54 protein-coding genes, 1 tRNA gene and 1 pseudogene (2 of these 56 running past the window's edge) are annotated in these 57671 nt (G+C 60.3%); 31 read left to right on the forward strand and 25 right to left on the reverse strand.

Annotated features, from left to right (window positions below; all coding sequences use genetic code 11):
* The 6 genes from C8J44_RS13545 to C8J44_RS13555 all read left to right on the forward strand — a co-directional run.
* Positions 1-231, forward strand: the 3' portion of a protein-coding gene (locus tag C8J44_RS13545; protein WP_056054658.1) for a hypothetical protein. 42 nt of this gene lie to the left of the window's left edge; 231 of the gene's 273 nt are visible here — the last part of the coding sequence; its start codon lies off the left edge, out of view; the stop codon is at positions 229-231.
* Between the two features lie 172 nt (positions 232-403).
* A complete protein-coding gene (locus C8J44_RS18305) occupies positions 404-994 on the forward strand; it encodes a hypothetical protein (RefSeq protein WP_147453202.1) in 591 nt (196 codons plus the stop codon).
* 381 nt (positions 995-1375) lie between these two features.
* Positions 1376-1828 carry a hypothetical protein gene (locus tag C8J44_RS18310; RefSeq protein WP_147453203.1) on the forward strand — a complete coding sequence of 151 codons (453 nt, stop codon included), beginning with the start codon at positions 1376-1378 and terminating at the stop codon, positions 1826-1828.
* 967 nt (positions 1829-2795) lie between these two features.
* Positions 2796-3596 (forward strand): toll/interleukin-1 receptor domain-containing protein, encoded by an 801-nt coding sequence (locus tag C8J44_RS13550; protein ID WP_183128782.1) that lies wholly within the window; start codon positions 2796-2798, stop codon positions 3594-3596.
* 174 nt (positions 3597-3770) lie between these two features.
* Positions 3771-3992 carry a hypothetical protein gene (locus C8J44_RS18315; RefSeq protein ID WP_183128783.1) on the forward strand — a complete coding sequence of 74 codons (222 nt, stop codon included), beginning with the start codon at positions 3771-3773 and terminating at the stop codon, positions 3990-3992.
* Entirely contained in the window at positions 3985-4314 is a 330-nt protein-coding gene (locus C8J44_RS13555; protein WP_147453205.1) for a hypothetical protein, read from the forward strand. Before C8J44_RS18315 ends, C8J44_RS13555 begins: the two co-directional genes overlap by 8 nt.
* Positions 4315-4329: 15 nt before the next feature.
* Here the strand turns inward: C8J44_RS13555 and C8J44_RS13560 are convergent, their stop codons facing one another.
* From C8J44_RS13560 to C8J44_RS13580, 6 genes are all read right to left on the reverse strand, one after another.
* Positions 4330-5547, reverse strand: coding sequence for an SGNH/GDSL hydrolase family protein (locus C8J44_RS13560; protein ID WP_121904944.1), 1218 nt, complete (start codon positions 5545-5547; stop codon positions 4330-4332).
* On the reverse strand, positions 5544-5669 hold the full coding sequence (locus C8J44_RS18790) for a hypothetical protein (RefSeq protein WP_259466865.1): 126 nt from the start codon (positions 5667-5669) through the stop codon (positions 5544-5546). Before C8J44_RS18790 ends, C8J44_RS13560 begins: the two co-directional genes overlap by 4 nt.
* A 517-nt stretch (positions 5670-6186) precedes the next feature.
* Complete coding sequence (locus tag C8J44_RS13565; protein ID WP_121904945.1) at positions 6187-6630, reverse strand: hypothetical protein; 444 nt, start codon at positions 6628-6630, stop codon at positions 6187-6189.
* Positions 6627-7142, reverse strand: coding sequence for a TIGR02594 family protein (locus C8J44_RS13570; protein ID WP_183128784.1), 516 nt, complete (start codon positions 7140-7142; stop codon positions 6627-6629). Before C8J44_RS13570 ends, C8J44_RS13565 begins: the two co-directional genes overlap by 4 nt.
* Before the next feature lie 224 nt (positions 7143-7366).
* Positions 7367-7672, reverse strand: coding sequence for a hypothetical protein (locus C8J44_RS13575; protein ID WP_121904947.1), 306 nt, complete (start codon positions 7670-7672; stop codon positions 7367-7369).
* Positions 7669-8157, reverse strand: a complete 489-nt coding sequence (locus C8J44_RS13580) for a hypothetical protein (protein ID WP_121904948.1) — start codon at positions 8155-8157, stop codon at positions 7669-7671. The genes C8J44_RS13575 and C8J44_RS13580 overlap by 4 nt, the downstream gene beginning before the upstream one ends.
* Before the next feature lie 267 nt (positions 8158-8424).
* Here C8J44_RS13580 and C8J44_RS13585 point away from each other — a divergent pair, with 267 nt between their 5' ends.
* Positions 8425-9450, forward strand: coding sequence for an acyltransferase (locus C8J44_RS13585; protein WP_121904949.1), 1026 nt, complete (start codon positions 8425-8427; stop codon positions 9448-9450).
* Between the two features lie 76 nt (positions 9451-9526).
* On the opposite strand, the gene C8J44_RS13590 is transcribed toward C8J44_RS13585, so the two are convergent.
* The 6 genes from C8J44_RS13590 to C8J44_RS18625 are packed head-to-tail and all read right to left on the reverse strand — an operon-like array spanning position 9527 to position 11664.
* A complete protein-coding gene (locus C8J44_RS13590) occupies positions 9527-10273 on the reverse strand; it encodes a hypothetical protein (protein ID WP_121904950.1) in 747 nt (248 codons plus the stop codon).
* A gap of 9 nt (positions 10274-10282) precedes the next feature.
* Complete coding sequence (locus C8J44_RS18940; protein WP_121904951.1) at positions 10283-10402, reverse strand: phage tail assembly chaperone; 120 nt, start codon at positions 10400-10402, stop codon at positions 10283-10285.
* Entirely contained in the window at positions 10402-10833 is a 432-nt protein-coding gene (locus C8J44_RS13600) for a GTA-gp10 family protein (protein WP_121904952.1), read from the reverse strand. The genes C8J44_RS18940 and C8J44_RS13600 overlap by 1 nt, the downstream gene beginning before the upstream one ends.
* Entirely contained in the window at positions 10833-11117 is a 285-nt protein-coding gene (locus tag C8J44_RS13605) for a hypothetical protein (protein WP_121904953.1), read from the reverse strand. Before C8J44_RS13605 ends, C8J44_RS13600 begins: the two co-directional genes overlap by 1 nt.
* An 11-nt stretch (positions 11118-11128) precedes the next feature.
* A complete protein-coding gene (locus C8J44_RS13610) occupies positions 11129-11362 on the reverse strand; it encodes a hypothetical protein (protein ID WP_147453206.1) in 234 nt (77 codons plus the stop codon).
* A 14-nt stretch (positions 11363-11376) separates the two neighbouring features.
* Entirely contained in the window at positions 11377-11664 is a 288-nt protein-coding gene (locus C8J44_RS18625) for a hypothetical protein (RefSeq protein ID WP_220683117.1), read from the reverse strand.
* A 256-nt stretch (positions 11665-11920) separates the two neighbouring features.
* On the opposite strand from C8J44_RS18625, the gene C8J44_RS13620 reads away from it, so the two are divergent.
* Together C8J44_RS13620 and C8J44_RS13625 are read left to right on the forward strand one after the other, a co-directional pair.
* The gene (locus C8J44_RS13620; protein ID WP_121904955.1) at positions 11921-12208 is read left to right on the forward strand and encodes a hypothetical protein; all 288 of its coding nucleotides are present in this window, start codon (positions 11921-11923) and stop codon (positions 12206-12208) included.
* A 120-nt stretch (positions 12209-12328) separates the two neighbouring features.
* Entirely contained in the window at positions 12329-13915 is a 1587-nt protein-coding gene (locus C8J44_RS13625) for a recombinase family protein (RefSeq protein ID WP_121904956.1), read from the forward strand.
* 780 nt (positions 13916-14695) lie between these two features.
* Here the strand turns inward: C8J44_RS13625 and C8J44_RS13630 are convergent.
* Both C8J44_RS13630 and C8J44_RS13635 read right to left on the reverse strand, forming a co-directional pair.
* Complete coding sequence (locus tag C8J44_RS13630) at positions 14696-15412, reverse strand: glycosyltransferase (protein ID WP_259466866.1); 717 nt, start codon at positions 15410-15412, stop codon at positions 14696-14698.
* A gap of 237 nt (positions 15413-15649) precedes the next feature.
* The gene (locus C8J44_RS13635) at positions 15650-16159 is read right to left on the reverse strand and encodes an outer membrane protein assembly factor BamE (protein ID WP_121885801.1); all 510 of its coding nucleotides are present in this window, start codon (positions 16157-16159) and stop codon (positions 15650-15652) included.
* Positions 16160-16303: 144 nt separating this feature from the next.
* Here C8J44_RS13635 and C8J44_RS13640 point away from each other — a divergent pair, with 144 nt between their 5' ends.
* Together C8J44_RS13640 and C8J44_RS13645 are read left to right on the forward strand one after the other, a co-directional pair.
* A complete protein-coding gene (locus C8J44_RS13640) occupies positions 16304-16810 on the forward strand; it encodes a ubiquinol-cytochrome C chaperone family protein (RefSeq protein ID WP_404969213.1) in 507 nt (168 codons plus the stop codon).
* A complete protein-coding gene (locus tag C8J44_RS13645) occupies positions 16807-17331 on the forward strand; it encodes a DUF177 domain-containing protein (RefSeq protein WP_121904957.1) in 525 nt (174 codons plus the stop codon). Before C8J44_RS13640 ends, C8J44_RS13645 begins: the two co-directional genes overlap by 4 nt.
* A 260-nt stretch (positions 17332-17591) precedes the next feature.
* Here the strand turns inward: C8J44_RS13645 and C8J44_RS13650 are convergent, their stop codons facing one another.
* Together C8J44_RS13650 and C8J44_RS13655 are read right to left on the reverse strand one after the other, a co-directional pair.
* The gene (locus C8J44_RS13650) at positions 17592-18128 is read right to left on the reverse strand and encodes a histidine phosphatase family protein (protein WP_121904958.1); all 537 of its coding nucleotides are present in this window, start codon (positions 18126-18128) and stop codon (positions 17592-17594) included.
* Positions 18129-18136: 8 nt separating this feature from the next.
* Positions 18137-20836 (reverse strand): ATP-dependent DNA helicase, encoded by a 2700-nt coding sequence (locus C8J44_RS13655; protein WP_121905460.1) that lies wholly within the window; start codon positions 20834-20836, stop codon positions 18137-18139.
* A gap of 223 nt (positions 20837-21059) precedes the next feature.
* Here C8J44_RS13655 and C8J44_RS13660 point away from each other — a divergent pair, with 223 nt between their 5' ends.
* The 5 genes from C8J44_RS13660 (at position 21060) to C8J44_RS13680 (ending at position 26116) form a co-directional block, all read left to right on the forward strand.
* On the forward strand, positions 21060-21365 hold the full coding sequence (locus C8J44_RS13660) for a hypothetical protein (protein ID WP_056053958.1): 306 nt from the start codon (positions 21060-21062) through the stop codon (positions 21363-21365).
* Positions 21366-21422: 57 nt separating this feature from the next.
* Positions 21423-22988, forward strand: coding sequence for a lysine--tRNA ligase (locus tag C8J44_RS13665; protein WP_121904959.1), 1566 nt, complete (start codon positions 21423-21425; stop codon positions 22986-22988).
* 237 nt (positions 22989-23225) lie between these two features.
* Positions 23226-23783 carry a 2'-5' RNA ligase family protein gene (locus C8J44_RS13670; protein ID WP_121904960.1) on the forward strand — a complete coding sequence of 186 codons (558 nt, stop codon included), beginning with the start codon at positions 23226-23228 and terminating at the stop codon, positions 23781-23783.
* A gap of 91 nt (positions 23784-23874) precedes the next feature.
* Positions 23875-24879 (forward strand): histone deacetylase family protein, encoded by a 1005-nt coding sequence (locus C8J44_RS13675; protein ID WP_121904961.1) that lies wholly within the window; start codon positions 23875-23877, stop codon positions 24877-24879.
* A gap of 1 nt (position 24880) precedes the next feature.
* Positions 24881-26116 carry an MFS transporter gene (locus C8J44_RS13680; RefSeq protein ID WP_259466867.1) on the forward strand — a complete coding sequence of 412 codons (1236 nt, stop codon included), beginning with the start codon at positions 24881-24883 and terminating at the stop codon, positions 26114-26116.
* A 163-nt stretch (positions 26117-26279) separates the two neighbouring features.
* Here the strand turns inward: C8J44_RS13680 and C8J44_RS13685 are convergent, their stop codons facing one another.
* A complete protein-coding gene (locus C8J44_RS13685) occupies positions 26280-27521 on the reverse strand; it encodes a dipeptidase (RefSeq protein ID WP_121904963.1) in 1242 nt (413 codons plus the stop codon).
* 95 nt (positions 27522-27616) lie between these two features.
* Here C8J44_RS13685 and C8J44_RS13690 point away from each other — a divergent pair, with 95 nt between their 5' ends.
* Positions 27617-28747 carry an acyltransferase gene (locus C8J44_RS13690; RefSeq protein WP_259466868.1) on the forward strand — a complete coding sequence of 377 codons (1131 nt, stop codon included), beginning with the start codon at positions 27617-27619 and terminating at the stop codon, positions 28745-28747.
* Here C8J44_RS13690 and C8J44_RS18870 read toward each other — a convergent pair.
* From C8J44_RS18870 to sucC, 4 genes are all read right to left on the reverse strand, one after another.
* Positions 28733-29491 carry an energy transducer TonB gene (locus C8J44_RS18870; protein ID WP_121904964.1) on the reverse strand — a complete coding sequence of 253 codons (759 nt, stop codon included), beginning with the start codon at positions 29489-29491 and terminating at the stop codon, positions 28733-28735. The two genes, C8J44_RS13690 and C8J44_RS18870, sit on opposite strands and share 15 nt — an antisense overlap.
* 433 nt (positions 29492-29924) lie before the next feature.
* A complete protein-coding gene (locus C8J44_RS13700) occupies positions 29925-30854 on the reverse strand; it encodes an electron transfer flavoprotein subunit alpha/FixB family protein (protein WP_121904965.1) in 930 nt (309 codons plus the stop codon).
* Positions 30851-31597, reverse strand: coding sequence for an electron transfer flavoprotein subunit beta/FixA family protein (locus C8J44_RS13705; RefSeq protein WP_056064107.1), 747 nt, complete (start codon positions 31595-31597; stop codon positions 30851-30853). The genes C8J44_RS13700 and C8J44_RS13705 overlap by 4 nt, the downstream gene beginning before the upstream one ends.
* Positions 31598-31842: 245 nt before the next feature.
* Positions 31843-33045 carry an ADP-forming succinate--CoA ligase subunit beta gene (gene sucC / locus C8J44_RS13710; RefSeq protein ID WP_121904966.1) on the reverse strand — a complete coding sequence of 401 codons (1203 nt, stop codon included), beginning with the start codon at positions 33043-33045 and terminating at the stop codon, positions 31843-31845.
* Between the two features lie 320 nt (positions 33046-33365).
* Between sucC and C8J44_RS13715 the strand changes: the two genes are divergently transcribed.
* Positions 33366-33695, forward strand: a complete 330-nt coding sequence (locus C8J44_RS13715; RefSeq protein ID WP_056053983.1) for a PilZ domain-containing protein — start codon at positions 33366-33368, stop codon at positions 33693-33695.
* A gap of 202 nt (positions 33696-33897) precedes the next feature.
* On the opposite strand, the gene C8J44_RS13720 is transcribed toward C8J44_RS13715, so the two are convergent.
* Both C8J44_RS13720 and C8J44_RS13725 read right to left on the reverse strand, forming a co-directional pair.
* A complete protein-coding gene (locus C8J44_RS13720) occupies positions 33898-34569 on the reverse strand; it encodes an RlmE family RNA methyltransferase (RefSeq protein ID WP_056053985.1) in 672 nt (223 codons plus the stop codon).
* Positions 34566-35606, reverse strand: a complete 1041-nt coding sequence (locus C8J44_RS13725) for a Ppx/GppA phosphatase family protein (protein WP_121885788.1) — start codon at positions 35604-35606, stop codon at positions 34566-34568. Before C8J44_RS13725 ends, C8J44_RS13720 begins: the two co-directional genes overlap by 4 nt.
* A 185-nt stretch (positions 35607-35791) precedes the next feature.
* Between C8J44_RS13725 and C8J44_RS13730 the strand changes: the two genes are divergently transcribed.
* A tRNA-Gln gene (locus C8J44_RS13730) sits at positions 35792-35865 on the forward strand.
* A 682-nt stretch (positions 35866-36547) separates the two neighbouring features.
* Positions 36548-37345, forward strand: coding sequence for a hypothetical protein (locus tag C8J44_RS13740; protein ID WP_121904968.1), 798 nt, complete (start codon positions 36548-36550; stop codon positions 37343-37345).
* A 375-nt stretch (positions 37346-37720) separates the two neighbouring features.
* Here C8J44_RS13740 and C8J44_RS13745 read toward each other — a convergent pair whose 3' ends face one another.
* Positions 37721-39382 carry a DUF262 domain-containing protein gene (locus C8J44_RS13745; protein ID WP_121904969.1) on the reverse strand — a complete coding sequence of 554 codons (1662 nt, stop codon included), beginning with the start codon at positions 39380-39382 and terminating at the stop codon, positions 37721-37723.
* 219 nt (positions 39383-39601) lie between these two features.
* Between C8J44_RS13745 and C8J44_RS13750 the strand changes: the two genes are divergently transcribed.
* Positions 39602-40054, forward strand: coding sequence for a hypothetical protein (locus C8J44_RS13750; protein ID WP_183128785.1), 453 nt, complete (start codon positions 39602-39604; stop codon positions 40052-40054).
* Positions 40055-40220: 166 nt separating this feature from the next.
* Complete coding sequence (locus C8J44_RS13755; protein ID WP_121904971.1) at positions 40221-40727, forward strand: site-specific integrase; 507 nt, start codon at positions 40221-40223, stop codon at positions 40725-40727.
* A gap of 232 nt (positions 40728-40959) precedes the next feature.
* Here C8J44_RS13755 and C8J44_RS18800 read toward each other — a convergent pair.
* Positions 40960-41303 (reverse strand): annotated as a pseudogene (locus C8J44_RS18800) (hypothetical protein); the annotation flags it as partial.
* 187 nt (positions 41304-41490) lie between these two features.
* Here C8J44_RS18800 and C8J44_RS18320 point away from each other — a divergent pair.
* The 9 genes from C8J44_RS18320 to C8J44_RS13800 form a co-directional block, all read left to right on the forward strand.
* Entirely contained in the window at positions 41491-44028 is a 2538-nt protein-coding gene (locus C8J44_RS18320; protein WP_147453207.1) for an RNA-binding domain-containing protein, read from the forward strand.
* 530 nt (positions 44029-44558) lie between these two features.
* Complete coding sequence (gene efp / locus C8J44_RS13765; RefSeq protein WP_056482276.1) at positions 44559-45122, forward strand: elongation factor P; 564 nt, start codon at positions 44559-44561, stop codon at positions 45120-45122.
* A gap of 164 nt (positions 45123-45286) precedes the next feature.
* Positions 45287-46099, forward strand: coding sequence for an inositol monophosphatase family protein (locus C8J44_RS13770; RefSeq protein WP_121904973.1), 813 nt, complete (start codon positions 45287-45289; stop codon positions 46097-46099).
* A gap of 421 nt (positions 46100-46520) precedes the next feature.
* Positions 46521-49790, forward strand: a complete 3270-nt coding sequence (locus C8J44_RS13775; RefSeq protein ID WP_121904974.1) for a helicase-related protein — start codon at positions 46521-46523, stop codon at positions 49788-49790.
* Positions 49790-50491 (forward strand): DUF4391 domain-containing protein, encoded by a 702-nt coding sequence (locus C8J44_RS13780; protein ID WP_121904975.1) that lies wholly within the window; start codon positions 49790-49792, stop codon positions 50489-50491. The genes C8J44_RS13775 and C8J44_RS13780 overlap by 1 nt, the downstream gene beginning before the upstream one ends.
* Positions 50492-50501: 10 nt before the next feature.
* The gene (locus C8J44_RS13785) at positions 50502-52517 is read left to right on the forward strand and encodes a site-specific DNA-methyltransferase (protein ID WP_147453208.1); all 2016 of its coding nucleotides are present in this window, start codon (positions 50502-50504) and stop codon (positions 52515-52517) included.
* Between the two features lie 52 nt (positions 52518-52569).
* Positions 52570-55626: a DEAD/DEAH box helicase family protein gene (locus tag C8J44_RS13790; RefSeq protein WP_220683118.1), complete on the forward strand. Its 3057-nt coding sequence runs from the start codon at positions 52570-52572 to the stop codon at positions 55624-55626.
* 1110 nt (positions 55627-56736) lie between these two features.
* Positions 56737-56967: a helix-turn-helix domain-containing protein gene (locus C8J44_RS18945; RefSeq protein ID WP_133029727.1), complete on the forward strand. Its 231-nt coding sequence runs from the start codon at positions 56737-56739 to the stop codon at positions 56965-56967.
* A 215-nt stretch (positions 56968-57182) separates the two neighbouring features.
* Positions 57183-57671: the 5' portion of a TnsA endonuclease N-terminal domain-containing protein gene (locus C8J44_RS13800; RefSeq protein WP_133029726.1), read on the forward strand. Its footprint extends 279 nt past the window's final position; 489 of the gene's 768 nt are visible here — the first part of the coding sequence; it begins with the start codon at positions 57183-57185; the stop codon falls past the right edge of the window.

Raw genomic sequence — 57671 nt, forward strand, 5'->3', positions numbered from 1 at the left:
GCTGAGTTCGCCGTCGTGAGGCAGCGTAATGACGAATTGAGACCCGCAACCATGCCGAACGCGCGCTTTGTTTTCAGCGTTTTAGCGGACTCATGGCATCAAGCTATGCAGCTTCAATACGACGAATTGGACTTTGGCACCTATGAGCCTGTGGCAGGCGCGGAATACTTTTATTCCGACGAAGAAGCCGCCGAACAGCAGGCGTATCTCAAACGACGGAACGTCTGGTAACCACCAATCCCGGCCATTCCGCTAACGCCCATACCTGGACCTTCATGCCGGCGATCCGGGATCCCGATTTCAGCCATTCGTTCATTTGAATCGGTAAATGGGGTCACCACTTATCCATCGGCACGATCCTCGAGAGAAGGTTTCAGCAACCACTATGAGATAGGGGGCGTTCATGAACGCCGAAAACCGTGCAGTGACGCTCAAGGCAAGCAGGCTGAAGCTTCTGCCGCAAGCCATTGTGCTCGTAGCATTTCTGCTTCCCTTTGCGCTTTTAGCCATAAGTTGTGGCCATACGCTGGTCGGCAAAGATCACGTGGAACTCGCCGATCTTTCTATTTTAGCAATTTTGACAGCTATGGCACTTCTCTTCGTGTGGCTTGAAGTGCGCACGCTTCGTCGTTTAGTTCATTCTGATTTGCTCACCGTGACTATGGGTGGCGTGGAACTAATATTACAGCGAACGAGGCTTTACCATTCTTGGTCGGATTTGGGGGAACCCGTATTGCAGCGCTTAAATGGTAAAAGTGCTGCCCGTTCGATAGTCTTGCCCCAACGCAGCGGCGGCAATCTAGTCATAGCGGCCGAGGACTATGCGCATGAGCCCGGTGATATATTGGTAATCCTCAAACAGGCTAAGGCCGGGTTGTTAATAGAACCGGCCCAAAAGCCATCGAACGCAATCTATGTGTTTCTGGCAATTCCGGCTTCGTGCATCACGCTTGGCATTTCCATTATCGGCCTAGTGTGGATTACTTTTAGATAACCGATCAATCCGGACGTAGTTTTCCAACCCATGGTTCCGGAAGCGGCCGGTCCGCTTTCCTGCCCATTCCGGACATTGGGGGGGCGGAGGAGTTGAGGTGGCATCACACCCCACGAGTGGGGGTCGCGTTCGATTCAGCGGGATGGGCGTTACCGCAACTGGAGACGCGACGGCAACTTCGCCCATACCTAGACGTTCCTGCGGGTAAAACGGAGTCTCGAAAGCCGACATCCGTTCAGCACGATCCTCCCGACCCGGCCACTCCTGATGCAAAAGTCAAAAGTTTTGCATCAGCGGCGTTCAGCATGAGGCCGTAGCGGATATTCGAGGTGCGCGGTAAGCTCGGCTCTCGAGTTGAGGAAACTGGCTATAATGACATTCGTGGCAGCGTTTTTCGGTTTGTGGTCGATGCTCTGGCTTGCACCCAAAACCCCAATTGGTCGGATGCTTTCTCATTGGATGGTCGAATGGCCGGCTGATCGGTTGAGCCGCGTGTCTAGAAGCAACCTCGTCATGCTGGCTGGAGGGCTTCTTCTGGTCAGCGTGCTGCTTTGGTTAGAAGCCGGCGATGCATTGCGCGTGCTGGGTATGGCTGGACCTGAAACACTAGGTTGGGTTCTTACATTCGAAATCAGTAGCTTTGCCGACGTTCTAGCTGTCGCAACTCTCGCTTGGTCAAGCTGGAGTGGAGGGGAAGCAAGGCTGCGTCCTTCCAATGTGATCCGCCGCGTGCGTGCTGGGTGCCGCAGAATGCGCCGCACTCGGTCCACCAAGGCTACCAAAGGGCCTGCTGCTAATGATGACGACCCGTACGTGCTGAGCTGCGCAGCTTAGCAAGCCGGTCTGCACCGCGTCTGATGCAAAACTCACGGACTTCGCATCGGCCAAAGAACGGCAGAAAAGCTGGGTATCCGCCGATGCAAAAATCTGATGCATTTGGCGAGTGCATTCGATGGCGGGTTTCTCGGAGTGCGGCCCCGAAAGCCGCCCGTCTGCTTTCCTTCCCCTTCCGGACATTTGGGTCCGGGAGGAGTTGAGGTGGCATCACACCCCACGAGTGGGGGTCGCGTTCGATTCAGCGGCTTGAGCGTAAACTCAACTCCGCCATAAGAGAGAGAAAACGGGGGAAAGTGTGCGCGATCAAATAATGTTGGTTCTCTGCCTCGCTGCGACCGCGTGCTCTGGGACGAATACCAACCCCATCGAGCCGGGGTTGACGTGGGAAACGTTAAAGGACGGCAGTAAGCTGGCGGTCGGGCCTACCGACAAAAACGCCACTGAAGCGTCCTCACTAATCCGATGCTGGAAGACCTCCGCCGCTTTCGATTGCGTGGCGATCCAAGGTGACGAATGGAAAGACGTCCGGAGAACTCGACCGGCCGATCTGCCAGCTAAGATATGGGGCGGGGCCGTTCCAATAGGCTACGATTGCAGCATCGGCCGTAGGGGGTCGGGCTATCAGGAGCATATTAGCGGGCAACATGGCCAGCTAACTGACCACATCGTTTCAAGCCTTTCAGGTTCGATGGAAGCCTCATGGTCGCAGAGCTTCGTAAGTCGATACTTTGATGCAAATTCAATTAAGCCGGAAACGGTTTGGTACGATTGCCGAGCCCTGACGCAGGTCATCCAGGAAGGTTCAAACGGCACGCTAGGATCAAGTGGCGTCACCCGTGATCTTCTCGACGGTAAATTTCCGTACATTGAGTAGCAGACCTTCGCTGCCATCCGGCAATGCCTGGCATTGCGCCTCGCGATAGGCTCCGGCTAAGCTGCCATCAAAATCAAAGGAAGCCGGGGCGTGGTGAGTAAAAAAAAGACCATCTTTCTGTCTCACATTAGTGAAGAAGGAGAGCTGGGAACGATCTTCAAGGATCGCCTAGAGAAAGATTTCCTCTCGCTGATAGACGTGTTCGTATCATCGGACAGTCGGAGCATTCCGCCAGGGGATGCTTGGCTCAAGGCGGTGGATGACAATCTAGATCGCGCCGCCGCGCTGATCGTGTTGGCGAGTCCCACTTCCGTCGCGAGGCCCTGGATCACTTTTGAAGCAGGAGCTGGATGGGCGAAACGCGTACCGACGATGATAATATGTCATAGCGGAATAAGCCCCGGGGGGCTTCCGTTGCCTCTCGGGCAACTTCAGGCCTTTTCAGCTAGCGACATGAATAGAATATCCGCAATGTACGCGGTCGTCGCCCAAGTTCTTGGAAGCGCCACACCAGAGCCGAATCTTCGATCGTTCGTAGCCAGTATCCAGAATTTTGAACGCAAGTACACCGAAGAGCGAGATGTCCTCGTATCCTTGCGTCAAATAAAGGAGGCTGAACCATACCTTATAAAGCAAATTAGTAATGTACAGGTAGGCCCACCCGTTACTGTTTCTGACGTTCCCGAAAGTTCGTTTCGTAAAATGGAGCAGGCACTAAAGGCATTGCAAAACCGAGGCCTACTTAATTGGAGTTATGCAGTTGTTGGCCTTGCTTTGGCAGTGGATGGAGGAAATGGTGTTACCGGAAGTGGAGGTGGCACCTTCGGCAACCTGACGTTGACCATAACTCCTGCTTTGGCTGCTTTTCTTAAGCGGAGCGAGTTCGAATAAGGAAGACCGATGTGGCAAAGCTACATCGGCAAGGCCATCGCGATAATCGCCGCGACATACGACGAGTCCAAAACCCGCAACGCGATTGAGAACAAACGCGGAACGATATAGCTTGGTGCGCATCCCGATTCGACGTGAGGATGCGTACCCATGGCAACATTACAGAACCCGCGCATGCGGATCCCCCAGCTGGCAAACGAGCAAGGCAGGAGCCTTGCCAGTCTATCTGCGACGATCGGCCGCAATCCGGCCTACCTGCAACAATTCGTCACTCGCGGATCCCCTCGCCGCCTACCCGAAGAGGAACGCCGACATCTGGCGATCGTGCTCAACGTCGACGAGCGCGAGCTTGGCGCGCGCGATCCTTGGTCACCCGTTGGCGCCGATCGTGTCTAAGCCTAACCGGACGACGTTCATCGCCCTGGTCGTGCTGGACGAAGCGATCCAGAGGCTTCGGTATAGTGGACCGCTCAAACCGCCGGAGCACGGCGTTCGCCTAGCGCTCGCGTATCTCTACTCGATCACCTTGACCAAGAACCGGGATTCATTCGACGAGCTATGGCGAACGCTAATGGGGCAAGGCCAAGCGCATAAGGAAAGCTTCCGATCGACATGGGCCGGCACGCAGTTCGCCGGCATCTGTCGCGAGGTTGGCGTCGCGCAGGATATCGATCTTGGTGCTGCCCTCGCGAAAGCAACCAGCGATAGGCCGAGCTAGCCGCCAGCAAGGGCACTATTGCGAAGTATATCGCTGAAGCGTCTGCGCCTCGATGTCGTAGCCCGGCCCGGTTTCGTGGACGCCGTCGGCCGTCAGTCCATTGCTGACCGCGCCAACGCGACCGCCGAGCAAGGCTTCATCATCCTGGAACGCACAGCCGTTCGACGCCGCGAGAGTCACCAGCGCCGACTTCCACTGCGCACGCGTCGCGTCGGCCCCATAGGACGGTGACGTTCCCCCGATCGACGGCCATTCGAGGATGCAATCGCCGGTAAGCTTTGCCTTGGTGATGATCGCCTGCAGGTCGGCGATCGACGTCGCCAGTGGCACGCCCGTGTTGAGGTTGTTGGTCCACAGGTTGATGATCGTCAGGTCGGGAGCGTAAGCGGCGAGCGCGTTCAGCGGCGACCATGCGGCGGTCGCGTCGGCCTGGTATCCGCTGACGACGCCATACACGGCGAAGTTGCTGATCTCGATCCCCGGAACCGCGCTGTCCCACGCGATCATGCCAGCGATCTCGACAAAACCGCCGGACGTGCGGGTGATGCTGATCGGGCTAGAGTCCTTCATTACGAAGGTGATCTCCGAACGGATGATCGCGTTCGTGGCGCTCTGTGCGTTGATGGTGAACGTTTCGAGGCCCTTGGAGACGGTGAAAGCGCCTTCGCCAGGACGCTGCACATAGAAAATCGAGGCGCGATCGACCGGCACGGATGGCTGAAACGTGCCGGGGTTAGTGTTGCCGGTGGCAAGCGAAGCGCCGCCGAGCGACACGACACCACCCGACCAACCTGAAAAACCGCTGCGCCGCGGATCATAGGCGAGGACGTCGGCGATCGACGACATACCGCCGGCGCCGAACCAGCTATTGGTACGCGTTGCGAGACCCTGCTGACCGAGAAGCACGGCAAGACGCGACGGCCGCGAAAAGCCGAAGGCGTTGACCGTGAACTTGGAGCCGGTGCCGGCTCCCGCGCCGAACGTCTTGCTGTCGCCGGGGAAAGCGATCTTGCAGGTCGACACCAGCGCGAGGCGAAGTTTGGCGCGACAGGTTCGCCACTTGGTTAGCGATGCCCCCTGCATGCTCGCCTCGCGTGCGAGTGTAGTGTTCTGCTGCTGCGCTTGCACCGCGAGCCCACGCGCGGCGGGATCGATTTGCGCGGCAACCGGCGTAGCGAGCACGCCGAGCGCAGCGAGCGCGAGGATGACACGCATGATGAGAAAGCGGATCACTGGCGGACTCCATAGCTGAGCGAGCCGGACGAGACGGTTGCCGTGGCGCAATAGACGACGCCAGCAAGGGTCGGGATATCGACGATCTCATTGGCGCTGCCGGTGAAGCTGCCCCAAGTCATCCCGCCGATCGTGAGGGGATTGATGGTCGCACAGGCATCGACCGACGTTCCGACTGCAAAAGTGCCGGCCCAGGTCCCGCGAAGGATTACGCGGATACCGCGGCCTAGCTGAGGAGCGAAGGGGCCTACGACCGTCGTTCCAGTCGTTACCGCACCTGACAATGCCACTGAGGCCGCAGGCGGCAGAGGCCCCGCCGTAGTCGGCAACGGCGTCTGCTGTGTTACGGGAGTGGCGGTATCGCCCTCGGCACCATACGCCAGCCCGCTGAGGCCGACGGTCGTGCCATTGCTTCCGGTCGACCTAATTTTGCCCTGCGCTAGGGCTGAGGTCGGAGCCAACGCGAAGGCGAGCACACCCGCCAATCGAAATATTGATGTCATGGCAATTCCTATTTGGAAAGGTTGTTATCAATGGGGCCAAGCGTCGACCGCGAGGGCGCGACGGGCATCGCAGCGCGCGAGATCGGCGCGAGCATCCCTGAGCGACCATTCAGCGTCTGCGCTGTTGACGGCCCCGTCAGTCTGCCGGCGCAGGGAGGTCGGCTGACAGGGCTTGGTCGCCTCCGCGGGAACGGGCGGGATCACCGGCGAATAGCTCAGCGTCGAGTGCGTCGATCCCCCGCACGCGGTCAGCAGGAAGGCAGGCAGCACGGCCAGCGTCAGTTTGCGCATAGGTCCTCACGGTTTCGGTTGATCGAAGGATGATCGGCTCGCGCGCGGCGAGGCGATCGGCGTAGGTGGTCAGCGCTGCCGCCTGTTGGCTCGCGAACCGCTTCTCGGCATCGAGGCGCAGCTGCTCGGCCTTCGCGATCTCGGCCGTCCACGCCGCGCGTTCCGTGCGCAGCGTGGCGGTGCGATCGGCGAGCGTCGTACGCGTGAAGTGGAGCGCGGCGAGCAGACCTATCATCGGCACCGCCCACCAGAAGCGGCGCAGCAGCGCGCCGGCTGCCGCCCAAGTCACGCTTCGTTGCTCGATACGGCGATGCCGGCGGTCGCGGTCATAAGTACCGGCTTGCCGACGACCGCGCGCCCGACCGGCCAGCGCCGCGCGACACAGCGCGGCTTTTCGAGGCGCATGATGCTGACCCGGTCGCCCTGGTTGCCGCCGAGGACGTGATAGTGGGTCTTGTCCTCGCCGACATAGAAGCCAACGTGCCCGCCACCGGTGCGTTCAAACACGAGGACCGCACCCGGCGCGAGGCGTTCAGGCGCGAGGTTAGCGCCCCAAGTGGCCCACGCCTTTGCGCGAACGGCGATCGGGGCGGGCGTGATGCCATCCTCCGCGACGCACCATGCGACGAACAGGCCGCACCACGGCACGCTGTCCGCGTTGTAGACCATGCCGAGCACCTTCGTGCCGAGCTTCTTCGCCCAGCCGAGGATGGTCGAACTGTTTACCGTACCGGGTGCTTCGCGCGTGCCGATAAGGGACCGGGCGCGGCGAAGCCACGCCGGCTCTGGAGCCGTCGTCATGATGTATCCTTTCGATGACGGGCGATTGTCTCGCCCAAGCGTTGAGGTGTTGCTGGGGCATCTACCCCCCTCGATGTTCCAGCCGGCCCGCCCCGCTGCTCCCATGCTCGGGGCGGGCTGCTACCGTGAAACCGAGATGAAAGTTTCGCGTTGAAACAGCGCCAGGTAACTCCGGAAAGTGACTGGTCGGCCCGCCTTTGGCCTGACCCTGGGCGGGCCGTTACTTAGTAGTCGACCTTTGCGGCCGACAACTGCCCGGCGATCGACTTCGCCAACACGAGGACAAATCGCATGGTGCCGAAGCCAACCCAGCCAGCGCTGGTGCCAGCGACAAGTATGGACCACGCAGGCCACCCGAAGTGGACCGCAGCTGCCCCCGCCATCGACCCGAATGCGGGCATCAGCGAGCACATGACGAAGATGTCCCGCCAACTGATCGGTTTGCCAGCCTCGATCTTCTGCCCGACCCTTAGGATCTGACCGGCAAAGACCGCGAACGCCGCGAGTGCGTATGCCTGCCATTCCTTCATAGCGTTACCACCCCGATACCGATGCCCGTCCCGATCAGGGCGGCAGAAACAAGAAAGCTGGCGGTGCGGCGCTGAGCCGTTGCCGCGAGAACGAAGGACATGCCGGTAATCGAGAGAACCGCCGCGACTGCGTCGGTTGCGACATCGAAGGCGGCCCATGCCGATGGATTGCGCGACACCAACTGTGCCGCGTCTCCGCACGAGCCAAAGGCATAGCCAAGTCCGATCAGCGCAGATCCGACGAACAATAGCGGCGCTGACCACGGGGTCACAATTGCACGCTTAAAATCGATGTGGAGCCGCACCACGGACCGTACAAAATGTCGCGCACTGGCAACGCGCGCCGCCTTGCCGCATCGAAGCAACTTCCCGAACGAGGCTGCCACTGGCAACATCCATTCCGCGGCAGCTATCGCAAAGCGAAGGCCGAACAGCATCATCGCCCAGATAGCGACGACGCTAACAATATGGCCGAGCGGGGTCATCTCGCGACCGCCTGGGCTGCGAAGCTGCTATTTCCGGTCGCAGTCATGAGTCATCCTTCCCTAAAATGGGCGACTAAGATGTTGAAAAGGGGGGTGGATATTTTCCGTATATCGTGTGCTATCCAGCACAGATGGATTTGGAAGAAATAACTGTCGATCGAAGTTCGTTATTGTGAGAACCCCACCGGTTAGCGAACAATTCAACGATCGGCCTTCTCATTGCCAGAAAACAACCGAACCGGACTTAATAAAGGTCTGGGATATTCGATGCATTGGATTGGGCTAGATCACATCCGCGCCCTAGCTGCGCTGCTCGTCTTCAGCTGGCACTTCATGCATGGCCATGACGGCGCACCGATATCATTCGACGGAGCACACATCCTGTCGATCGTCGATGAGGGCCATACCGGCGTCGCACTTTTCATGACGCTCAGCGGGTATCTGTTCGCCAAGCTGCTGGACGGAAAGACGGTCGCTTACCTACCGTTCTTCTGGACCCGGTTTCTACGGCTCGCACCGCTGATGCTGGTCGTCGTAATCGCAGAAGCACTGCGGCTATATTGGATTGGCGCGGACTTGCGGGGATATGCGGTCAACATCGCGAAAAGCCCGCTCACAGGCGCGCTGCCAAACGGTGGCTGGTCCATCATAGTCGAGGCGCATTTCTATTTCTTGCTGCCAGCGCTGCTGTTCGTGCTGCATCGCGATCGTCGGTATTTCCTCGCGGTGCTGCTGACGTTCGTCTCGCTGCGGTTAGCGATTTACGCGGTCGGGTACGATATCCATCGTTATGCCTATGGGACGATCATCGGCCGCATGGACCAGTTCGTGCTTGGCCTAGCGGCGTTCTTCTATCGCGACCTGATCCGCGGTCGGCACATCGCAGCAGTCACGGTCGGTGCTGCGTTCCTGGCGTTCTACTATGCCTTCGATGCGGCTGGCGGGGTGTCGTCGGGCCCGGCTTGGGTATGGGTCATCCTGCCGACCGTAGAGGGTGTTGCGTATGCGTTCCTGATTGCGTGGTACGACCAGAGCTTCCGCCATTCGCACGGCCCTGTCTCGCGCTTCATCGCCAAGATGGGCGACTATTCCTACTCGATCTACCTGCTGCACTATTTCGTAGTGTTCTACGTTTCCGCCTTCATAGCGCGCCACGTCATGGACCTCAGCAACTTCTACGTGGCCTTTGTATGGTCGATCTTGATGTACCTCGCGATGATGCCGATCGGGTATCTCAGCATGCGGTTCATTGAGAATCCGCCACGACGGTTTCGAAAGCGGTATGTTCGGTAATTCGAGACAATACGCACAGTTTTCGCCCGCCTGTCGTTCTCCCTGGTCCGCCGAAGAACCAGATTAGCCAAGCCCATCAAAGCCGCTCAGCTAAAACATAGGCCACAGCGGATCCTGCTGGGATGCTGTCATTTCCTGAAATGGTCACCCGGATAGCCGCGCCATCCAGCCAGTTCCAAGAGATTGACGCATCGGGTGCGTTGGTATTGCCGTCTGGGCACCGCAGCGAAAGGCTCACCTCTAAGTCGTCACGGCTATTTACCAGACCCATCGCAAGGTTGAAGAACGCATCTCCACCGCCGGGGTTTTGCCATTCCGATCGAGAAACCTCGCCGGTCAATCGCTGCCGATAACGGACGGGCGGAATCCCAAATATTCCGGGTTTTGCTGGAGATATTGCCGGGAGGTCATGAAAAACGACAAAATCGCTTGCCGAAACCGCGGATGCGGGATCGGTGCCATGCGTGGCAATAACGGAGCCGGCGGTTCCATACCAGTCAATGCGGCCATCGGAACCACCTACAATATCGAGAGCCGTGATTACTGGCCCATCGCGGTTGATCGCCTGCGCGGCGATCCGCTGCACCTGACTGAAGCTCGCTTCGAACGATCGCTCCGCGCGCTTGGCGGCATCGTCTGCCAGCCCGGCGAACGCGCCGAACTTGCTTCCCATGCTGCCGATCGAGCGATCGACGATGTCCGCCATCTTGACGGCTCGACGCTCGAACCGATCCATCGGGGCTTCGCCCTCGGCCAGGTGCCGGCGGAGCAGTTCGGTAGCAGCGTCGACCTGCAACAAGAGGCGTTCGGTACTGTCAGCCATGTCGCCTCCCTATTCGTCAGGTTGTTTGTGGAACCGCTCGTATGCCTTGACGGCGGTCCAGTATTCGACGGGCGTGGACGCCCAGAACTCTCGCGGTCGCCACCCCAGGGCGGCGACCGCGAACCCCATCAGCCGTCGACGGGGGCTTTCTCCGTCGTCGTCTTCGTCGTCGACGGCTTCAGTTCCCCCGACGCGGTGTATCCGCCGGTGACGACCAGCGAGAGCATCGCGGCGATCGTCTGCAAGGCCCCGTGGAGCCCTTCGGGGCTGTCGTAGATCAGTTGACCCACCCGAACCGCATTCGAGCCCGCAGCGCCTTTGTCGTCGGCGTCACGGCCCCATGCACGGATGCATTCGGTCGCGATCTGCGCGACTTCGCCCATCGAGAGCTTGGCGGCGAGCGCCTGCCGCGCAATGTCGACCGCACCGCGACCGAGCGCCTTTTCGATGGCGTCGACCGCTTCATACGAAGGGCGCAGCCCCATGGCCGTGCCGGCGAGGACAAGGCTGAACTCGCCTCGATCCTCGACCGCCGACCGGCTTGCTTCCACGTCCGACATTACTTGGAGTCTCCCGTTGCAGACGCCGGGGCGGCCAGCACGTCCGCGTACAGCTTGCGAATCGCCGGCACCGCCGCGGGATCCCCGGCGATGACGCGTGCCAGTTCGCCAAGCGAAGGCGCTTCCTTGTCGAGGAACGGCTGCACCGCCCGGGCCGCGCGATCCGGCCCGGCACCAAGGATGGTGTCGAGTTCCTTCACGCCGCAGCCGGTAGCGTTGACCAGCTGCGCATCCAGATCGGACGGGCGGCTGGTCTTGAGGTCGAAGCCTCCGAGCTTGATCATGTGTCGGATCCTTATGCGAGTGCGTCGATGGTGGGGACTTCGGCAAGCGTCAGCGTGACGCCGACCTTCACACTCTCACCCTGGTTGAACGACGTGTCGTCCAGGCCGGTATACATCACGGCCTCGAAGACGATGTCGGCGGTGGCAAACGGCTTCTTGCGGATCTGGTACACTTCCGTCGCGTTGCTCTTGTCGAGCGTTTCCATACGCGTGTAGCCGGTCGGGTCGGGCAGGGACGGGATCATGTCCTGCTTCATCGTCAGCGTCTTGAGACCCGGCTGTTGGGTATCGTACCCATCTCCGAGCCGGTGATCACGACGAAGGACGCCGCGGCCGGCTTGAGATAGATCGACTTGGCGTGGCTCTGGCACTCCGACGCGAGGTCGGGCGCCAGGGCTATCATCGACTTCATCTTGTTGAAGACGATGAACGCCTGTTCCTCGTCGCGGGCAAAGGCGAACCCTTGACCCCCGACGACACTATCCAGCGCCCAGAAGAGGAGCGCCAGGGCGGATAGAAACTCCGATTTCCCGTTTTTACGCGGCACCCATAGCCGCAACCGGCGGAATAGCCGGATCTCTTCGGTCGTCGGTACCCACCCCCCCGTCGCACCACCAACCCGAGCCGCGCTGCCAGCTGGTCGAGTGCCGAACCACCGATCCGCTCGACGGCTTGTTTCGGTCCGTCGTGGCATGGCTTGCAGCTGCTGACCCACCACTCGGAGGCCCAGAACAGCTGCATGTCGCCCATGTGCTGATAGAAGTGATCGACCAGTGTCGCAGCAGTCATCTGTGGCCGCTGCTGTGGCTGAAGCCGATCTATCGCTGGATGCGCCTACCGCCATGATCCGCGAATATGGCAAAGCCGTCGGCGACCTATCTCTGACGGAGCTATGGACGATCCATGATTCGCACGACACCCGATCGCTGCGAGTGCTGCCCTATCTCCAGTGGGAAAGCTACGCGGCAGCGGTTGAGGCCATGCTGTGGTGGCAGGAACGCCCGCGGTACGAAAGCCGGCGCTTCATCACGATGGTCAACCAGCAGCTGCGCGGCATGCGACATGTCGAGCGGGATAGGGCGGCAGCGTGAAGTACGATCCGATCCCACTTCAACAGCCCGCGTCGTCGCCTGAATTGATCGAACTGGCGAAGGCGCTTGCGCGCCTGGCGGTGAAGCGTGACATAGCAGCTGCTCGCAAGGACAGAATCGGTGCGAACCCTCCTATACGCCCGCTACAGTAGCCAGATCCAGAACGCGCGGTCGATCGACGATCAGATCGCGCTGCTACGCGGCCGCGCCGATCGCGAAGGTTGGACGATCGCCGACGTCTATACGGATTACGCAATCAGTGGCGCTGCCGGCGTCGGCGCCGATCAACGGCCAGGGCTGCATGCTATGCTCGCCCGCGTCGAAGCTGGCGGGATTGATCAGGTCTTTACCGAGTCGACCGATCGCATAGCCCGCCACCAGGGCGACGCGTTCTCCGTTCGCGAGCGGCTTCGTTTTGCCGGCTGCCGACTGTTCACACTGCTCGACGGCGAAGTCGACGAACTTACCGGCACGATCAAGAGCTTGATGGACTCGCGCATGCGCGAAGACCTCGCAGCGCGCGTCCGTCGCGGACACCGCGGCGTTGCGACCAGCGGCCGTTCGCCGAGCTCCGTCGCGTTCGGATATCGCAGGGCGCCGAAATTGGACGATCGCGGCGAACTCGTCCGCGGTCTGCGTGGCATTGATGATGACGAGGCGGAGATAGTCCGCCGCATATTTCGCGAATTTGCAGCCGGCCGCAGTGCCATGGCGATATCGCAGGCCTTGAACGTCGACGGCGTATCGCCGCCCCGCGCCGGCTTCTGGCGTGCCAGCACCTTGCTGGGGCAGGGCGCCCTCGGAACCGGAATCCTCCGCAACCGAATTTATATCGGCGAGATGGTGTACGGCCGCACGACGGGCGTCCAGTCACCGACGACTCGCCGGCAGGTTGTCCGCCCCGCGATCGACCCTGTCTCGGTTGGTCAGGTGCCCGAACTCCGCATCGTCGACGACGAGACATGGATCGCCGTCCAGGCGAAGCTCGAGGAAAAGAGCGGCGGTCGACCGGAACGGCATCGCCGCCCGAAACACGTCCTGTCGGGGCTCGGGGTGTGCGGCGTGTGCGGTGGCAACTGGATCATCACCGGCAACAACGGCAAGGCTGGCTCGCGCGTGTGGGGCTGCGCGAAGGCGTTTGAGAAGGCGTGCAGCAACAAGCGCCAGATCACCGGTCACGTCTACGAGGCGCGTGTGCTGGCCGACCTCAAAAGCCAGATGCTCGCTCCCGACGTAGTCGCGGCGTACTTGCGCGAGTATCACATCGAGCATGCGCGGGAGAGCAAGAAGCTCACTCGTGATCGCGATCGGGCCGAACGACAACTAGCCGAGGCCGGCCGTAAGCGGGATCGACTGCTCGCAGCGCTGGCGGACGGAGGATCGAGCTTTCCAGAGGTTCGCGCCGCTATGACTGCTGCTCGTGACGATCACGAGCGCCTCCGCCGGGAACTCGCATCGATGGACGCGCTACCCGTGCTGACATTGCACCCCGGCTTGGCCGACAGCTACCGTCGCGAGATCGAGGATCTGGAACGGCTGCTAGCTGATCCTGAGGCGCATCTTGAAGCGATCCCGCAGATCCGTAGCATGATCGATCGGGTCGTCTTGGTCCCAAAGGTGGACAAGCTTCGCGGCGTCGAGCTCACCGTGGTTCGTCGCATCGACGAAGTGCTCGCCTTCGCAACTCGGGCCCGTGCCGCGTCTTAATGTCAAACGTCGAGTTTGCCCTGACGCTCCTGATCTCGCTTCGCGATTAAACCGGCTTGATATCGCAGCAGGGATACGCCGTGTTCACTCAGTTTACCCATCACAGGGGATGTACGTCCCGGAGCATCAGCGAAAAACTCGTCGGCCCATGGCAATAGGGCGACTCGATCCAGCCTAAACCGCGTAGCGCAGAACAAGCCGCACGCGTCCATTTCAGCTACGTTAGATACCGTGAAATTGTCGAAGCCCCGCAGGAAAACTTGCTTAGTCGTTCCATAGGCTACGTGAACCCACGGGTTTCCTTCCTGATCTGCGCTGGCTCGCTTGATGATACACGGCCGTTTTTTTGGGCCTGGCTTATCGACCTCTTCCACATACGGAAACCGGCACCATACAATGCTGCATGGCGCCGGCAGGGTAGAAAACGGGAAGAAGGTCCAAGCCTGTTTCACGGATATTACCAAGCATCTCCGGATACTTGTGTGAGTTGAAAATCGGGGCCCTGCTGGCTCTCGATGTAGGCCTGCTGGCGCGCGATGAAGTCTTCACTGACCTCGTCACTGTACGCCGGAGTAGGCCGTGCCGCCCGCGTATAAGCAGGCGCTGCCTGCCTTGCCGGGTTACGCATTGTAGCTCCTTTCTAATGAAGCGCTCTTATTGATCATGCCCTGACAGACCTTTCACCGGGGTTAACCGGTAGTACGTGTTGGGGACCATCGCTTCGGCTTGTCCAATTGCATAACGCAGCACCCGCTTCAATGTTGCAATTTCAGCACACACCTAACGAATCCTGCCGTACGCGTACCTGCTATATAGAACGTACACCGCGGCAACCAAGCGTCGTAGTTGAGATAACGTCACGTTAGATTCCGCGAACTCGTCGGCATAATGGCCCGAGACAAGCCGCGACCCGTAGTTGACCAGCGGCAGCACCGGCAGTTGCACCACCTCGTATCGGTCGATCAGGCTGTCGAAGACGCGCAATTCCTGCGCATGGACGACGTCCTCGGCGTCGTGGAGGACGATCGCCTTGGTTCTGGCGTCGTCGCGCGCATCGTCGCGGCGCAGCGCTTTCCAAAGCGTGTTGAGGCAGTCCGCCTTGGTGGTCGGGCCGTCGCGCGGCCCTATGACCAGGCGGATGCGCGGGTCGCGTTCCGCTACCGCCGCGGCTGCGTCGATCGTCGCCCGGTCGTTGGGATAGAGACCGACATAGATGCGGTAGTCGTCATGCTCGTAGCGCTCGACCGCTGCCGACAACATGCCGCCGATTACCGCCACTTCGTCCCATGCGGCGACGAACACCGCGATCCGACCGACGGTGTGCGGCGGCTCCAGTGTGGAAAGTGTCAGGCGCGGGCGACGCCCGTAGAGGATGCGCCTGACGATATAGACAAGGTCGATCAGCAGATCGTCGATGCCGCCGAGCAGCAATCCGACTCCGGCAAACAGCAAGGTTTCGTGCGCGAATGCGTCGACGATCCACAACGACTCGCGCACATCGCACCCCCGGCGCGGAGGGTATAGAAGGTTGTATCCGTTTCGGTCTCAACCTGATCCGAATCGAATGTTTGCCGCGTGCAGGAACGGGAGAACCTTCGCGCACCTTGCGCGTTAACCAGCCGATCCCTTTCCCCCCTTTCGGGATCGGCGCCGAACCGTTATCGGGCCGGCCGCGCCGATGCGTAGCACGCGGCGCGGCCAAACCGGCCTTAAGACGCGCGAATCACACCGAAATTACGGCCGGTCGCGACCGCCGCCACCGGTATTGCTGCCATTGCCCGCACCACCGCCGCCGGCACCCGCTGCGCCGACCGTGCCGATGTTGCCGAACAGATCCTGGAAGAACCCGCGTTCGCGACCCAGCGTCGGCGTCTTCTTGCCGTACGGCTTGATCGAAGCGACCTGATCGAGCCCGCCGCGACGGATCGCGGTGACGGTGCCCTTCTGGTCAAAGCTGATCTGGAGCGTGATCTGCGCGTTCGGGCGCGGATTGCGGAAGGCGAGGTTGCGGCTGTCGCGCGCGAGATAATACCAGTCGCCCTGATCGAACTGGCCGGCGATCGTCGGCTTGCCCAGCGTGGCGAGGACCGACTGGCGGTTGTCGACGCCCGGCTGGACCGAGTTCACGAGGTCCGTGTCGACGACATAGCCCTGGTGCGAGCGCAACTGGGTGCAGCCCGCACTCGCCAGCGCGACGAGGCCGATGGCCGCGACTTGGACGATACGGGTGGAAACGACGCTCATATACTCTCCCGGGGCCATACTAAGCCGAGACTGGGTCACGCGGAACACGAGCGAACGCATTTGCATCGGCCGCCGATCGCCTCGATATGCGAGGTTGCGCGGGCAAACAAGCCGAAGCGCGGTTGCGACCTGAAGGACGACGGATTGGGCTGGTTCGGAAGACTGCTCGGCGAGAAGCCGGACGAGGCGATGCCGCTGTATAATGCGGTGGTCGGTCGGGCGCGCGCGGAACACTGGTATGTCGAGGGCGCGGTGCCGGACACGGTCGACGGCCGCTTCGACATGATTGCGACGTTGCTGGCGATCGTGATGCTGCGGCTCGAGACGGAGCCGGCGGGTGGCGAACCCGCGGCACGTCTGGCCGAGCGGTTCGTCGACGACATGGACGGGCAGTTGCGGGAAATCGGGATCGGCGACATCATCGTCGGCAAGCATATCGGCAAGATGATGAGCATGCTTGGCGGTCGTCTCGGTGCATACCGGGAGGGACTGGCTGCGGGCGATATCGCGCCGGCCTTGGTGCGCAACCTGTACCGCGGCGCTGCGCCGGACGATGCCGCACTCGCGCATGTCCGCGAGTCGGTGATGGCGTTTCATGCCGGGCTGGCGGCGACGCCGTTACCGAACCTGTTATCTGGAGAATTGCCGTGAAGCCCGAGTTCAGCCGCCCCGAACGCCTCGACACGATCGGCGAACGCGAGCGGATCGTCGAGATCGCCGCGACGGAGGATGAGCGCGCGACGCTGGCGAAGCGGTTCGCGCTGCTCTCGATCACGCGTCTCGACGCGCGATTGGGGATCAAGCGCACGGAGAGCGGTATCGTCGTTAAGGGGCGCGTGACGGGCGCGGCGGTGCAGGCATGCTCGGTCACCGACGAACCGCTCGATACGAAGATCGATGAGCCGGTCGCGCTGCTGTTCGTCGATCAGCTGGTTTCGGAGGGCGACGAGGTCGAACTGTCCGACGATGCGCTTGATACGGTCGCGATCGAGGGTGGTACGATTGATCTGGGCGAGGCCGCGGCGGATACACTGGCGCTGTCGATCGATCCGTTTCCAAGGGGACCGAATGCGGCTGCGGCGCTGGCGGCGGCGGGAGTGATCAGCGAGGACGAGTTCCGTCCGGCGAATGCGTTCTCGGATTTGAAGGCTAGGATGGCGGGAAAGAGCTGATCAGGCCTGCGTCTTGGCTTGGTGATGATTAGCCTACCCAGACATGCGCACCACCCCGGCGAAGGCCGGGGCCCAATTGGAAAGGTGGTCGTAACGGCGGTCCACGCTACTTCACCATCCAAGCCCAATTGGGCCCCGGCCTTCGCCGGGGTGGTGGCTTACTCGAGTGGCGCGTGTCTGGCGGCGCGCTGCATCTCTCTTGTTCTCCCGCGAAGGCGGGAGTCCAGTCTGTCTCCCCGCCTTCGCGGGGAGACAATGCTTTAGTCCGCGTCGGGGCCTAAAGTCGGATCGAGATCGCGGGGACGGATGAAGCGAGTCAGGCGGGCGGTGCCGGTTGCGATGCTCGCCCACTCCCCGTCGAACTGAAGCTCCGCAATGCTCGCCGTCGGATACTTGTCCTCCACCGCATCGCGCAACGGATCGGTCCCATCCGCGACCAGCATCAGGACGAGATCCTCCAACCCAGGATTATGCCCGACCAGCAGCGCGCTCTCCGCCTCGGCCGGAAACCCGTGGACCACATCCAGCAACGTCGCCGCCGACGCCAGGTACACCCGTCGATCCAGGTCCGGCGCGATCGTCCGGCCATAGCCCGACCCGATCTGCTCCAGCGTTTCCGACACGCGCACCGCGGGCGAGGCGATCGCATGATCGAACGCGAGACCCAGCGACCGCATATGCCGTCCGACCATCGCCGCGGCGCGCTTGCCCTTGGCGTTGAGCGGGCGGTCGAAATCGCGCGCGACCGGATCGTCCCAGCCGGACTTGGCGTGGCGCAACAGCGTCAACGTCTTCATGGCAATCCTCAAGCGGGTTCGCGGCGTTCATGCCCTACCGCAGCCCGTGAGGAAAGCCGGCTCGCGACTCGGGCCACCGCTTCTTCGAGCGTGACGCGGGCGATCGGCACACCCGGCGGGAATGCGCTGAGCAGCCGCGAGGGCATCGCGGCGGACAACATGACGAACACGCCGGAATCGTCGGCGCGACGGATCAGCCGGCCGAATGCCTGCGCCAGACGCGCGCGGACGAGCCGATCGTCATAGGCCGAACCGCCGCCCGCGAGCCTCCGCGCGGCGTGCAGAACGGAAGGCTTTGCCCAGGGCACGCCCTCCATTACCACCAGTCGCAGCGATTCGCCGGGGACGTCGACGCCGTCTCGCAGTGCATCTGTACCAAGCAGCGACGCCCCCGGATCGTCGCGGAAAATATCGACCAGCGTTCCCGTATCGATCGGATCGACATGCTGGGCGTGAAGCGGCAGGCCTTCGCGTGCGAGTCGATCGGCGATTCGGCCGTGCACGCCGCGCAGTCGCCGGATCGCGGTGAACAGGCCGAGTGTGCCGCCGCGGCTGGCGACGATCAACTGGGCATAGGCATTGGCGAGCGCGCCGATGTCGCCGCGCTTCACGTCGGTGACGATCAGCACTTCGGCCTGCCGTGTATAGTCGAACGGGCTCTTCGCCTCGAACCGGGCGGCCGGACGTAGCAGATGCGGCGCGCCGGTGCGGGCTTCGGCCACCTCCCAATCGCCGCCGCCGGTCAGCGTCGCCGAGGTGACGAGCGCACCATGCGCGGGCTTGAGGACGATCTCCGCGAACGGGCGGGTCGGGTCGAGCCAGTGGCGGTGCAGCCCGATATCGAACTCGCGCCCTTCGATCCGGTCGACCGCGAGCCAGTCGACGAAATCGCCATCGACCGGTCCACCGACGCGCGCGAGCAGCGATAGCCACGACGCCACCGTTTCCGCACGCCAACCGATCGAGGCGATCGCGCCCTCGACTCGGGCTCTGGCGGGCGCGTCCATCCAGTCGGGCGCTTCGGCGAGCACCGCTTCGAGACGACGGCCTAGCGTGACGAGCGGTCGGACGAGTCCGTCGAGCGCCGCGGCGGCGGGCGCGGCGGCCTCGATCAGCGTCGCGTCGGGTTCGGCAAGTTCGGTCTCGAGGCCGTACCCCGCGTCGCCCGGCTGCTCGGCCCGCGCGTAGGTGAGGCCACGGACGGCGGCGAGCAACGTCTCGATCGGCCCGAACGGCGCACCCTCGCCGAGCCGTTGCAGCCAGCCGTCGGACGCCAGCGCACCCGCCGCGGTCACCGCGTCGCTGATCGCTCGGGCGCCTTGCTCGTCGTAGCTAGCGAGATCGGACAGGCGGGCCGCGAGCCCCCGTCTGCGTCCGCGACCGCTCGATTCGGGGCCGAGGATCCAGCGGCGGAGTTCGATCGTCTCGGCGCCGGTCAGCGCAGTCGCGAACATCGAATCGGCGGCGTCGAAGATATGATGCCCCTCGTCGAACACGTACCGCGTCGGTCGAGTCGCGAGCTCGCGCCCTCTTGCGGCATTGACCATCACCAGCGCGTGGTTGGCGATGACGATGTCGGCATCGGACGAGGCGCGGGCAGCGCGCTCGATGAAGCATTTCCGGTAGTGCGGACAGCCGGCGTAGACGCACTCGCCGCGCCGGTCGGTCAGCGCGGTCGAGCCGTTGCGGCGGAACAGCGTCGGCAACCAGCCGGGCAGATCGCCGCCGACCATGTCGCCATCCGCGCTATACGCGGCCCAGCGCGCGACGAGGTGCGCGAGGATCGCCGCACGCCCCGCGAACCCGCCTTGCAGCGCGTCCTCGAGGTTGAGCAGGCAGAGGTAATTCTCGCGGCCCTTCCGCGTGACGACCTTGGCTTTCCGGATCGCGGCGTCGGGATACAGGCGCGCGGTTTCCTGGCCGAGCTGGCGTTGCAGCGTCTTGGTGTAGGTCGAGATCCATACCGCGCCGCCGGCCTTCTCCGCCCAAAGCGAGGCGGGCGCGAGATAGCCGAGCGTCTTGCCGATCCCGGTGCCCGCCTCGGCGAGGACGAGGTTGGGCGTGTCGCGCATCGCGCGCGGTGCGAACGCAGCAGTCGCTGCACCCGCATAGGCGCGCTGGCCGGGACGTTCCTCGGCGCCGTGGCCGGTGAGGTCGACGAGCCGCGCTTCGGCATCGCCGGGCTCGATCGTCACGGTACGCGGGGCGGGTCGCGGCGCGTGCTCCTCCCATTCGGGAAGCGACGAGAACAGCCAGCGTTCGTTGACCGCCGGCTTCTTCAGCCGCTCGGCGACGACCGGCGCCCAAGGCCAGCGCAGGCGGAACAGCGACTGCGCCGCCGTCCACGCGCCCTCGCGCTCGGGCCATTCGCTATCGGTGAGCGCCAGCATCGCCTCCGCCGCGCGGAGGAGGAACGGTGCGACCTCCGCATCCTCGGTCGGCACGTCGAGGCCGGTAACTCGCGCGATCCCCTTCGGCGTCGGCACCGCGAACTGCGCCGGGCGAAGGAACGCGTAGAGTTCGAGCAGGTCGAGCCCCGACAGGTCGGGATAGCCGAGTCGCTGCCCGACCAGTGGCGCGTTGAGCATGATGACGGGCGTATCGGCGGCGATCCGGATCGCCTCGCCTCGCCCTATAGGACGCGCGCCATCGGCGTTCGCGATCCAGATGCCGGCGTGGCTGGCGTGGAGGGCAGGATAGCGAAGCACCGCGCGACCTTGCTGCAACGAGAACGAAAGGGCAACCTTTTGTGCCGTGAACTCGCGTATTTGAAGGTGTCGCCGCTAATAAAGCGCCGCCGCCGATCATCCAAATGCAAACAAGGCCGCCGACTTCCGCCTGTTACGCAACCGACATGAAGCGCGTGCGTTGCGCCTGTATCGATACCGAACTTTATCTACATCATCATCTACACCAACAGGGACGATCATCATGCGGAAGTTTCTTATGGCGCTGAGCGCGCTCTCACTCGCAATCCCCGCCGCTGCCGTGATCCCGACGGGCAAGGCCGAAGCACGCTCGAAGCGCGAATATCGCGGGCATGACCGTCGTTACCGCGCCAAGCGTTGCCGTCATTCGAGCGGCACGACCGGCCTTGTTGCAGGCGGCGTCGGCGGTGCGGTGCTCGGCAATGCGGTCGGCGGCGGGCTGCTCGGCACGCTGGCCGGCGGTGCAGCAGGTGCACTCGGTGGCCGTGCGGTCGACCGGACGATCACCGCGAAGGATCGTTGCCGCTGAGTCGCGAGCGGCGGTGGGGGTGACGGACACGAATGCACGCGCTAGTCGCGCTGTATCATGACCGACGAACTCCGCACCGCCGCCCTCGAGTCCAAAGCCTGGCCGTACGAGGAGGCGCGCAAACTCCTCAAGCGGTATCCGAACGGCAAGTCGGGCGACCCGGTGCTGTTCGAAACGGGCTACGGACCGTCGGGCCTGCCGCATATCGGCACGTTCAACGAAGTGTTGCGCACGACGATGGTGCGCAACGCCTTCCATGCGCTGAGCGACACGCCGACGCGGCTGATCGCGTTTTCGGACGACATGGACGGTCTGCGCAAGGTTCCGGACAATGTCCCCAACGGCGACATGCTGCGTGAACATCTCGGCAAGCCGCTGACGCAGATCCCCGATCCGTTCGGCACGCATTCGAGCTTTGCCGCGCATAACAACGCGATCCTGCGCGAATTCCTCGACCGCTACGGCTTCGACTACGAGTTCGCCTCGTCGACCGAATATTACACCGGCGGGCGTTTCGACGAGGCTCTGAAGGGGGTGCTGCGGCATTTCCAGGGCATCCAGGACGTGATGCTGCCGACGCTGCGGGCTGAGCGCCGCGCGACCTATTCGCCGGTGCTGCCGATCTCGCCGACCAGTGGCATCGTGTTGCAGGTGCCGATCGAGGTGATCGATGCCGAAGCAGGGCTCATCGCGTTCGAAGATGAGGGCCAGCGGATCGAGCAGTCGGTGCTCGGCGGCAAGGCCAAGCTGCAGTGGAAGGTCGACTGGGCGATGCGCTGGGTCGCGCTCGGCGTCGATTACGAGATGGCGGGCAAGGACCTGATCGATTCGGTCACCCAGTCGTCGAAGATCGCGCGCGTGCTCGGCGGGCGACCGCCCGAGGGCTTCAACTACGAGATGTTCCTCGACGAGAATGGCGAGAAGATTTCGAAGTCGAAGGGCAATGGGCTGAGCCTCGAGCAGTGGCTGACCTATGGCCCCGAGGAATCGCTGGCCTTCTACGCGTATCGCGAGCCGAAGAAGGCCAAGTCGCTGCACATGGGCGTGATCCCGCGCGCGGTGGACGAATATTGGCAGTTCCGCGGCAATTACGCGGGCCAGGATCTGAAGCAGCAACTCGGCAATCCGGTGCATCATATTCACGACGGCAAGCTGCCGACCGGCGAACTGCCGGTGACGTTCGGGCTGTTGCTCAACCTCGTCGGCGTGATGGGCGATGCGAGCAAGGAGCAGGTCTGGGGCTATCTAGCGAACTACGTGCCGGATGCGTCGGCGGCGCAATATCCCGAGCTCGACCGTCTGATCGGCTATGCGCTGGCCTATAGCCGTGATTTCGTTGCGCCGACGCTCAAGCGGCGTGCCCCCGAGGGTGTCGAGGTCGCGGCGCTGGAGCGGCTGGACGCGGAACTCGCCGCGTTGCCGGCTGAGGCGAGCGCGGAGGATATCCAGAACATCGTCTACGAGATCGGCAAGACGGGTGGGTTCGAGAATCTGCGCGACTGGTTCAAGGCATTGTACGAGACGTTGCTCGGATCCGAGCAGGGGCCGCGGATGGGGAGCTTCATTGCGCTGTACGGCGTGGCAAACTCGCGGAAACTGATCGCCGAGGCGTTAGCGCGGTAAGGCGCGAGCTCACAAAATCCGACCACCACGACCTTAAGAAACACCACCCCGGCGGAGGCCGGGGCCCAGTTGGGGGACGTACTTAACGGGGTGCGGCGTGTCGTTATTCCGACCTTTCCAACTGGGCCCCGGCCTACGCCGGGGTGGGGCCTTCATCATGCAAGTTCGCACTCGACCTCGACAAGAAATGTAGAACATATTAGCAACAAGTCCGCCTCCCCCGATTCGGAAACCGGCATGTTTCATCGACCACTCGCGCGTCATCGCCTGTTCTTCGCGCTCCGCCCGCCACTCCCGTTAGCGCGCCAGATCACCGCTGCAGCGTCGTGGTTCGAGACCGACAGGGACAAGCTGCGCCCCGAGCATCTCCACGTCACGATCGACATCCTCGACGACCAAGACCGCGTATCGACCGCGCTGGAGCGGGACCTGAAGGCGATCGGCGATGCGGTCGAGGCAGCGCCGTTCGCGATCGAGTTCGATACCGTGGTCGGCAGCGATCGATCCATTGCGATGCGTCCCCGCCGGAAGAACGCATCCTTCGCCGCCTTGTACCAGCGGATTGCCGTAGCGCGCGAGGCGGCAGGGCTACGCGCCCGCGCTGGCTTTCGCTCGAGTGCTCACATGACGCTCGGCTACCGCGACGGCGCGCCGTTCACGCAAGACATCGCGCCGATCGGCTGGGACGTGGATGCGTTTGTGCTGGTCCACAGCCATGTCGGCCGGACTCGGCACGACGTGATCGGGCGTTGGCTGCTGAGCGGCGACGACGATCGGCAACTGGCGCTGTTCTGAGCCTTCGAATTTGCCGGACGCGCGCGATCCCGTAGGACCCCGGACGCGTTCGGTTGGTTCTTCCCTCGTGACCGCGCACCAAGGAGCAACAATGCGGCTGTTCTTCGACGACGCCCAGCGAACCCACGCCCCCGCGCGCGAACTCCACAACGGCGCGTTCACCGCCTATGCCGAGACGCCCGCGCGCATCGACGCGATCCTGCACGCGATCGGTCCGGTCGAGACGCCGGAGGACCGTGGTGAAGGACCGGTCCTCGCGGTGCACTCCCCCGCCTATGTCGCGTTCCTGAAAGACGCGGCGCGACTGTGGCGCGAAGCGGGACGCGACGGCGATGCGATCCCCTACACCTTCCCGATCCGCGGCCGCCGTCCGCTAGACCTCACCCGGATCGACGCGCTGATCGGCGCGCACAGCTTCGACGCGACCACGCCGATCACGCCCGAGACCTGGGCCGCCTCCTACGGCAGCGCGCAGTCCGCGCTCGCCGCGACCCACGCGGTCCTCGACGGTGACCGCGCGGCATTCGCGCTGTGCCGCCCGCCCGGCCATCACGCCGGCGCAGACTATTGCGGCGGATATTGCCACCTCAACACCGCCGCGATCGCCGCGCAGGCCGCGCGCGATGCCGGTGTCGCGCGCGTCGCGATCCTCGACATCGATTATCACCACGGCAACGGCACGCAGGACATCTTCTACACCCGCGGCGACGTGTTCTACGCGTCGGTCCACGCGGATCCCAAGACCGACTATCCTTTCTACTGGGGCCATGCCGACGAGACTGGAGAGGGCGAAGGAGTCGGCACCACGCGGAACCTCCCGCTTCCCCACGGCACGCAGATCGATGCCTTTCGGGCCGCGCAGACGACCGCGCTCGACGCGATCGCCACGTTCGACCCCGGCCTGCTCGTCGTCAGCTTCGGCGCGGACACGTGGGAGGGCGATCCGATCTCGCACTTCAAGTTGACCACGCCAGATTACGCGGTCCTCGCGCGCGATATCGCGGCACGCAACTGGCCTACCGTCATCGTGATGGAAGGGGGATACGCGGTCGACGCGCTAGGCCACAATGTCACGAGCTTCCTCAATGGGTTCTGACGTGCCAATTGCCTTGGGCACGCCCGCCTATCGTCGGCTGACGCTGGCGATGCTGTTTGCCGGCTTCTCGACCTTCTCACTGCTATATTCGGTTCAGCCTTTGCTGCCGCTGTTCGCTGCACAGTTCGGACTGACCGCGGAGGGTGCATCGCTCGCGGTGTCGTTGGCGACCGGGCCCTTGGCGATCGGCATATTGTTCGCCGGGTTCGTATCGGATCGCGTGGGCCGGCGCTCACTGATGATCGTGGCAATGTTTGCAGCCGGTGCGCTGACGCTGGCGGCGGCGGTCGTGCCGGGGTGGAGCGGGTTGCTCGTGTTGCGGTTCCTGACCGGCGTCGCGCTCGCGGGCGTGCCGGCGGTAGCGATGGCCTATGTTGCCGAAGAGGTCGATTCAGGCTCGGTCGGCGCGGCGATGGGGCTGTATATCGCCGGCAGTGCGCTCGGCGGCATGGCCGGGCGACTGGTCGTCAGCATCGTCGCCGATCTCGAAGGCTGGCGCTGGGCGCTCGCTGCGGTCGGCGTCGCTGGCCTCGCAATGGCGGAGGCATTCCGTCGGCTCGCGCCGTTCTCGCGCAATTTCACGCCAAGCGTCGGACGGCCGGGCGCGCTGTTGCGCAGTGCCGGCGCGCTGTTCACCGATCGCGCGATGCCACTGCTGTATCTCGAGGCGTTCCTGCTGATGGGCGTGTTCGTCACGATCTATAACTATGCAGGCTTCCGGTTGATGAGCCCGCCCTACGGCCTCAGCCAGGCGGCGGTCGGCGCAGTATTCCTGTTGTATGTTCTCGGGTCCGTCAGTTCGGCGAAGTTCGGGACGCTTGCGGGACAGCTCGGGCGGCGGAAGGTCTTCTGGATACCCGTCGTGCTGCTGATCGCCGGCGTCACGCTGACCGCGATGACGCCGCTGGCGCTGGTAATCACGGGGATCGCGGTCGTGACGATCGGCTTCTTCGGCGCGCATTCGATCGCGAGCGCCTGGGTCGGCCGCCGCGCACAGGTTGCAGGCGGTGGCGGCTCGCGTGGGCAGGCGGCGGCGTTCTACCTGTTCTTCTATTACATGGGGTCGAGCGTGCTGGGATCCGCCGGCGGGTTCGCCTGGACTCACGCCGGTTGGCCGGGGGTAACCGCGTTCTGCCTGTTGCTCGGCGTGGCGGCGTTGGTGATCGGGCTGGTGCTGCGCACGGTGCCGCCGCTGATGGTCGAGCCGCCGGTGCCGCAGCGTATGCCGGATCCTTGATCGACAGGTTCTCCCCTCCCTGGAAGAAAGGGGTTGGGGGTGGGTTGGCCAGTTTGAGCCACCGGCACTGGAATTCGCGGAACCCGACCCACCCCCGCCCCCTCCCTTCCAGGGAGGGGAGAAGAAGTCCGGCTTCGCTCAGACTTGAGAGCGGGAACCCGCTTTACCGCGACGCCACGTCGGTCGCGTCGATGGGCGGCATACCCGCCATGCTCTTAGCGACTGCTTCGACCCGTTCCATGACGCGCAGGACGTTGCCGCCGGACAGCTTCGCCATGTCGCCATCGCTCCACCCGCGCCGCGCCAGTTCGGCGAACAGCAGCGGATAGCCGTCGACACCCTTCAGGCCGATCGGCCCGGTTCCCTGGATACCGTCGAAATCGCCGCCGATCCCGACATGATCGTGACCGGCGATCGTCGCGATGTGTTCGACATGATCGGCGACGGTCGCGGCGGTAACTTGCGGCTCGGGATTCGCGGCGTCCCACGCTACCAATGGCGCAGGTGATTTGGCGCCATAGACGTTCGCCGGAACGCCGACCGACTTCGCATAGGCCAAGCGCGCGACATCCCAGGCGCGCCATGCGCCCGACAGGAACGACGGGTAGAAGTTCACCATCACCACGCCCCCGTTCGCGCCGATCGCGCGGAGCAGGTCGTCGGGGATATTCCGCGGCGCATCCGCGATCGCTCGCGCGCTGGAGTGCGAGGCGATCACCGGCGCCTTGGTCGCAGCCAGTGCCGCGGCCATCGTTGTGTCCGACACATGCGACACGTCGACGATCATCCCGATCCGGTTCATCTCCGCGACCACCTGCCGCCCGAAATCGCTCAGCCCGTTCGCACGTGGTGCGTCGGTCGAGCTGTCCGCCCAGTTCAGGCTCTTGCCGTGCGTCAGCGTCATGTACGCCACACCGAGCGCGCGATATTGGCGCAGCACCGATAGCCGCCCGTCGATCTGGTGCCCGCCCTCGACGCCGATCAGCGACGCGATCCGCCCCGCCTTCTCGATCCGACGGATATCGGCGGCGGTGGTGGCGAGTTCAAACGTCGCCGGGTTTGCCGCGACGAAGCGGCGGACGATGTCGATCTCCTCCAGCGTCATCTCGACCGCGCGCGGCGCATCGGCGGGGATGTAGACCGACCAGAACTGTCCGCCGACATGACCTTCGCGCAGGCGGGGAATGTCGGTTTGCAACGGGCTCGGCAGCCGCGTGGTGTCCACGGAAAGATCGACCGCCTCGGCCTTCGCGTCGTGCAGCTCGCGTATCTCCCAGGCGAGGTCGTTATGACCGTCGATCACCGGGCTGCGCTCCAGCACGCGCGCGACGCGCCGCGCGATCTGCGGGTCCGGCACCGAAGCCGGGCTCGACTGCGCGGCGATGAGCAGGAAGGCGGCGATCATCTCTTGGTCCCCCGTAACGGCCGTTTCATCCTGAAGGAGGTGATCGCGCGCGACAAGCCGGGTACGCGGCGCCGAACCAGAGCGAAGTGGCGGACTTGAGCACCAGATCGATCGAGATACGCGCCGGAAGCAGTGCCCGAACCAACGATACGCGCCTGTCCACTGCGATCGCGATCGCGCGGCTGATCGGGATCATGGGGATCGTCTACGTCCACGCCTGGACCGGCCGCACCGCGGAGGAGCTGGCTGCGGTAGCGTTCAGCTGGCAGGCGGTGCTGCGAACGATGCTCGGCGAAGTGTTCGGACGTAGCGCGGTGCCGCTGCTCGGGATGATTTCGGGCTGGCTGGTCGTGTCGACCGCGACGAGGCAACCGTACGGCGCGTTCCTGCGTGGCAAGGCGCGCACGATCCTGCTGCCGATGGTCTTGTGGAACGCAATCGCGCTGGTGCTGGTCGGGGCGGCGGCGACGTTCGGCGATCTGAAGGCGCCGACGCCGTCGAGTATCGGATGGACGTTGAACGAACTCGTTCCGATGGTGCATGCCGACGATATCAACGTGCAGATGCCGTTCCTGCGCGACCTGTTCGTCTGCATGATGATCGCGCCGGTTCTGGTGCGCGCGTCGAGCGCGTGGCTGGCGGTGGTCGCGCTGATTGTGATGGTGTGGAGCGTGGCCGGGGTTCACGTTCCGTTGTTGCTGCGACCGCAGATACTGCTCTTCTTTACCGCTGGGATCGCCGCGCGGCGATTTGGCGTGGCGGAGCGGGTGGCGGGGTGGCCTGTAGCCCTATGCGCGCTGCCATTCGTCGTACTGATCGCGCCGCGGCTGTGGACCGCGCTGCTCGGGAACGCGGTCTTCGATGCACATCCGCATCTGATGGCGGCATTCGATATCGTGTTTCGACTGGCGTCGGCGGTGCTGTTCTGGCGGCTCGCCTGGGGCTTGGCTGGGAGCAACGTTGCGGACCGATTGCGCGGGATCGAGCGGTACGGGTTTCTCGCATTCTGCGATCACCTGGTGCTGCTGTGGCTGTTCGGGCCGGTGATCGGATTGGCGACCGGCGCGCTGGGGGCCGGGCTGTATCCGGCATATCTGCTGGTCCAGCCGTTGCTGGTGCTCGGCGTCACGATCGCTCTGGGGCAGGTGCTGATGGCGCTCTCGCCGTCAATTGCGCGGGTGCTCAGTGGCGGCCGGCTGGGGCGGTCGGCTTCAGTTACCGCGTGACGGCGGGCCGAGCTGGTTCACCCATTCCTGGTTGTGGACGACGGTAGAGCGAACCGGGCGGCCGGCGGCGTCGAGCCAGGGGCGGTAGCGGAAGCGCAATTCGATCAGGCGGCAGGTGGTCGCATCGAGCACGCCGTTGCCGCTGGAGCGCGTGATCATGCAGTGCGTGACGCTGCCGTCGGTCTCGACGGTGTAGCGCACGCCGACGATCCCGCCCGCACCGATCACCGCCTCGGCGTTGGGGAAGTCCTTGTTTTTGAAGCGGCCCTTGAGGAGGCGGGGCGGAGTCTCGTCGCCACCATCGCCGTCGCCATTTCCGGAGCGGCCGCTGCCCGTGCCGTTCCCCTCGCCGCCTGCGCCGGCGCCGGGTCCGGGGAGGGGCGCTGCACCAGTGGTGGCGTCGCTGCCGGGGCCGGGTTTGAGTGCGGCGATGATCGGTGGGGGCGGTACGACGGGCGGGACGATCGGTTTGGGAACGACGACTTCGGTCGCCTTCGATCGGAGGTTGGCGGGTGAGGCAGCGCCTTCGGGGCGATGGCTTTTCGCGGGGCGGGGAATGATCTTTTCGGGCGGAGGTGGAGGAGGTGCCGGGCCGACGACGAATGTCTTCAGCGCGTCGGGAATAGCGGTGGGAATGCTGACGCCGAGGCCGAGGATGAGCGCGTAGCCGACGATGGCGCAGAGTAAAGCGGCGCCGGTGGCGGATATCAGGCGGTCGCGCGGGTTCGGGTGGACGCCGTACATGCAGGGTAATTGGGGAGGCGGGCGGTGGGCGGCAACTGCGCTTGAGGGCGCGCGAACGATCTCGGTACTCCGGACGTATTCGGTACGTATCCCGCTTCGATAGATGCACCTCCCCGGCGCAGGCCGGGGTCCAAGTGGAAAGGTCGATGTAACGAAGGACCGTCCGTCGTTATCGCCGTTTCCCAATTGGGCCCCGGCCTGCGCCGGGGAGGTGTCCACTTTGAGCGAAATAGACCTCGATTTGTAAGCAAATCGGTTGGGCGTCGGCAGACCTGTGCGTTCGGCAGACGCTAAAACGGGCGGCGCGACTTAAGTCACACCGCCCGTTCGTGGCGCGCGCCGCGGGAGTAAATCCCGCGTCGTCGGTCGGCGCTAATGCGCCGCCGGCCGGGCCCGCTGTTGCACTGGCTTCGCCTTGCGCAGCGGCATTCGCCTACAGCTTCGCCGTCAATTCCGGCACGATCTTGAACAAATCGCCGACCAGGCCGATGTCCGCGACCTGGAAGATCGGGGCGTCCTCGTCCTTGTTGATCGCGATGATGACCTTCGAGTCCTTCATCCCCGCGAGATGCTGGATCGCGCCCGAGATCCCGACCGCGACATACACTTCCGGCGCGACGATCTTGCCGGTCTGGCCGACCTGATAATCGTTCGGCGCATAGCCCGCGTCGACCGCCGCGCGCGAGGCACCGACGCCCGCACCAAGCTTGTCCGCGAGCGGATCGATCGTCGCGTGGAACTGCTCGCTCGACGCCAGCGCGCGGCCGCCCGAGACGATGATCTTCGCGCTGGTCAGCTCGGGACGCTCGTTCTTGGCGATCTCCGAGCCGGCGAAGGTCGACAGGCCCTTGTCGCCGGTCGATGCGACCGCCTCGATCTCGCCCGAACCACCTTCGGTCGCGGCCTTGGCGAATGCCGTGCCGCGCACCGTGATGACCTTCTTCGCGTCGGTCGACTGGACGGTTGCGATCGCGTTGCCGGCGTAGATCGGCCGCGTGAACGTGCCTTCGCTCTCGACCGACAGGATGTCGCTGATCTGCATGACGTCGAGCAACGCTGCCACGCGAGGGGCGATGTTCTTGCCATGCGTGGTCGATGGCGCGACGAACGCATCGTGCGTGCGCATCAGCTCGACGATCAGCGGCGCGACGTTCTCGGCCAGCGCATGCGCGAACGCAGCGTCGTCGGCGACGTGCACCTTGCCGACGCCGGCGATCTTCGCGGCCTCGGCAGCGACGCCGTCGACGCCCTGGCCGACGACCAGCAGATGGACTTCGCCGAGCTGCGACGCGGCCGTGACCGCCGACAGCGTGGCATCCTTGACGGTCTGACCGTCATGTTCGACCCAGACGAGCGTCTTCACTTGGCGACTCCCATTTCCTTGAGCTTGCCGACCAGCGCGTCGACATCGGCGACCTTGATCCCGGCCGAGCGCTTGGCGGGCTCGACCACCTTCAGCGTGGTCAGGCGCGGCGTGACGTCGACGCCGAAATCGGCCGGCGTCTTCTGCGCCATCGGCTTCGACTTCGCCTTCATGATGTTCGGCAGCGAGGCATAGCGCGGTTCGTTGAGGCGAAGATCGGTGGTGATGATCGCGGGCAGCTTCAGCGTGTCCGTCTCCGCGCCGCCATCGACTTCGCGCGTCACGTTCACCGAACCGTCGGCGATCTCGACCTTCGACGCGAACGTGCCCTGGCCCCAATTCAGGAGACCGGCGAGCATCTGCCCGGTCTGGTTGTTGTCGTCGTCGATCGCCTGCTTGCCGAGGATCACGAGGTCGGGCTTTTCCTCCTCGACAATCTTGGCGAGGATCTTGGCGACGCCCAGCGGCTCGACCTTAGTCTCGCTGACGACGAGGATCGCACGGTCGGCGCCCATCGCGAGCGCGGTCCGCAGCGTTTCCTGGCTCTTCTGCTCGCCGATCGAGACGACGACGATCTCGGTGACGCCCTTGTCCTTCAGGCGGATTGCCTCTTCGACCGCGATCTCGTCGAACGGGTTCATGCTCATCTTGACGTTCGCCAGATCGACGCCCGTTCCGTCCGCCTTCACGCGAGGCTTCACGTTGTAGTCAAGCACGCGCTTGACCGGCACCAGCACCTTCATCGGGGTTCCTTCCAAGGTGAATCTATTCGTTTCGCCCGCTGGTTGCCCGGCGGCGTTGGCCGGACAGATGGCGGTTTCACGTCGTTTTCGCAAGTCCGGTATGGAAACATCGCTATGCCGTAGCGTCACGGCGAGATGCCGATCGGACCACCTGCCGAACAGTGTGCGACATCAACGAAAAAGGGCCCGGACGTTTCCGTCCGAGCCCCTCTTTTCGCAGAATCAGTATGCGTCGTCGGCAGCGGTTAGGCCGCGACCTTCTGCACCTCTGCGACGATCTTCTTCGCGGCATCGCCCAGATCGTTCGCCGGAACGATCGCGAGGCCGGAGTTCGCGAGGATCTCCTTGCCCTTCTCGACATTCGTGCCCTCGAGGCGGACGACGAGCGGCACCGAGAGGTTCACTTCCTTCGCCGCGGCGACGATGCCGTCGGCGATGATGTCGCACTTCATGATGCCACCGAAGATGTTGACGAGGATGCCCTTCACGTTCGGATCCGCGAGGATGATCTTGAACGCCGCAGTCACCTTCTCCTTGTTGGCGCCGCCGCCGACGTCGAGGAAGTTGGCCGGGAACATGCCGTTGAGCTTGATGATGTCCATCGTCGCCATCGCCAGGCCTGCGCCGTTGACCATGCAGCCGATGTCGCCATCGAGCTTGATGTAGGCGAGGTCGTACTTCGACGCTTCGAGTTCGGCGGGATCTTCCTCGGTCTCGTCGCGCAGTTCGAGCAGGTCCTTGTGGCGGAACAGCGCGTTGCCGTCGAATGCGACCTTCGCGTCGAGCACCATCAGCTTGCCGTCGTTCGTCACGGCGAGCGGGTTGATCTCGATCTGCTCGGCATCGGTGCCCATGAATGCGTCATACAGCTTCGACGCGGTGTTCGCGGCCTGCTTGGCGAGATCGCCGGTCAGCTTCAGCGCAGCGGCAACGGCGCGGCCGTGATGCGGCATGAAGCCGGTTGCCTGGTCGATGTCGATCGACTGGATCTTCTCGGGCGTGTCGTGCGCGACGGCCTCGATGTCCATGCCGCCTTCGGTCGAGACGACCATCATCACCCGGCCGGTGGTGCGGTTGAGCGTCAGCGCGAGGTAGAATTCCTTGTCGATGTCGACGCCGTCGGTGACGTACAGGCGATTGACCTGCTTGCCCGCGTCACCCGTCTGGATGGTGACGAGCGTGTTGCCGAGCATGTCGGTCGCGGCTGCGCGAACCTCGTCCGCGGTCTTGGCGAGGCGCACGCCGCCCTTGGCGTCGGGGCCGAGCTCGACGAACTTGCCCTTGCCGCGGCCGCCGGCGTGGATCTGCGCCTTGACGACATAGAGCGGTCCGGGAAGCTTCTTCGAGGCCTCGACGGCCTCCTCGACGGTCAGTGCCGCGAAACCGGCAGGCACGGGGACGCCGAACTTGGCCAGCAGTTCCTTGGCCTGGTATTCATGGATGTTCATCGGGAAGGCTCCACGCAATTTTTAGGAAACTCGGGAATTGGTTGGGCGTAAAGCACAGGGCGGCCAGCAAATCCACCCTTAAGGCATTTGCAGTTGCGTCTCGTTTGCAATAGAAGCGAATCGGCTGACCAAGTGCATTGAGTTTTGGGTAGTTTTTGGGTGTCAGCGTTGCCCGCGTCAGCCTAGCTACAGCCAAAGCTTTGTGTAGCCTTTCGGTCGTGACGTCCTAAGATTGCCGAGAAACGTCGCCAAAACGCAGACATGTTCGGCCTGCGACCGCGTTTGCATAAAAGTAACCCTTTTCAGGGCATTATCCTCGCATGACACAGCCTGCGACTCCATTGCCCCACGATCTGACCAGCGAAGAGCTCCGTCAGTCGCTCCGCAAAGCGGTGAAGATGCGGGCGCATTTGCGCGATCGCGGTCAGACACGGTTCGAGATCGAGGTCACCGACCTGTCGCTCTCGGGGTTTCGCGCGGAAACCAGTTTTACGCTCTGGCCGGGAACGGTGGTGTGGCTGACGCTACCGGGACTCGCCGCGCTGGAGGCGGTCGTGGCCTGGCGCGACAAGTTCAAATATGGCTGCGCGTTTGCCAAGCCGCTGCACCCGGCGGTGTTCGATCATATTGTTGCGCTAAGCCAGCGATAGGCTCGGCCACGCCCGAGCCGATGCGCGAGCGGAGTGTCGCGCAATCGCTGGCTCGGCCGGTGGGTCGCTTTAGCGAACCCATCCGACGACGGCTTTGCCGGCGGCCTTTTAGAGAGAGCTGGTCGCGCCGTGGCAAAGCCACGTCGTCAGTCGTCGCTGTGCGACGCTGGCCGGGCTTTCGACTTATCCGAAAATAGCTGCGCTATTTCGGGTCTCTGCCTTTAAACCCCTGCGCCACCACGAACCATTCGACCGACCCCTTGCGACTCGCCGGCGGCTTGGCGTGCTTCACCGTCTTGAAGTTGCGCTTCATCTCCGCGACCAGTTCCGAATCGGCGCCGCCCGCGAACACCTTCGACACGAACGTGCCACCCGGCTCCAACACCTCGCACGCAAAGTGCAGTGCCGTTTCTACCAGCGCCATCGTCCTGAGCGCGTCGGTCTGCGGATGCCCGACCGTGTTCGCCGCCATGTCGGACAACACCAGATCCGGCGCGCCGCCCAAGGCCTCGATCAGCTTACCCGGCGCGGCATCGTCGAGGAAATCCATCTCGAAGATCGTCACGCCCTCGATCGGGTCGACCGGGAGCAAGTCGATCCCGACCACCGCAGCCTTGGGGATCCGACGCCGAATCACCTGCGCCCAGCCGCCTGGCGCGATGCCGAGATCGACGACGCGCTTCGACCCGCGGATCAGTTCGAATCGCTCGTCGAGCTCGATCAGCTTGTACGCGGCCCGGCTGCGATAGCCGTCGGCCTTCGCGCGCTTCACATACGGATCGTTCAGCTGGCGCTCGAGCCAGCGCGTCGACTGCGCGGTGCGTTTCCGCGCGGTGAGGACGCGGACATGCCCGCCGGAGCCGCCGCGGCTCATGCCGCCACGCCCGACTTGCCCGGTTTAGGCGCGCCCATCAACCGGCGGAGAATGCCCTCGCGAATGCCGCGGTCGGCGATGCCGAGCCGTTCGGCGGGCCACAAATCCATGATCGTCTCCAGAATGGCACAGCCCGCGACCACCAGGTCGGCGCGCTCGTTGCCGATGCACGGCAGCTTGGCGCGCTCCGTGATCGACATGTGGGAAAGGTCGGCGCTGATCTTCCGCATCGCAGAGGCAGGCACGATCAGCCCGTCGACGACCGAGCGGTCGTAATGGCTGAGCCCGAGATGCACGCTCCCGAGCGTCGTCACCGTGCCACTGGTTCCGAGCAGCCGGGGCCGCGCGACGTGCCGGGGCAGGCGGCTGGCGAACCCCGCGAAACTGTCCGCGACCACGCTGCGCATCCGCGCATAGGCGGCACGGCGACCGTCCTCGCCTTCGCCGCCACCGGCATGCTCGGTCAGCGACACCACGCCCCATGGTGCCGAATGCCAGTCGAGCACGGTCGGGATCGGCGTCGACGTATCGATCAGCACGAGTTCGGTCGACCCGCCGCCGATATCGAACACGAGCGCGGGATCCTCGCCGGGCTCGATCAGCGCATGGCAGCCGAGCACGGCCAGCCGCGCCTCCTCCTCGGCAGAAATGATGTCGAGATGGATCCCCGTCTCGGCGAGCGCGCGGGCGATGAAGTCGGGGCCGTTCGAGGCCTGCCGACACGCCTCGGTCGCGACCGACCGCGCCAGCGTGACGTTGCGACGCTGCAACTTGTCCGAGCATACCCGCAACGCCGAGATCGTCCGCTCGATCGCCGCATCGCTGAGCTTGCCGGTCGACGCCAGACCTTCGCCCAACCGAACGATTCGCGAGAACGCATCGATCACCGCGAACCCGCCCGCCTGCGGTCGCGCGATCAGCAATCGACAATTGTTGGTGCCGAGATCCAGCGCGGCAAACGCCTGCGCATCGGCCCACCGCCCTCGGCCGGGCCGGGTCGCCGCCGGACGGGCAGGAGACCCCTGCCGGAACGGCATTCGGGCGGAAACATCCCCCATCGCCGCAAAACTCGCTATCTATATCTGCCGTCGCAGGAAAATACCCACCCGGTGCTTGGCATCGAATGTAGCGGGGTGCAGCGATTACGCAAGCGATGTGGCAAATCCCTACGATCTTGGCGTTGACAGCCCGACCTCCCCCGCCTAGATCGCGCCCTCGCTGATGCCCCGTCGTCTAATGGTAAGACTGCGGTTTCTGATACCGCCTATTGAGGTTCGAATCCTCACGGGGCATCCAGCGATCTATCCTTTGACACCGAAACCGGACCTCTGTGACAGGAGTACGCCTTGGGCGTGCTTCCCCTTGTTGGCTCGAGATCGCCGCGTTTCTCTGGGATGTGGGGCTGAGATGGCTGGTAAGAGGTAAAGTCGCTGGGATGAAATGCGCTTCGCCCCGAGAGAGATTCCTACAAGATCATATGCGGCGGATTAGGGAGCTGTGCGCCTAAGACCTACAAGACGACATTCGGCCGTCGTTGGGCGCTCCCCAACTTCAGACATCCGTTCATGTCCGCTTGACGCCTCAACGTGTGGCCGTGGAATGACAAGAAGTGGGACGAAGCCGCCCTTCGAGGACCGAATGAAGAGTGTCAGCATTCAGCCAAAGTCGGCATTTGGCCGACCGCTCTCTCGATGAACTTGCCCGCCTGGTTGCTACCTTACCGCGGACCATCAGCCGCCTGTTGCCCGTCAAGTTCGGCCTCGCTTTTAAGACTCAGCAGCGGCGTATCGGCATAGCCGAGACTACCACCACGGAAGACCATGGACCTACTCACACTGCCTTGTTCTTGACTGCTGCTCTAGACGAGATGCGGCCCGTGCGGCAACGAGGCTGATGGCTTGGTACGCACCGTGATCGATATCCAAGCCAAGATCTTGGTATGCCCTCATCAAGGCATCGATTGAGGGGGAGCAGCGTAATGACGATCGAAGAGCTGGACGATTTGTATTCGCAGGCCAACAGGCTGATCATGGGCCGAAGCATCACGGCCGCTGGAAAGGCGCTTGTATTCAGTTCCAGCAGCCTCGACGCCGCAGCCAATGACATAGCCGACCTGTACGATCTCACTGCGGAGGAAAGGGCCGCGTTGATTACGGGCCATCAGGGTACCGCTCTCGCGACCGTGCAAGAGACCGCCGCGGGTTTGTTAGGAACCGGAACCCCGCTGGATGCTAAGAAGGCTATGTCGATCGCCAAAACTGCCGTCGACGGGGGGCGCAAAATTAAGGCGATCACGGCCCTCTTGAAGGCAGGTCCGAGCGCGGCCGAAGCCGCAGCCGTGGGCGGGCAGGTCGCGAGCAAGGCAACTGTGTGGGGCTGGGTCGCCACGGCGGTCTATGCCGCAGGCACTGGATCTTGGTTTGCCTACAACCTGCGGTCGTTCAATCTCGCTGCCTACGAGGCAAGGCGTATACGAGAGGGTCTAGAAGCACACCCGGCCGGACCGTCAGTGAGGGACTTAGCGGCCGCCGGACTGACCACGTTCGCGAACGTTGCAACTGATGGGGCCAAAGCGGTCGGACATGGAGCGAGCGCTACAGTGGACGCCGTCGGTCACGGGGTGACTATTGCGAAAACGGGGGCCGCGAAGGGCGGCGGTTGGCTCTATGGTGCAGCCAGCGGATTCTTCCGCCGCAACTCAACCCCGTCCGCCACTGAAAACGCCGCCCCCGGTCTTCGGACCGAGATTGACCGAGCCGGCGACGCCCAAGCCTGAAAGGGCCGCAATCTCCCTCTTGGCTGTTCAGGCAGCGGACCGAATGCCAACTGCCTATGACCCAATTGTGGACGCTCAGAGGCACCTGCCCGTTTCCCAACTTCAGACGTTCATTCATCACGGCTCCGCAAGCCTTTGACTGTTTCCCGATTGGCAAAAGCGGGACGAGGCGGCCATCCGATCTTGACGCCGCGAAGGTCCGCTGTTGGCGCAAGCGGCCTCTAAATTACGATCAGTGCGTTGCCCGATTGAAACATCAAGGCGGGGGTGCGCTCGACGATCGGCGAGACCGATCGGGCGGCAGCCGAGCAGACGCAGGGCCATCCATCCGTTCGTCATCGCTGACCAAGGCAGGACGTCGCCGCGGGTTCAGGGTCAGATCTTCCAGTGCTTCCGGATGAAGGCGTCCAGGGTTTCGCAGCGTACGGTCACCGCGGCCTTGTCCCATTTGAGACCGGCATTGATCTCGCGGCCGATCGCTGCCGTGCCACGCAATCCGCACTCGACGTAGGTGTCAGCTTTTTCGTTGGGAGCGCGACCGCCAAGGGACGAGTTCACGCCGGGCGGTAGCATGGTCAGGTTTCCAAGGTTATGCAGATAGCCGACCTCGGTGTGCTGTGGCTTCACATGCTCGATCGATTTTGCCGGGTCGGTTGCCCAGATTTTGTTCCACTCGGACGCGTTGATAGAGCCTCCGGCTTTCGCGGCGAGATACTCTTCATAGCGGCAGAAAACATAACGGGTGTCTTCGCGGCGCCAGTACCACTCGTCCCAATAGCTCTTGAGCGACATGCGCTCCTCGAGGTCAAAATCCTCGCCAAGGGCATCGATGGCCTTGCCAGCCGCCTTGGCATCAAGCCCGGCGGCAATCGCGTGCCCGAGATGGGTATATTCCCGATTATAGGAACGGGCGTCCAAGCGCCCGATCCCAAACAGGCGGAACGAGGAGCGCTCCCACCGTTCAAGTAGATCTGCGGTCGTAGCCGCGTCAAGATTGCGCGCCATGATCGCAACCGCCACGAACCGGGCCTGCAACACTTTCGCCGGCGCCCGGCGTCTGTTGTCACTATGAAGCTCGTGGACGTACCTGTTTATCGCCTCCAACTTCCGAGCAGCCGCGATGATCGGCTTCAGGGCCTGACCGCCCGCCTGAAGGATCTCGCGCGCCGCTTCCTCCTGGGGTAAAACCTTATTGGGCGCCTTTTCACGGGCGAAAGTACCGGCGAACTGCAACGCCTCGTCGGCGTGATCCGCAACAGTCCCGATGGTCCGGTAAATGGTCTGCCAGATGACATGCATCTCCGCGAGTCCCGGCTCTCGCGTGCCGGCGGGGACATGTTCGTAGATCGAGGCCATAAGCTGGCTTTTCAGCTTGTCGATCCACTTCACGTCGAGCCCGCGACTGTTGAGGACCTCGAACACCCGGTAAACGAGGGACTCGTCGGCCACCTCATGCAGGATCATCGACATCCGGTTGCGGACCGTCGACAAAAGGCCGACCAACCCGCCGTCCGCGCTCCACCCGGCCACGAAGCGCTCACATTCGGTGATGGCGTCGACGACATTGCAATCAGCCGCCGTGACCACGATAGTCTCGTCGACGCCGCCCTTTCGGATATAATCCGTGAAGACGTGGCTGCTGTCATGGTTGGTCTGCAGCAGGACGAGGCTGTGCTCGTCCCCTTTTACCAGAAGGTCCGCAAGGCCCTGCTTGGCTTTTTGTGCGGCGGCATCTTCAGCGCCCAACGCTTTCTCAATCGCCTTGAGGAGGATGACGAGCGTGGTGATACGCTGCTGTCCGTCCACCAACTCGACGACACGAAACTCCTCCGCGCCGATACCGATTGTCTCACGGGCCAAGCCGACGACCGTCGCCATGAAATGGTCACGGCCGGACCGCTGGGCTTCCTCGATATCGCGAAAGAGATCGGCCCGCTGATGCCGACCCCAAGAGTAGGACCGTTGATAGCCAGGTATGCGAAAAAGGCGGCCTTCAAGAAGTTTAAAGACGGTAACGTGGATCGGATTGAGCTGCATCCAGGGAGTTTGGCGGCATCGATGCGACCTGTCTATCCCGATGGAAGGCGTGGTGTGCGAGGCTGTGCAGTGGTGGCGAGGTGCTGAATGCGTATCACGGCCGTGGATGTTGGCCTCTCGGGCCGCCTTTCATTTGCGGTCACATATTAATCGACGCGGAGACCACGAAGCGTACGCCCTTCGGCCAGGCGGCCCATTTACTGATCAGCAATTCTTTTGGTGCTGATTAACAAGATGACTCAGCTAAGAAAGACGTACTGGCGGCGCCAGCGTGAATCCGAATGCGCGACGCTGCTAAGTGGCGGAGCGGGCGCCTCGTTTCCATGCGCGGCAGAACGCTTCGCGACGAAGCGGCTCAACCTACGCCCAACGGAGATTTGGGAAGACGCGATAGATGCGATGCGCGGTGAGCGGCGCTACGAGATTCGCCAACGTCGAAAGGGGGATCGCAGCGTTTTCGAGCGTTTAGACACGGCCAAATTCGACATATTGGTCGTCTGCGTGTGGACTATCGGGGAGGGCCAAGGCGGTGTGCATCTCAAGTTCGAGTGCAAGCTCCTGACGGCGCAAGCCATCGCAAGCGCCGGCACAGCCAAACTGAACGCGTTGTTGTCGGCTGCGCCTACACGAGTGAGCGGTAAGGCCATGCAGTTACGCCGAAAGCACGCCTAATAAGCACGATCGAGCGAGTTGCTTTTCGACCAGCGAGACCCATTCCCGGTCATTCAGGACCTGTTTGCCGCTTCCTAACTTCGGCCTTTCGTTCATCTTGGTAAACCGCGGGTATTAAGCTTATGTACCCCGCAGTCGAGCGGGCGCTGCCTGTCCGCTTTCTCGAATGGAGCCTAGTGCAAGGTGGAGAGCGAAGGCAATGAACGTCGACGACTATACCCTCTTGCTGTTGACGGGGTGTCGTTCGGGCGAGGTGGCCGGCCTGCAATGGGCAGACGTAAAGGGCAACCGGCTGAAGCTGCGCGATAGCAAGACTGGGCCGCGCACCGTTTGGTTGGGTGATCAGGCCCGGGCAGTGATCGCCGCCATACCCCGCCAGCGGGGCGTGGCGTGGCTGTTTTGGAACCCGGTGCTGCGCAAGCCGGTACTGCGCATCGGCAATCACTGGCCGTCGATCCGTGACAGAGCCGGGCTACCGGGGGTTCGAGTTCATGACCTTCGGCACACGTTCGCGAGTCACGCGGCGATGAATAGGGAAACGCTGCCAATGATTGGTCGCCTGCTCGGACACAACAACACGCAATCGACGTCGCGCTATGCCCACCTTGATGACAATCATGTCCTTGATGCAGCGGAACAGATCGGGGCAGCTATCGAGCGAATGATCGCCTGATCCTACCGGCTACTGAGGTAAGATCGCATCGCCGATCAAACGACCGACGAAAAGGTACCGGATGGTATCAACGTAATGGCTACCGTTTGGTACCAAGAAGTATGCCGGACCGGCTAGATCCAGATGCAGACATCTGAGCCTGGCGGCGGTTCTCTCGAGAGCGGAGCCTCGTTCAGGACAAGCTCTGTAGGAACATCGTCTAAATAACTGGCCTTGCAGCCAGACTTTCGCCTCAACAACCGTTCCGCAACGAGCGATCTGCCCCGGCGGTAAGTGTATAGACGGATCCCCGCCGAGCTCCGCGGTTGTGATGATCTACACGCCGGCCATGATCGTGCCGGCGGACCAAGCCGGCACGAACCAATTCGGATACAGCGCGGCTGACATTGCAGCGCCCGGACGCCGCACTCGCAACCGTACCGCTAGGTCAATGGCGTCAGCGGCTGCCTTAGAGTCCTTGGCGAGGCGCGCCTGCCCTTCCAACTCGATCCGTACCCGCTCTGTAAGCGCAATCCGGCGGGGATCGCGGTGAGCCATCGGCGATAGCGCGTCGCATAGCCAATCTCGGAGCCGTACCGCATTACCCTCCTCGGCCGGCAGGAACTGGTCTAAAACGAGGTGTCCGTTAAACGACTGATCGTTCCATTCTCGATCAAAACCGTCTCGAAAGCTGGCAAGTAGCCGGCTAAACGCTTTTGTTCGACGCCCAAGTTGAGGCACTGTGCCGAATGGACGAGCGGAACTGTAAGGGTTGAGGAAGCGTATGCGGGAAGAGCTGACCACTTTGTGGACGCATATCGAACGGGGCGAATTACCTGCAGACGGCGAAACGCTTTTCGGCTCTGCGTGGGACAAGAACGAAATCAGGTTTGTCGTTCAAGAGACGTACATCCTTGACTACAAAGATAAGGTTCCGTCAAAATTTAGTGACGGTTACGGCGCCGGAATCGTGCGTCTGATCCTCGCGATGTATAACTCGTTTGGCGGCCTAATAGTATTTGGCGTTAACGATCGCGTGATGACTGTATGTGGTGTTACTACGCCAGTTGATGCTGAATCGCTAAATCGGGTTCTCTCGGACGCAACCGGAAGAAGCATAGAATGCATTACCCGTTCTTACGTAATGCCTGGCTTAGATGAAAAAGCCATATGTGTTCTTTTAGTACCCAGACGTGGATCATCCAAACCCGTCAAACTTCAGGCTGAGGTTGGCCCCTACCCAGTTGGGAAGCTCTGGATACGTGACAGGCATGAGGTTTTGGAAGCGGATGCGGTTCATCTTCCAACCCTTTATTCCTCCCGACTCGCGTTACCCGCTGAGTCAGCGGATACGAGCCTTCCTATCCACAGGTCGATGCCGCCGTCGCCTGCAACCATGGCCGATTTTATTGGCCGGAAAGCTCTCCTGGGGGATCTCTGGGACTGGTTCGTCTTTGGCGATCAGCCTCGCATGTACTTAAGTGGGCCCGGTGGATCAGGTAAAAGCACTCTTGCGTATGAGTTTGCGCGCAGTCTTGCAGAAAATGGATATAATGTCTCACTTCCACGTGGTGAGCGCGTTGACTACGTTATATACATATCGGCTAAGGAGACCGAGCTTCATACACTGAATGGAAAACAACAGCGCTTTCAGCTTCGTCAATTTGATAATGCTGAGAGTCAGTTCCAGCAAATATTATATCACAGTGGACACTTCGATGCAGAAGCGCTGACCGGGATTACCGAAGACGAAGCTCTGTCTCTACTTGAAGAACTGTTTTCGTCATACTCAGGTTTGGTTGTGATTGATGACATCGATGCTCTTAGTCGTCGGAAAGTAGATACCGGCGAGGAGCCACTATTTTTAAAGAGCGTGCATGGAACAAAAAGAACAAAGATTTTGTACACTCTTCGCTATCCGCCGTCTTACGCAATGCGGTCGTCTTTGCCCGTCCCAGGACTGTCCGAGGGGGCGGAATTCCATGAATTCCTGGACGCAGTATGCGAGCAGTTCAACGTTAGTAAGCCTACGCCAGAATACGTGCCAAAGATAGATGAAGCAACCTCTGCTTTGCCATTACTTATAGAAACGGTCATTGGCCTTCGCAAGCATTCGAGCTCATATAAAGATGCGCTCGCCGACTTTAAGGATAAGGGAGGCGATGATGCACGGCAGTATCTTTATCAGCGTGAGTATGACCAGCTCGATCGAGATGGAAAGGCGCGCGAAGTTTTGGCCGCTTTATTCTTTTTGAAGGAACCCGTCAGCTTCACGACTATTGTGAACCTGCTTACCATGACGTCGAGCCGCGTACGGGATGCTATCAGTGAATGTGGAAGTATATTTCTGACTACCATTGAAAATGAGCAAGGCGAAACACTTTATCAGCTTGCTACTCCTGCGATTCCTTTTGTCTGTATTGTTTCCGAACAGCTCAATAGAGTCGATCTAATACGTCGACGAGTTGAGTTGTTTGTTCAGGAAGGCGCTAGGTATACCCCAGAGGAAGCAGCACTCATTGTTCGGCTTGATCGGCTAATACGCAAACACGATTTCTCTGCCATGGCTGACGTAGCCCAGTCCATATCACAGCATGACCCGGTAATGGCTAACCCTCGTATTCGTGGTTTGATAGGTCAAGCCTATGCCGAACTTGGTGGGCCGCGGCGCGAGCAGGCAAGAGAATGTTTCCGTGCTGCAGAAGCATTAAACTATTTTGATATATATATGATGCGAGCATGGTATCATCTTGAGTACCAGTCCGGTTACGGCATTGGCGAGGCCCGCGCACTTTGCGAGCGAATCCTAGCAAAGGAGAAACTAGGTGTCCGCTACCGTAGCGAGTTTCTTGGGAAGCTGGGCCGTTGTTACGCGGCCGAAGCACAGTCAATGCTCGGCGTCAGCCGAGAAAAAGCTGTCGACCTTCTTAGCTCATCGGCACTTTCTTACCTAGAGTCATTGTGGATCGGTAGAACAGCAAGAGAACTTGATCCACAGGTAACGTTGAACTGGTTAGATAGAACCTTAGAAACATTTGTAAATTACTCACGAGGCGATATCGACGACTACCTTTCTATGATCGGCAGCCTTCCCTCTAAAAAATGGGATATCTCTCCCGAGGCAGCTGACAGCTTAATTGGAGCGTTAACAAAGTCAAATGCGGCTTCGGATGATAAAATGAAGGCCAAAGCGTATGGGTACATCCGCCGAACAATAGGAAAAATTGATAAGGGGGCGAGTGGGGTCTCCTTAAGCCCTGGCATGAAAAGGCTCAGGGATCTATTGGTGCTTCTTCAAGATGGTCTCTCTCCAGTTAAATAGCTCTGTAGGATGTGAACGTTCCCACGGCTGACGAGGGGCTCGAGGAATCGTTGTCCCCCTCCCCTATGCTCGCCACGCTGCTGGCGGTTCTAGCCGGGGCTCCTCGCCGTGAAGGATGCGCGCCCGTCTTCCCGAACAGAACCGGGACGAAACCGCTTACGTTAGATCCGTGGTGGAACGGCTTCCGTCGATCCTGTTCCATGCTTGATCTCAGGCTTCATGACCTGCGCAACAGTTTCGCGTCCACCGCGATCATGGACAATGTGCCGTTGGTAACCATCGGCAAGCTGCCCGGCCTCGTCCTCCAGTAAACCACGGCCAAACACGCACATCTAGCCGACGAGGTAATCGGAGGTGCTGCGTAGCGAATTCCGGTTCGCTCGCTCGACCTTTGGGATTACGGCTATCAACAGGACTCCTTACGAGCAATCTTGCCGGAAGCGAGCAGCCCCGTTAGAGCGCGCAGCTTGGGGTTTCGGCGGGGTCTGTTCCAGCCGACGGCCCATAGCTCTTTCCAGCAGGAATCGGTCATGAAGATCAACGCGGTCGAGATTCGTCCCGGCAACATTCTTGAATATGAGGGCGGCATCTGGCGTGCCGTCAAGATTCAGCACACTCAGCCCGGCAAGGGCGGTGCCTATATGCAGGTCGAGATGAAGAACCTCATCGACGGCCGCAAGAACAACACCCGCTTCCGCTCCGCCGAGAGCGTCGAGAAGGTGCGGCTCGAGACCGTCGACTTCCAGTTCCTGTTTCGCGAAGGCGACATGCTCACCTTCATGGACAAGATCAATTACGAGCAGATCTCGCTCGACGCCGACATCCTGGGTGACGCCGCGGCGTTCCTGCAGGACGGCATGGACGTGGTAATGGAGCTCTGGGAAGAGCGGCCGATCTCGGTCCAGCTGCCGGACACGATCGAGGCGCTGATCGTCGAGGCGGATGCCGTCGTGAAGGGCCAGACGGCCTCATCTTCGTATAAGCCGGCGGTGCTGGAAAACGGCGTCCGCGTGATGGTCCCGCCGCATATCGGTGCGGGTACGCGGATCGTGGTCGACGTGTACGAGCAAACTTACGTAAGGCGCGCGGACTAAGTTCTGCTCCCCCTCCCGCAAGCGGGAGGGGGCCGGGGGGGTGGGCGCCCGCCCTCCACGTCGCGCAACCTACCCGGCGCGAACAATTTCGATGCCGCGCGACGCTGATAGCGCGAGCCCACCCCCGGCCCCTCCCGCTTGCGGGAGGGGGGAGATAGAATACCATGCCCAGCCATTCCGGCATCATGACCGTCATCGAGCGCGCCGCCCGCAAGGCCGCGCCGCGCCTGCGCCGCGACTTCAACGAGGTCCAGCAGCTCCAGGTGAGCCGCAAGGGTCCGGCCGACTTCGTCAGCCAGGCCGACCAGCGCGCCGAGCAGACGATCTTCGAAGAACTCAGTCACGCCCGTCCCGATTGGGGCATGCTCATGGAAGAGCGTGGCGAGGTCGAGGGTGACCCGAACAAGCCGCGCTTCATTGTCGATCCGCTCGATGGGACGTCGAACTTTCTTCACGGTATCCCACATTTCTGCATCTCGATCGCGGTCGAGGAGCCGATGCCTAACGGCAAGCGCGAGGTCACGACTGCGCTGGTGTATCAGCCGCTGACCGACGAGAGCTTCTGGGCGGAGAAAGGCCGGGGAGCATGGCTCACCGACCAGCGCTTACGCGTGTCGTCGCGGCGTGATCTGTCGGAATCGCTGATCGCGACGGGGATCCCGTTTCTAGGGCATGGCGATTTCGCGCAATGGAGCCGGATTTTTGGGGCGGTTGCGCCTGAGGTTGCAGGAATTCGTCGTTTGGGGGCTGCGGCGCTCGATCTGGCATGGCTCGCGGCTGGTCGTTTCGACGGCTTCTGGGAATCTAATCTGAAGCCATGGGACGTCGCGGCTGGGATGCTGTTGGTCAAGGAAGCTGGCGGTTTCGTCACCGACTTCCGTGGTGGCGATCGCGCGATGGAGCGCAACGAGTTCCTCGCGGCGAACGACGCGCTGCACTCTCGGCTGCACAAGCTAATCGCCAACGCTCTTCGGTAAGGTATGATATAGTAACATTGCCTTCATATTCGCGGCGTTAAAAGCGAACAATTGCGAGGGTGGCGCACGAAGGCGTCGCCCCCTCATGATAGCGCACTCGATACGCGAAACAGGGCATGAGCGATACCTCAGCCCCGACTTGCGTGGGCAGTGCAAAGGTGACGCAAAGTTCGGGTTTGATTTTTATGTCGCTGTTCAGGCAACCGACGATGTCATGCCCTGCCCCGGGTATCGGACTTTGATTTAGTTGCCGCAAAACGGCGAAATTGGTCCGCTAGCTGCCAGTCTTTTTTAGAGCCGTGTCTGTCCCAGGCATCTAAGGGAGGCCCATGCATGAGGTTAACAAGCTGTTATCCTCCAATGAACAAAATGGAAATTTTTTAGATCGCCCCCCCCGGATAGCTGGCTTAGACACAATCCGATGAAGATTATTGACAACACCTCACTGCTGCTCGGCGAGGATATGAAGTCTACCCTAGGGCGCGGTTCTCGGCTCAAGATAGCGGCGTCGTGTTTCTCGATATACGCTTTCGACGCCCTGAAAGCGGAGTTGTCGAAGATCGAAAGCCTTCAGTTCATTTTCACAGCCCCAACCTTTGTGCCAACGGAAGTGACTGACCGCCTCCGTAAGGAGCGGCGAGAGTTCTTCATCCCCAAGGCAACACGCGAGCAGGGCCTGTACGGGACTGAGTTCGAGATACAGCTTCGCAACCGGCTGACCCAGCGTGCGGTCGCGCGCGAGTGTGCGGACTGGATACGAAAGAAGGCTCGCTTTCGGTCAAACACGAGCAAGGCGCCGATGCAGCAGTTCATTCATGCCGGTGTCGAAACAGGCGACGTTGCCTATATGCCGGTAAGTGGTTTTACGGCCGTCGATCTTGGCTATCAAAGGGGCGATGCGGTCTCAAACCTCGTGACCCGCATCGACGATGCTGCACACACTGAGGTCTATCTACAGCTGTTCAATCAGATTTGGAATGACGACGATAAAGTCAGCGACGTAACTGCCGCTATTTGTGACCATATCGAATCTGTCTACCAAGAGAATCCACCAGAACGCATTTACTTTCACATAATTTACAGCTTATTTCAGGATTTCCTAGAAGAGATCGATGGGGATGATATGCCCAACGATTTGGTCGGATTTAAAGACAGCCTAGTCTGGAACAAGCTTTTTAATTACCAGAAGGACGCCGCAACTGGAATTATAAACAAGTTAGAAATGCATAATGGCTGCATATTGGCAGATAGCGTAGGTCTCGGTAAAACATTTACTGCGCTGGCTGTAGTTAAATATTACGAACTGCGCAATCGGTCCGTTCTTGTACTGTGCCCAAAGAAGCTCGCAGATAATTGGCGCAACTACAACACAAACCTGACCACTAACATATTCGCAAAAGACCGATTCAATTACGACGTGCTAAGCCATACCGATCTCTCGCGCACGTCAGGAGAGGCTTTCGGCATTCCGCTGAACCGCGTGAACTGGAGCAACTATGACCTGGTCGTCATCGATGAATCTCATAACTTTCGAAATAATGATATCTTTAAGAATCGGGAGACGCGCTACCAACACTTAATGAACAAGGTCATCCGTTCCGGGGTGAAAACTAAGGTTTTGATGCTTTCGGCGACGCCAGTTAACAACCGCTTCAATGACCTGAGGAACCAGCTCGCGCTCGCTTATGAAGGCGAGTCTGAAAATCTCAGCCGCAAGTTAAAAACTAACGTTGGGATAGAGGAGATTTTCAGGAGGGCTCAAAAGGCGTTCAACGTATGGTCGGATCTACCGCCCGAAGAACGAACTGCATCGGCAATCTTGAAAGCCCTTGATTTTGACTTTTTTGAGATGCTCGATGCGGTGACCATTGCGCGCTCGCGGAAGCACATCGAGACGTTCTACGATACCAAAGATATCGGAAAATTCCCGCAACGGCTTAAGCCACTGTCCTATCAATGTCCAATTACCCATCGCTCGGACGTTCTTGGTCTCAATGAGATCTTCCGGAGCCTGTCGGCGCTCCGGCTCGCGGTCTACGCCCCTATCAGCTACATTTTGCAGAGCCGACTCCGGAAGTACGAAGAAATCTACGACACTCAGGTGGAGGGCGGTCGCGGTAAACTTCGCCAAGCTGACCGCGAGCGAAGCCTTCAAGCTTTGATGACCACCAACCTCCTGAAGCGGCTAGAAAGCTCCGTCGAAGCATTCCGGCTTACGCTGCAGGCGCTAAGCGGCAACATCGCTCGGACGCTTCAAGCGATTGAAGCCTATGAACGCGCTGGCGGTATCGGGGATGTAACAGACCATCTTCATAGTACCGTTTTGGATTCCGATGACGACGACCTGAGCGGGATTGACGAGTTTACCGTTGGAAAGAAAATAAAGATCAGCCTGTCCGATATGGACATTCCCTCTTGGAAGCATGACCTTAGCGCAGACCTCGCGCTGATCGAAGACCTAATTATATCGATGGTCAAAGTATGTCCTGAGGACGACGCCAAGCTTCAACATCTAAAGAACGTCGTCGCGCGCAAGATCGCCGACCCGATAAATCCCGGGAACCGGAAGGTTCTAATCTTCACTGCCTTTGCGGACACGGCAAAGTACCTATACGCCAATCTTGCGGCCAACCTTCTTCAGTCGCACGGTATCCACTGTGGAATGGTCACGGGCTCTGACGCACCAAAGAGCACGCTTAAAAAAACTTATGACTTCCAATCAATCCTCACCCTCTTCTCACCGATCGCAAAAGAAAAACACTTGGTTCTACCTCACGAGGCAGGCGAGATAGACATTCTCATCGGTACAGACTGCATTTCGGAAGGCCAGAACCTTCAAGACTGCGACTATTTGATCAACTACGATATCCATTGGAATCCCGTCCGCATCATCCAGCGGTTCGGTCGCATCGACCGTATCGGGTCACCCAACGCCCAGATCCAGCTTGTCAGCTACTGGCCGGACATCTCGCTCGATGAGTACATTAACCTCAAGGAACGCGTCGAAAACCGCATGATGATCGCCGACGTGGCTGCGACCGGAGACGACAATATGCTGACGTCCAAAAGCAGTGACATTGCCTACCGTAAAGAGCAGCTCAAGCGGCTTCAGGAAGAAGTTATCGAGTTGGAGGACGTGCGGACCGGAATTTCAATCACCGATCTTGGCCTCAATGATTTTCGAATGGACCTGCTGAACCATATAAAAGAGCATGGTGACCTCGACCATCTGCCCAACGGCATGCATGCGGTTGTGCCGGCGCAGCCTGCGCTTGGCCTCCAGCCCGGTGTGATTTTCGCGCTCAAAAACATTCACGACAGCGTGAACATCGATCAACAGAACCGGCTTCACCCCTATTATCTCGTCTATGTCGGTCATGACGATGAGGTGGTTATCGAACACACTGAGGTAAAGCGGCTGCTCGATCTGGTTCGTGCGAGCTGCAAGGGCCAAGCTCAGCCGATTCATGCGGTTTGCCAGCTTTTCAATGAGCGGACACAAGACGGTCGCAGAATGGAGCACTGCTCTACCCTTCTGAGCACGGCAATACGATCGATGATCGAGGTCAAGGAAGAGAAGGACATCGACAGCTTATTTAGTGGCGGGAAGACTACGGCGCTGGTCCACTCCATCGCCGGGCTCAATGATTTCGAGCTAATTGCCTTCCTCGTTATCGAGGAAAAGGCATAATGACGGAAGCGTTCTTTGATTACCCCAAGGCTGCCGCCTTCGGGCGCATTGTCCCGAAGAACCGGATCTATGAGCATGCCAGCGTTGGCACGGTGCTAAAGGACCTGTTTGTTAATCAGGTCGATCAGATCGTCTGGATGTACAAGCTGGCTCCTGAAACAACCAACCTTTCGGCTACTAAGGCCGTCAGCGAAATTCAGGTGTTCGGCGTCAGCCTACGCACTGGCAAGCTCGACGAAGAGGTGCTGCGGGCAATCGATCGCGCGATATCGTTCCCATTGATCTTCGAGCTAAGCCGGTCTGGTAAGCGGAAGGCAGTGGCCGCTTTCAAGCGGTCCAGCGATGCCGATCCGAAAAAATGGGTTGTAGGCGCTTATTTTTCAACCGATTGGGTGTCGGATGATGGGCCTCGCCAGCCGATGCCGCTCGCGCTTAATCTCGGCGGGCTCTATGACGCTCTGCTGACGGCTCTGATGCCAAAAGCGGTTTCCAACGAAGCTGGCGAAGACATGCAGGCCCGCGTGGCGCGGATGGAAGAGATCCGGGCCAAAACCCGTGAGGTGGATCGGATCAGGACACACCTTGCCCGCGAGAAGCAGTTCAACAAGCGTGTGGCGATCAACGCAAAGCTGCGCGCGGCGCGGAACGACCTTGAGCATCTCTCGGGAGGCGATCCCGACAATGCCACAATGGATGAGTAAGGGAATGACGATGGACAAATTGAAGATGCACAGCCCTGACATGAGCCAAGAAAATATCGCGAAGTTGCGCGACTTGTTCCCAGGCTGCATGACTGAGGCACGCGATGACGTGACGGGGCGCCGGCGTCTAGCGGTGGACTTCGATCAACTGCGCCAGGAATTGAGCGATCACATCGTTGAGGGGCCGCAGGAACGGTATCGACTAGAGTGGCCGGGTAAGCGGGAAGCGCTTCTGCTCGCTAACTCTCCGATTGCAAAAACCTTTCGTCCAGTCAGAAAAGGCAGCCTCGACTTTGACGGAACGCATAACATCTTAATCAATGGCGACAATCTTGACGCACTAAAGCTGCTTCAAGAGACTATGCTGGGTAAGATTAAAATGATTTATATCGATCCTCCGTACAATACGGGGAGCGACTTCATTTACAATGACGACTTTTCGGACAGCGTCGACGGGTACCTCATAAAGTCGAATCAAAGAGACGAGGACGGTTCAAAGCTCACTGCTAATACGGAGGCAAACGGCCGGTTTCATTCCGACTGGCTCACAATGATCTACGCTCGTCTGAAACTTGCACGAAATCTTCTAGCGGATGACGGAGTAATATTTGCCTCTATAAGTGACGAGGAATCTGCCAATTTAAAAAGGCTGCTAGATGAGGTATTTGGAGAAGAGAATTTCATAGACACAATCGCTGTCGAAATGTCCACTACATCTGGCCCCAAAACTGTCAATGCTCAGCAGGGTACTATAGTAAAGAATGTTGAGTTTGTTCACGTCTTTCGAAAAGGTTCTGCGTTCGACAAAATAAGACACGTTCCTCTCCTTGATGGTATTACATCATTTGATACTCATTACTCGGCGTGGATGGATGAAGACGGTGCATTAGAGGCGCTTTCCGAAAAGTTGCTGGGCGATAGCGAAGTTGGAAGTGACATTGAGCGATACGGACTACTGAACAGAGGTAAGTTTAGCATCAATAATATCGATAAGCTCCTTGCAGTATCGGATTCTGCCAGATTGTTTATCGATAGTAATCTTGATAGGATTGCCCGTATCGATAGGCCACCTGTATCAGCAGCCGGCAACCGCACCGAGGTCGGTCGCTGGAAGTTGTTTAATGTCGATCATCGGTCGTATTATCTGACTACATTGGCAAATGGCACCCTTCAAGCGTTGATGCCACTATCTCTCAACTATAGAATGTCAGATGATTACAAACCTAGATTTGGACGAACTGTGATTAGAGGTGATCTTTGGAAGGGCTTTCACCAAGATATGGGGAACGTTGCCAAGGAGGGGGGAGTAGCGTTTGCGAATGGCAAAAAGCCAGTTCGATTAATTAAACAACTTATGAAGTGGGCAAATAATACCAATGGTGGGATTGTCTTGGACTTCTTTGCGGGATCAGGAACCACCGCACATGCAGTTCTCGAAGCAAACGCAGAAGACGGCTTAAATCGTAAGTTTATTCTCGTTCAACTGGATGAGAGACCCGATAAAAAGTCGGATGCCGCGAAGGAGGGGTACGAGACCATCGCAGACCTTTCCGCTGAACGTATCCGACGTGCAGGCAAGGCAATCCTAGAAGGCGACTGCCACCGTGATTGGGACCGCGATGTTGGTTTTCGGCTGCTAAAAGTCGATACATCGAACATGCAGGACGTATACTACCGCGCAGATCAGGTGGTGCAAAGCGACCTGCTCGCCGCCGTTGACAATATCAAGTCTGACCGTAGCGCAGAGGACCTGCTGTTCCAGGTTCTCGTCGACTGGGGCGTGGACATTACACTGCCGGTTCAACGCGAGACGGTGGAGGGCAAAACCGTCTTTTTTGTCGACGGCAATGCGCTAGTCGCCTGTTTCGACACCGGTGTGACGGAGAAGTTGGTGAGAGAGCTTGCGAGCCGCGAACCCCTGCGCGTAGTGTTTCGGGACAACGGCTTTATCTCCGACCCAGTAAAAATCAACGTCGAGCAAGTTTTTCGCCAAGTGTCCCCCGGCACCGACGTTAAGTCGATCTGAGAAAACATTTATGAAGTTAAAATTCAAGGTCCAGGACTATCAGACTCGGGCTGTGAGTGCTGTCGTGGACTGCTTTGCCGGGCAACCGATGTCTAATGGGATTATCTACCGGATCGATCCGGGACAGAAGGTACAGACGAGCGCTTTTGAGGAAGGATTTAAGAATGCTGATCTGGCGTCGACTGTTCCGGTGCTTGCCAACATCCAGAACGTCCAGCGCCTTCAGAACCTCCCCCTCAGTCAAAGTCTGTCCGATTTCACTGTTGTAAATGGACGCGACGAACGGATTTCGGCCCCCTCGGCGTACGCCCGGCACGCACTGGCGGCCAGCCAGTACCACCTCGACGTCGAGATGGAGACGGGAACCGGCAAAACCTATTGCTACATCAAAACGATTTTCGAGTTGAACAAGCGCTACGGTTGGTCGAAGTTTATCATCATGGTGCCGTCTATTGCGATTCGGGAAGGCGTTTATAAGTCGCTTGAGATTACCGCTGACCATTTCACCAAGAGCTACGGAAAGAAGGCGCGTTTCTTTATCTATAATTCGAAGCGTCTCCACGAGATCGAGAGCTTCTCGTCTGACGCTGGGATCAACGTGATGGTCATTAATATCCAGGCGTTTGCTGCGCGCGGTGCTGACAACCGCCGCATATATGAGGAGCTTGACGACTTCCAGTCTCGTAAGCCCATCGACGTGATAGCCAGCAACCGGCCGATCCTTATCCTCGACGAGCCGCAGAAAATGGAAGGCCCGGCCACGATGGAAGCGTTGCCGAAGTTCAGGCCACTTATGATCCTACGCTATTCAGCGACTCACAGGACGCAGCACAACCGTATCCACCGACTTGATGCACTTGACGCTTACAACCAAAAGCTAGTTAAAAAGATTGCCGTGAGGGGCATCCAGACGCGTGGGCTTGCTGGTACGAACGCCTATCTGTACCTTGAGGGCATCGATATATCGAAGAAGGCGCCGATAGCCCGGCTTGAGGTCGAGGTGAAGCTCGCGAGCGGTGAGATTAAGCGGCAGCTAAAGCGAATGGAGGTCCGGGACGACCTATTTGCGAAGTCTGGCGAACTAGATCAATACCGCGACGGCTTCACGATCTCGCAGATTGACGCGCGCAACGACACTATTGAGTTCGTCAACGGCCTAGTGCTGCAGGCGGGGGAGGCCAGCGGCGACGTGTCCCAGCACGACATCCGACGCATCCAGATTCGAGAGACCATCAAGGCCCATCTAGACAAAGAAAAGACGCTTTTTTCCCGAGGCATTAAAGTTCTATCGCTTTTCTTCATCGATGAAGTCGTAAAGTACAGGGACTATGCTCAGCCCGACGAGAAGGGCGAGTATGCTCGAGTATTTGAGAGGGAATATGAGCTTCTCAAGGCGGAATATCTGGCAGAGCTCGCCATCGACAACAACGCCTACCGAGCGTACTTAGCCGAGATTGACGCTCGGTGTACGCACAACGGCTATTTTTCTATCGACAGGAAAACCAGACGACTGATTGACCCTGCCGTAGGCGCAAGGTCGACTGATTCCGAGGATGTGGATGCGTATGACCTGATACTTAGGGACAAGGAGCGTCTCCTATCCTTCGATGAGCCTACACGGTTCATCTTCTCGCATTCCGCGCTGCGCGAAGGGTGGGACAATCCCAACGTCTTTGTCATGTGCATGCTGAAGCACAGCGACAACACCGTGTCGCGGCGACAGGAAGTGGGTCGTGGACTTCGCCTGTCGGTGGATCAGAACGGCGATAGGCAAGATAACCCAGCGGTCGTTCACGACATCAACGTCCTCACCGTCGTCGCCAGCGAAAGCTACAAGAACTTCGTCGCGGGCCTTCAGAAAGAGATCGCCGACACATTGACGTCACGTCCACGTAAGGCGTCAGAGGCCTATTTTGCTGGAAAGACCATTGCCACTGATGCCGGGCCAATCGAGATAACGTTGGGCATGGCGAAGCAGATCTACCGATATCTCATTAAGAACGACTACTCCGATGATATGGACCACATTACCATTGCCTACTCCAAGGCAAAGGAAGCGGGTTTGCTTGCGGTATTGCCGGACGATTTGAAGGCGTATACCGACCAAATTCTGCAAATCATCGACAGCGTGTTCAGCAATGCGCAGCTGCCTAAGATCGACGATGGCCGGAGGCCAAAGACCAACTTACTGAATGAGAACTTCGAAAAGAAGGAGTTTCAGGAACTCTGGCGGCGCATCAATCAGAAGGCTGTCTATCGCGTTGAGTTCGACCCGAAGGAGTTGGTCCTCAGATGCGTGGATGCCTTGGATAGCCAACTTCGCGTGACGCCACTCCAGTACACCGTCCAGACTGGGGTGCAAATCGACGGGCTGACGGACGACCAATTGAAGGTTAGTGACGGCTTTGCATTGACTGGATCAACAACCGAACGAGGAAGCTTTGTTCAGTCACTCGTGAAGTATGACCTTCTCGGGAAGGTCGCCGAGACAACGGAACTGACTCGTAGAACCACAGCTGAAATTCTTACAGGCATCCAAGCTAGCGTGTTCGAACAATTCAAGGCAAACCCCGAACATTTCATCGCCGAAGCGGCTCGGATCATCGGTGAGCAGAAGGCCACTATGGTGATCGAACGGCTCACGTACGATGGCCTGGCCGAACGCTACGACGTTGACATATTCACTGCAAACCAGACCGGACAGGACTTTTCCAAAGCATCAGCGAAGCTCAAGCGGCACGTCTACGATTACATCGTCACTGACTCCGAAATTGAAAGGACGTTCGCGGAGGAGCTTGATATTTCCAGCGAAGTGGTAGTCTACGCTAAGCTTCCCCGCGGCTTCTTGATCCCCACGCCTGTTGGCGACTATAATCCCGATTGGGCGATCTCATTCAAGGAAGGAAGCGTCAAGCACATCTACTTCGTCGCCGAAACCAAAGGTACTATGTCGTCGATGAAACTACGAGAGATCGAGAACATAAAAATCAATTGTGCAAGAAAGTTCTTTAGCGACATCGGATTTAGAAAAACCGGTAATAGCGTTAAATACGACGTAGTGACGAGTTACCGGACGCTTATTGATATGATAAGTATTCCGGTTAAATAAGTTGGCTGATGATATGTCGTAGTTGGCATAAGAAGTAGAGGCCTTCTCCGAAGCGATCGGTAAAGGCCGCTACTTGCGGGCAACGGCGCTATGTGATGGGGTTTAACTGATTCACGGGCGGTGTTTGTGCGATGCAAATCATGGCACAGTTATGTCGAACGGCCCAGGCATTGGAGGCGATCTTGCCCTTACCGCCTAGGATGCAGCATTGTTCCTGTAGGGTGGATGGCCGACAGGTAAGTTCCGAGATCCGCATCAAGCCTTTGCCGCGTGGACCGAAGCTGATTCTCCAGAAGCTGCGAGCGGCTTTAAAGAACAAGGCGTAAAAGGACCTGAATTCTTCATCGGCGCCTCAGCGCCAATGAAGCACCTAGAACCACCTAGAACCACCTAGAACCACCTAGAACCACCTAGAACCACCTAGAACCATGAAATCAATACGGATTTAGTCAAGCGAATATCATGCCAAGTAGCGATGTGATGCTTGGTTGTTGACAGCACACCTTACGCAAGCTTTGGAGATGACTGAGCTGCCGCATGCTCTCGACAAGTTGATGAACGAACGGCTGCTTTTTGCGATCACCGCCCGATAGCGGACAGGCTGCTTTCCACCAGGATGGGTGGCTAAGTGCGACGTGTGCAGCCGCTTCCCATGATACTGACTTGTGACCAGCAGACCGTGTCTGCATCGACTTTAGGCAGGTCGAGAGCGTCTCGAAAATCAATTTTTCAGATGATTCCAAGAACCGGGTTGTCATGTTTAATATGCGTTGCAAGCGGACAATTTGATACTCGGCGCCGAGGCAATATTACGGAATACAATGATAATCACATGTGATTACTGGTGTGGTATTTAATCGCATCACAAAGTTATTAACAATGGTACAAAATATAAAACATGAGGATTTAATTTGAAGATATCGCAAAGCGAATATATCAGAGAAAGATTACGAAATATATTTTTGTCAACACTTGTAAACAGTTTGGCCATTTATCTTGACACCATAACTAATTGACGGACGCATGGTTTCATGATTCAAATCGCTTGTGGGTCGTGAGGGCAAAGCGCCGCTGCGACTTGGCGCAAACGACTTCCCAGTGAGGCAGACAATGGGCGGCGAAGATTGGCACGGACACATCAAATGGGCGCTGGAGCGCCGTGGCACTTCGCTGTCGCAGATCGCCCGCGATTTGAGCGTCAGTCCCAGCACTGTCACCAGAGTTTCCAAAGGCCTCGTGCGCTCGCGCCGGGTGGAAGAGGCCATCGCCGCAGCGGCAGCCTTTACGCCTGCCCAGCTCTGGCCTGCGAATTATCCGCAACCAGCTGGAGGTGATCGATGATGTCGTAGCAGATAGCGCGCGAACGCGCGGAACTATTACAAGCTACGGAAATGAAAAGGCCCCGCCGGGTGCAACCAGCGAGGCCCATAGAAGATCAAGGACCTTACTGCCCCTGATCTCCTTCATTCCGTGAAACCTGTCAAGGTTCGGCCCCCCCCCCGGATCATGCCCCCTCACGTCCATCGCATCCGATTGCGAGATGGAAGGAACGATCGATGACATTCAAAACCACAGGCCATGCTTACGTGGCAGACCCAGCATCCAGTGCTAATATCGCTCCGATTGCCAGTTTCACCCGCGACAAACATAGCGATGCGCATCATGTGCGGATGATCCGGGCTGACGATGGCGGCGCGCTGCGCACCTTCAACGGCGGACTCGCGCATGAAAATGGCTGGTACACAAGCCGTAAGGCCGGACGTGTTCTCCACTGGCAGGGTGCGGCGCAGTACGATTTCCTGACACGCGCCGAGGTGGAGTTCACGGTGGTTCGGGTCGCGTCAGAATCTGTGCGCTTTGAATTCACGCGGCGAGGCAAAAAGCAGGTTTACACCATCGACGTCGAGCTGGTTGCACCTGATGGCACCGTCACGCTTATAGAGATCAAGCGAGATGAGCGTGATCTTGCCGATCCGGAGTATCGCGCGAAGCTGACGGCGGTTCATGAAATTTGTGATGAGCGCGGCATCCGGTTCAAGGTCATC

The sequence above is a fragment of the Sphingomonas sp. PP-CE-3A-406 genome, from assembly GCF_003688625.1.
Lineage (GTDB): Bacteria > Pseudomonadota > Alphaproteobacteria > Sphingomonadales > Sphingomonadaceae > Sphingomonas.

Excerpts from the sequence above, each read along its gene's own strand:
- C8J44_RS18305 (WP_147453202.1), top strand. The coding sequence starts at position 404 with ATGAACGCCGAAAACCGTGCAGTGACGCTCAAGGCAAGCAGGCTGAAG.
- C8J44_RS18315 (WP_183128783.1), top strand. The coding sequence starts at position 3,771 with ATGCGGATCCCCCAGCTGGCAAACGAGCAAGGCAGGAGCCTTGCCAGT.
- C8J44_RS18790 (WP_259466865.1), bottom strand. The coding sequence starts at position 5,669 with ATGACTTGGGGCAGCTTCACCGGCAGCGCCAATGAGATCGTCGATATC.
- C8J44_RS13570 (WP_183128784.1), bottom strand. The coding sequence starts at position 7,142 with ATGACGACGGCTCCAGAGCCGGCGTGGCTTCGCCGCGCCCGGTCCCTT.
- C8J44_RS13575 (WP_121904947.1), bottom strand. The coding sequence starts at position 7,672 with ATGAAGGAATGGCAGGCATACGCACTCGCGGCGTTCGCGGTCTTTGCC.
- C8J44_RS13580 (WP_121904948.1), bottom strand. The coding sequence starts at position 8,157 with ATGACCCCGCTCGGCCATATTGTTAGCGTCGTCGCTATCTGGGCGATG.
- C8J44_RS13585 (WP_121904949.1), top strand. The coding sequence starts at position 8,425 with ATGCATTGGATTGGGCTAGATCACATCCGCGCCCTAGCTGCGCTGCTC.
- C8J44_RS13590 (WP_121904950.1), bottom strand. The coding sequence starts at position 10,273 with ATGGCTGACAGTACCGAACGCCTCTTGTTGCAGGTCGACGCTGCTACC.
- C8J44_RS18940 (WP_121904951.1), bottom strand. The coding sequence starts at position 10,402 with ATGGGGTTCGCGGTCGCCGCCCTGGGGTGGCGACCGCGAGAGTTCTGG.
- C8J44_RS13600 (WP_121904952.1), bottom strand. The coding sequence starts at position 10,833 with ATGTCGGACGTGGAAGCAAGCCGGTCGGCGGTCGAGGATCGAGGCGAG.
- C8J44_RS13605 (WP_121904953.1), bottom strand. The coding sequence starts at position 11,117 with ATGATCAAGCTCGGAGGCTTCGACCTCAAGACCAGCCGCCCGTCCGAT.
- C8J44_RS13610 (WP_147453206.1), bottom strand. The coding sequence starts at position 11,362 with ATGATCCCGTCCCTGCCCGACCCGACCGGCTACACGCGTATGGAAACG.
- C8J44_RS13635 (WP_121885801.1), bottom strand. The coding sequence starts at position 16,159 with ATGAGCGTCGTTTCCACCCGTATCGTCCAAGTCGCGGCCATCGGCCTC.
- C8J44_RS13650 (WP_121904958.1), bottom strand. The coding sequence starts at position 18,128 with ATGAAGACGTTGACGCTGTTGCGCCACGCCAAGTCCGGCTGGGACGAT.
- C8J44_RS13660 (WP_056053958.1), top strand. The coding sequence starts at position 21,060 with ATGCGGAAGTTTCTTATGGCGCTGAGCGCGCTCTCACTCGCAATCCCC.
- C8J44_RS13665 (WP_121904959.1), top strand. The coding sequence starts at position 21,423 with ATGACCGACGAACTCCGCACCGCCGCCCTCGAGTCCAAAGCCTGGCCG.
- C8J44_RS13670 (WP_121904960.1), top strand. The coding sequence starts at position 23,226 with ATGTTTCATCGACCACTCGCGCGTCATCGCCTGTTCTTCGCGCTCCGC.
- C8J44_RS13675 (WP_121904961.1), top strand. The coding sequence starts at position 23,875 with ATGCGGCTGTTCTTCGACGACGCCCAGCGAACCCACGCCCCCGCGCGC.
- C8J44_RS13685 (WP_121904963.1), bottom strand. The coding sequence starts at position 27,521 with ATGATCGCCGCCTTCCTGCTCATCGCCGCGCAGTCGAGCCCGGCTTCG.
- C8J44_RS18870 (WP_121904964.1), bottom strand. The coding sequence starts at position 29,491 with ATGTACGGCGTCCACCCGAACCCGCGCGACCGCCTGATATCCGCCACC.
- C8J44_RS13705 (WP_056064107.1), bottom strand. The coding sequence starts at position 31,597 with ATGAAGGTGCTGGTGCCGGTCAAGCGCGTGCTTGACTACAACGTGAAG.
- sucC (WP_121904966.1), bottom strand. The coding sequence starts at position 33,045 with ATGAACATCCATGAATACCAGGCCAAGGAACTGCTGGCCAAGTTCGGC.
- C8J44_RS13715 (WP_056053983.1), top strand. The coding sequence starts at position 33,366 with ATGACACAGCCTGCGACTCCATTGCCCCACGATCTGACCAGCGAAGAG.
- C8J44_RS13720 (WP_056053985.1), bottom strand. The coding sequence starts at position 34,569 with ATGAGCCGCGGCGGCTCCGGCGGGCATGTCCGCGTCCTCACCGCGCGG.
- C8J44_RS13725 (WP_121885788.1), bottom strand. The coding sequence starts at position 35,606 with ATGCCGTTCCGGCAGGGGTCTCCTGCCCGTCCGGCGGCGACCCGGCCC.
- C8J44_RS13740 (WP_121904968.1), top strand. The coding sequence starts at position 36,548 with ATGACGATCGAAGAGCTGGACGATTTGTATTCGCAGGCCAACAGGCTG.
- C8J44_RS13745 (WP_121904969.1), bottom strand. The coding sequence starts at position 39,382 with ATGCAGCTCAATCCGATCCACGTTACCGTCTTTAAACTTCTTGAAGGC.
- C8J44_RS13755 (WP_121904971.1), top strand. The coding sequence starts at position 40,221 with ATGGAGCCTAGTGCAAGGTGGAGAGCGAAGGCAATGAACGTCGACGAC.
- C8J44_RS18320 (WP_147453207.1), top strand. The coding sequence starts at position 41,491 with ATGCGGGAAGAGCTGACCACTTTGTGGACGCATATCGAACGGGGCGAA.
- efp (WP_056482276.1), top strand. The coding sequence starts at position 44,559 with ATGAAGATCAACGCGGTCGAGATTCGTCCCGGCAACATTCTTGAATAT.
- C8J44_RS13770 (WP_121904973.1), top strand. The coding sequence starts at position 45,287 with ATGCCCAGCCATTCCGGCATCATGACCGTCATCGAGCGCGCCGCCCGC.
- C8J44_RS13775 (WP_121904974.1), top strand. The coding sequence starts at position 46,521 with ATGAAGATTATTGACAACACCTCACTGCTGCTCGGCGAGGATATGAAG.
- C8J44_RS13780 (WP_121904975.1), top strand. The coding sequence starts at position 49,790 with ATGACGGAAGCGTTCTTTGATTACCCCAAGGCTGCCGCCTTCGGGCGC.
- C8J44_RS13785 (WP_147453208.1), top strand. The coding sequence starts at position 50,502 with ATGGACAAATTGAAGATGCACAGCCCTGACATGAGCCAAGAAAATATC.
- C8J44_RS18945 (WP_133029727.1), top strand. The coding sequence starts at position 56,737 with ATGGGCGGCGAAGATTGGCACGGACACATCAAATGGGCGCTGGAGCGC.